The organism is Planotetraspora mira, assembly GCF_016863275.1.
GTDB classification, from domain to species: domain Bacteria; phylum Actinomycetota; class Actinomycetes; order Streptosporangiales; family Streptosporangiaceae; genus Planotetraspora; species Planotetraspora mira.
Genome location: NZ_BOOO01000039.1, coordinates 113,612 through 170,075 on the forward strand (window position 1 = coordinate 113,612; position 56,464 = coordinate 170,075).

General features: G+C 70.6%; 53 protein-coding genes (2 of these 53 cut by a window edge). 25 read left to right on the forward strand and 28 right to left on the reverse strand.

Annotated elements, in window-relative coordinates:
• On the forward strand, positions 1-346 hold the 3' end of the coding sequence (locus Pmi06nite_RS33310) for an SDR family oxidoreductase (protein ID WP_203957154.1). Its footprint begins 416 nt before the window's first position; only the last 346 of its 762 coding nucleotides appear in the window; its start codon lies beyond the left edge, outside the window; it ends in the stop codon at positions 344-346.
• A gap of 42 nt (positions 347-388) precedes the next feature.
• A complete protein-coding gene (locus tag Pmi06nite_RS33315) occupies positions 389-850 on the forward strand; it encodes a TIGR00725 family protein (RefSeq protein WP_203957155.1) in 462 nt (153 codons plus the stop codon).
• Positions 851-1,007: 157 nt separating this feature from the next.
• Here the strand turns inward: Pmi06nite_RS33315 and Pmi06nite_RS33320 are convergent, their stop codons facing one another.
• Positions 1,008-2,123: a winged helix DNA-binding domain-containing protein gene (locus tag Pmi06nite_RS33320; protein ID WP_203957156.1), complete on the reverse strand. Its 1,116-nt coding sequence runs from the start codon at positions 2,121-2,123 to the stop codon at positions 1,008-1,010.
• 107 nt (positions 2,124-2,230) lie between these two features.
• Positions 2,231-2,851 carry a TIGR03086 family metal-binding protein gene (locus tag Pmi06nite_RS33325; RefSeq protein ID WP_203957157.1) on the reverse strand — a complete coding sequence of 207 codons (621 nt, stop codon included), beginning with the start codon at positions 2,849-2,851 and terminating at the stop codon, positions 2,231-2,233.
• Positions 2,852-2,944: 93 nt separating this feature from the next.
• Between Pmi06nite_RS33325 and Pmi06nite_RS33330 the strand changes: the two genes are divergently transcribed.
• On the forward strand, positions 2,945-3,907 hold the full coding sequence (locus Pmi06nite_RS33330) for a helix-turn-helix transcriptional regulator (RefSeq protein ID WP_203957158.1): 963 nt from the start codon (positions 2,945-2,947) through the stop codon (positions 3,905-3,907).
• A gap of 102 nt (positions 3,908-4,009) precedes the next feature.
• On the opposite strand, the gene Pmi06nite_RS33335 is transcribed toward Pmi06nite_RS33330, so the two are convergent.
• The 3 genes from Pmi06nite_RS33335 to Pmi06nite_RS33345 form a co-directional block, all read right to left on the reverse strand.
• On the reverse strand, positions 4,010-4,834 hold the full coding sequence (locus tag Pmi06nite_RS33335) for an ATP-grasp domain-containing protein (protein WP_203957159.1): 825 nt from the start codon (positions 4,832-4,834) through the stop codon (positions 4,010-4,012).
• Between the two features lie 66 nt (positions 4,835-4,900).
• Positions 4,901-6,388 (reverse strand): glycoside hydrolase family 3 protein, encoded by a 1,488-nt coding sequence (locus Pmi06nite_RS33340; RefSeq protein ID WP_203957160.1) that lies wholly within the window; start codon positions 6,386-6,388, stop codon positions 4,901-4,903.
• 82 nt (positions 6,389-6,470) lie between these two features.
• Positions 6,471-7,847 carry an alkaline phosphatase D family protein gene (locus tag Pmi06nite_RS33345; protein WP_203957161.1) on the reverse strand — a complete coding sequence of 459 codons (1,377 nt, stop codon included), beginning with the start codon at positions 7,845-7,847 and terminating at the stop codon, positions 6,471-6,473.
• Positions 7,848-8,035: 188 nt separating this feature from the next.
• Between Pmi06nite_RS33345 and Pmi06nite_RS33350 the strand changes: the two genes are divergently transcribed.
• The gene (locus Pmi06nite_RS33350; protein WP_203957162.1) at positions 8,036-8,719 is read left to right on the forward strand and encodes a TetR/AcrR family transcriptional regulator; all 684 of its coding nucleotides are present in this window, start codon (positions 8,036-8,038) and stop codon (positions 8,717-8,719) included.
• Entirely contained in the window at positions 8,716-9,399 is a 684-nt protein-coding gene (locus tag Pmi06nite_RS33355; protein WP_203957163.1) for a DNA alkylation repair protein, read from the forward strand. The genes Pmi06nite_RS33350 and Pmi06nite_RS33355 overlap by 4 nt, the downstream gene beginning before the upstream one ends.
• 86 nt (positions 9,400-9,485) lie before the next feature.
• Here Pmi06nite_RS33355 and Pmi06nite_RS33360 read toward each other — a convergent pair whose 3' ends face one another.
• The 5 genes from Pmi06nite_RS33360 to Pmi06nite_RS33380 all read right to left on the reverse strand — a co-directional run bounded on the left by Pmi06nite_RS33360 (position 9,486) and on the right by Pmi06nite_RS33380 (position 15,590).
• Positions 9,486-10,895, reverse strand: coding sequence for a cellulose binding domain-containing protein (locus tag Pmi06nite_RS33360; protein ID WP_203957164.1), 1,410 nt, complete (start codon positions 10,893-10,895; stop codon positions 9,486-9,488).
• Between the two features lie 52 nt (positions 10,896-10,947).
• On the reverse strand, positions 10,948-12,234 hold the full coding sequence (locus Pmi06nite_RS33365) for a beta-N-acetylhexosaminidase (RefSeq protein ID WP_203957165.1): 1,287 nt from the start codon (positions 12,232-12,234) through the stop codon (positions 10,948-10,950).
• A gap of 74 nt (positions 12,235-12,308) precedes the next feature.
• Positions 12,309-13,133 carry a carbohydrate ABC transporter permease gene (locus tag Pmi06nite_RS33370; RefSeq protein ID WP_203957166.1) on the reverse strand — a complete coding sequence of 275 codons (825 nt, stop codon included), beginning with the start codon at positions 13,131-13,133 and terminating at the stop codon, positions 12,309-12,311.
• The gene (locus Pmi06nite_RS33375) at positions 13,130-14,218 is read right to left on the reverse strand and encodes a carbohydrate ABC transporter permease (RefSeq protein WP_239114377.1); all 1,089 of its coding nucleotides are present in this window, start codon (positions 14,216-14,218) and stop codon (positions 13,130-13,132) included. Before Pmi06nite_RS33375 ends, Pmi06nite_RS33370 begins: the two co-directional genes overlap by 4 nt.
• Before the next feature lie 97 nt (positions 14,219-14,315).
• On the reverse strand, positions 14,316-15,590 hold the full coding sequence (locus Pmi06nite_RS33380) for an extracellular solute-binding protein (protein WP_203957167.1): 1,275 nt from the start codon (positions 15,588-15,590) through the stop codon (positions 14,316-14,318).
• 135 nt (positions 15,591-15,725) lie between these two features.
• Here Pmi06nite_RS33380 and Pmi06nite_RS33385 point away from each other — a divergent pair, with 135 nt between their 5' ends.
• Positions 15,726-16,460 carry a GntR family transcriptional regulator gene (locus tag Pmi06nite_RS33385; RefSeq protein ID WP_239114378.1) on the forward strand — a complete coding sequence of 245 codons (735 nt, stop codon included), beginning with the start codon at positions 15,726-15,728 and terminating at the stop codon, positions 16,458-16,460.
• Positions 16,461-16,604: 144 nt separating this feature from the next.
• Here the strand turns inward: Pmi06nite_RS33385 and Pmi06nite_RS33390 are convergent, their stop codons facing one another.
• From Pmi06nite_RS33390 to Pmi06nite_RS33400, 3 genes are all read right to left on the reverse strand, one after another.
• Positions 16,605-18,002, reverse strand: a complete 1,398-nt coding sequence (locus Pmi06nite_RS33390) for an aminobutyraldehyde dehydrogenase (RefSeq protein ID WP_203957168.1) — start codon at positions 18,000-18,002, stop codon at positions 16,605-16,607.
• A 132-nt stretch (positions 18,003-18,134) separates the two neighbouring features.
• The gene (locus Pmi06nite_RS33395; protein ID WP_308442548.1) at positions 18,135-18,788 is read right to left on the reverse strand and encodes a response regulator transcription factor; all 654 of its coding nucleotides are present in this window, start codon (positions 18,786-18,788) and stop codon (positions 18,135-18,137) included.
• A complete protein-coding gene (locus Pmi06nite_RS33400) occupies positions 18,785-19,912 on the reverse strand; it encodes a sensor histidine kinase (RefSeq protein ID WP_203957169.1) in 1,128 nt (375 codons plus the stop codon). The genes Pmi06nite_RS33395 and Pmi06nite_RS33400 overlap by 4 nt, the downstream gene beginning before the upstream one ends.
• A gap of 178 nt (positions 19,913-20,090) precedes the next feature.
• Between Pmi06nite_RS33400 and Pmi06nite_RS33405 the strand changes: the two genes are divergently transcribed.
• Positions 20,091-20,723 carry a hypothetical protein gene (locus Pmi06nite_RS33405; protein ID WP_203957170.1) on the forward strand — a complete coding sequence of 211 codons (633 nt, stop codon included), beginning with the start codon at positions 20,091-20,093 and terminating at the stop codon, positions 20,721-20,723.
• Between the two features lie 75 nt (positions 20,724-20,798).
• On the opposite strand, the gene Pmi06nite_RS33410 is transcribed toward Pmi06nite_RS33405, so the two are convergent.
• A complete protein-coding gene (locus tag Pmi06nite_RS33410; protein ID WP_203957171.1) occupies positions 20,799-22,073 on the reverse strand; it encodes a glycosyltransferase in 1,275 nt (424 codons plus the stop codon).
• A gap of 103 nt (positions 22,074-22,176) precedes the next feature.
• Between Pmi06nite_RS33410 and Pmi06nite_RS33415 the strand changes: the two genes are divergently transcribed.
• From Pmi06nite_RS33415 to Pmi06nite_RS33425, 3 genes are all read left to right on the forward strand, one after another.
• Entirely contained in the window at positions 22,177-22,800 is a 624-nt protein-coding gene (locus Pmi06nite_RS33415; RefSeq protein ID WP_203957172.1) for a TetR/AcrR family transcriptional regulator, read from the forward strand.
• Positions 22,801-22,892: 92 nt separating this feature from the next.
• On the forward strand, positions 22,893-23,978 hold the full coding sequence (locus Pmi06nite_RS33420; RefSeq protein WP_203957173.1) for a hypothetical protein: 1,086 nt from the start codon (positions 22,893-22,895) through the stop codon (positions 23,976-23,978).
• A gap of 18 nt (positions 23,979-23,996) precedes the next feature.
• Positions 23,997-24,944, forward strand: coding sequence for an SIS domain-containing protein (locus Pmi06nite_RS33425; RefSeq protein WP_203957174.1), 948 nt, complete (start codon positions 23,997-23,999; stop codon positions 24,942-24,944).
• Between the two features lie 8 nt (positions 24,945-24,952).
• Here the strand turns inward: Pmi06nite_RS33425 and Pmi06nite_RS33430 are convergent, their stop codons facing one another.
• A complete protein-coding gene (locus Pmi06nite_RS33430) occupies positions 24,953-25,186 on the reverse strand; it encodes a hypothetical protein (protein WP_203957175.1) in 234 nt (77 codons plus the stop codon).
• 182 nt (positions 25,187-25,368) lie between these two features.
• Between Pmi06nite_RS33430 and Pmi06nite_RS33435 the strand changes: the two genes are divergently transcribed.
• On the forward strand, positions 25,369-26,004 hold the full coding sequence (locus Pmi06nite_RS33435; RefSeq protein ID WP_203957176.1) for a MerR family transcriptional regulator: 636 nt from the start codon (positions 25,369-25,371) through the stop codon (positions 26,002-26,004).
• 3 nt (positions 26,005-26,007) lie between these two features.
• On the opposite strand, the gene Pmi06nite_RS33440 is transcribed toward Pmi06nite_RS33435, so the two are convergent.
• Positions 26,008-26,589 carry a TetR/AcrR family transcriptional regulator gene (locus Pmi06nite_RS33440; protein WP_203957177.1) on the reverse strand — a complete coding sequence of 194 codons (582 nt, stop codon included), beginning with the start codon at positions 26,587-26,589 and terminating at the stop codon, positions 26,008-26,010.
• 88 nt (positions 26,590-26,677) lie between these two features.
• Here Pmi06nite_RS33440 and Pmi06nite_RS33445 point away from each other — a divergent pair, with 88 nt between their 5' ends.
• Positions 26,678-27,313, forward strand: a complete 636-nt coding sequence (locus Pmi06nite_RS33445; RefSeq protein ID WP_203957178.1) for an NAD(P)-dependent oxidoreductase — start codon at positions 26,678-26,680, stop codon at positions 27,311-27,313.
• Positions 27,314-27,433: 120 nt separating this feature from the next.
• The gene (locus tag Pmi06nite_RS33450; protein ID WP_203957179.1) at positions 27,434-29,377 is read left to right on the forward strand and encodes a serine/threonine-protein kinase; all 1,944 of its coding nucleotides are present in this window, start codon (positions 27,434-27,436) and stop codon (positions 29,375-29,377) included.
• A 24-nt stretch (positions 29,378-29,401) separates the two neighbouring features.
• On the opposite strand, the gene Pmi06nite_RS33455 is transcribed toward Pmi06nite_RS33450, so the two are convergent.
• Positions 29,402-30,085 (reverse strand): PaaI family thioesterase, encoded by a 684-nt coding sequence (locus Pmi06nite_RS33455; RefSeq protein ID WP_203957180.1) that lies wholly within the window; start codon positions 30,083-30,085, stop codon positions 29,402-29,404.
• Between the two features lie 164 nt (positions 30,086-30,249).
• Here Pmi06nite_RS33455 and Pmi06nite_RS33460 point away from each other — a divergent pair, with 164 nt between their 5' ends.
• Positions 30,250-32,067 carry a CHAP domain-containing protein gene (locus Pmi06nite_RS33460; RefSeq protein WP_203957181.1) on the forward strand — a complete coding sequence of 606 codons (1,818 nt, stop codon included), beginning with the start codon at positions 30,250-30,252 and terminating at the stop codon, positions 32,065-32,067.
• Here Pmi06nite_RS33460 and Pmi06nite_RS33465 read toward each other — a convergent pair.
• The gene (locus tag Pmi06nite_RS33465; protein ID WP_203957182.1) at positions 32,052-33,200 is read right to left on the reverse strand and encodes an acyl-CoA dehydrogenase family protein; all 1,149 of its coding nucleotides are present in this window, start codon (positions 33,198-33,200) and stop codon (positions 32,052-32,054) included. The genes Pmi06nite_RS33460 and Pmi06nite_RS33465 overlap by 16 nt on opposite strands.
• A 206-nt stretch (positions 33,201-33,406) precedes the next feature.
• Between Pmi06nite_RS33465 and Pmi06nite_RS33470 the strand changes: the two genes are divergently transcribed.
• The 5 genes from Pmi06nite_RS33470 (at position 33,407) to Pmi06nite_RS33490 (ending at position 39,662) form a co-directional block, all read left to right on the forward strand.
• On the forward strand, positions 33,407-33,820 hold the full coding sequence (locus Pmi06nite_RS33470) for an organic hydroperoxide resistance protein (RefSeq protein WP_203957183.1): 414 nt from the start codon (positions 33,407-33,409) through the stop codon (positions 33,818-33,820).
• Positions 33,821-33,948: 128 nt separating this feature from the next.
• Positions 33,949-36,543 carry an AAA family ATPase gene (locus tag Pmi06nite_RS33475; protein WP_203957184.1) on the forward strand — a complete coding sequence of 865 codons (2,595 nt, stop codon included), beginning with the start codon at positions 33,949-33,951 and terminating at the stop codon, positions 36,541-36,543.
• A gap of 48 nt (positions 36,544-36,591) precedes the next feature.
• Positions 36,592-37,914: an alkyl sulfatase dimerization domain-containing protein gene (locus tag Pmi06nite_RS33480; RefSeq protein WP_203957185.1), complete on the forward strand. Its 1,323-nt coding sequence runs from the start codon at positions 36,592-36,594 to the stop codon at positions 37,912-37,914.
• 540 nt (positions 37,915-38,454) lie between these two features.
• Positions 38,455-39,276 (forward strand): HipA family kinase, encoded by an 822-nt coding sequence (locus Pmi06nite_RS33485; protein ID WP_203957186.1) that lies wholly within the window; start codon positions 38,455-38,457, stop codon positions 39,274-39,276.
• Positions 39,276-39,662, forward strand: a complete 387-nt coding sequence (locus tag Pmi06nite_RS33490) for a DUF3037 domain-containing protein (protein WP_203957187.1) — start codon at positions 39,276-39,278, stop codon at positions 39,660-39,662. The genes Pmi06nite_RS33485 and Pmi06nite_RS33490 overlap by 1 nt, the downstream gene beginning before the upstream one ends.
• Here Pmi06nite_RS33490 and Pmi06nite_RS33495 read toward each other — a convergent pair.
• From Pmi06nite_RS33495 to Pmi06nite_RS33510, 4 genes are all read right to left on the reverse strand, one after another.
• Positions 39,643-40,485 (reverse strand): GNAT family N-acetyltransferase, encoded by an 843-nt coding sequence (locus tag Pmi06nite_RS33495; protein ID WP_203957218.1) that lies wholly within the window; start codon positions 40,483-40,485, stop codon positions 39,643-39,645. The genes Pmi06nite_RS33490 and Pmi06nite_RS33495 overlap by 20 nt on opposite strands.
• A 90-nt stretch (positions 40,486-40,575) precedes the next feature.
• A complete protein-coding gene (locus Pmi06nite_RS33500; RefSeq protein ID WP_203957188.1) occupies positions 40,576-42,189 on the reverse strand; it encodes an alpha/beta hydrolase in 1,614 nt (537 codons plus the stop codon).
• A 122-nt stretch (positions 42,190-42,311) separates the two neighbouring features.
• Complete coding sequence (ispG, locus tag Pmi06nite_RS33505) at positions 42,312-43,475, reverse strand: flavodoxin-dependent (E)-4-hydroxy-3-methylbut-2-enyl-diphosphate synthase (protein WP_203957189.1); 1,164 nt, start codon at positions 43,473-43,475, stop codon at positions 42,312-42,314.
• A gap of 196 nt (positions 43,476-43,671) precedes the next feature.
• The gene (locus Pmi06nite_RS33510) at positions 43,672-44,304 is read right to left on the reverse strand and encodes a TetR/AcrR family transcriptional regulator (RefSeq protein ID WP_239114379.1); all 633 of its coding nucleotides are present in this window, start codon (positions 44,302-44,304) and stop codon (positions 43,672-43,674) included.
• A 79-nt stretch (positions 44,305-44,383) separates the two neighbouring features.
• Here Pmi06nite_RS33510 and Pmi06nite_RS33515 point away from each other — a divergent pair, with 79 nt between their 5' ends.
• Positions 44,384-45,346, forward strand: a complete 963-nt coding sequence (locus Pmi06nite_RS33515) for an oxidoreductase (protein ID WP_203957190.1) — start codon at positions 44,384-44,386, stop codon at positions 45,344-45,346.
• A gap of 84 nt (positions 45,347-45,430) precedes the next feature.
• Here Pmi06nite_RS33515 and dxr read toward each other — a convergent pair whose 3' ends face one another.
• Positions 45,431-46,609: a 1-deoxy-D-xylulose-5-phosphate reductoisomerase gene (dxr, locus tag Pmi06nite_RS33520; protein WP_203957191.1), complete on the reverse strand. Its 1,179-nt coding sequence runs from the start codon at positions 46,607-46,609 to the stop codon at positions 45,431-45,433.
• A gap of 112 nt (positions 46,610-46,721) precedes the next feature.
• On the opposite strand from dxr, the gene Pmi06nite_RS33525 reads away from it, so the two are divergent.
• Entirely contained in the window at positions 46,722-48,152 is a 1,431-nt protein-coding gene (locus Pmi06nite_RS33525) for a hypothetical protein (RefSeq protein ID WP_203957192.1), read from the forward strand.
• Positions 48,153-48,187: 35 nt separating this feature from the next.
• Here the strand turns inward: Pmi06nite_RS33525 and ppk2 are convergent, their stop codons facing one another.
• The 4 genes from ppk2 to Pmi06nite_RS33545 all read right to left on the reverse strand — a co-directional run bounded on the left by ppk2 (position 48,188) and on the right by Pmi06nite_RS33545 (position 52,106).
• Entirely contained in the window at positions 48,188-49,117 is a 930-nt protein-coding gene (gene ppk2 / locus Pmi06nite_RS33530; RefSeq protein ID WP_203957193.1) for a polyphosphate kinase 2, read from the reverse strand.
• Positions 49,118-49,204: 87 nt separating this feature from the next.
• The gene (locus Pmi06nite_RS33535) at positions 49,205-49,435 is read right to left on the reverse strand and encodes a hypothetical protein (RefSeq protein WP_203957194.1); all 231 of its coding nucleotides are present in this window, start codon (positions 49,433-49,435) and stop codon (positions 49,205-49,207) included.
• On the reverse strand, positions 49,432-50,577 hold the full coding sequence (locus Pmi06nite_RS33540; protein WP_203957195.1) for an inorganic phosphate transporter: 1,146 nt from the start codon (positions 50,575-50,577) through the stop codon (positions 49,432-49,434). The genes Pmi06nite_RS33535 and Pmi06nite_RS33540 overlap by 4 nt, the downstream gene beginning before the upstream one ends.
• Before the next feature lie 83 nt (positions 50,578-50,660).
• The gene (locus tag Pmi06nite_RS33545; RefSeq protein ID WP_203957196.1) at positions 50,661-52,106 is read right to left on the reverse strand and encodes an aldehyde dehydrogenase family protein; all 1,446 of its coding nucleotides are present in this window, start codon (positions 52,104-52,106) and stop codon (positions 50,661-50,663) included.
• A gap of 215 nt (positions 52,107-52,321) precedes the next feature.
• On the opposite strand from Pmi06nite_RS33545, the gene Pmi06nite_RS33550 reads away from it, so the two are divergent.
• Positions 52,322-52,948: a TetR/AcrR family transcriptional regulator gene (locus Pmi06nite_RS33550; RefSeq protein ID WP_203957197.1), complete on the forward strand. Its 627-nt coding sequence runs from the start codon at positions 52,322-52,324 to the stop codon at positions 52,946-52,948.
• Between the two features lie 3 nt (positions 52,949-52,951).
• On the opposite strand, the gene Pmi06nite_RS33555 is transcribed toward Pmi06nite_RS33550, so the two are convergent.
• Positions 52,952-54,385 (reverse strand): PucR family transcriptional regulator, encoded by a 1,434-nt coding sequence (locus Pmi06nite_RS33555; protein WP_239114380.1) that lies wholly within the window; start codon positions 54,383-54,385, stop codon positions 52,952-52,954.
• 103 nt (positions 54,386-54,488) lie between these two features.
• Here Pmi06nite_RS33555 and gabT point away from each other — a divergent pair, with 103 nt between their 5' ends.
• The 3 genes from gabT to Pmi06nite_RS33570 all read left to right on the forward strand — a co-directional run.
• Entirely contained in the window at positions 54,489-55,859 is a 1,371-nt protein-coding gene (gene gabT, locus Pmi06nite_RS33560; RefSeq protein ID WP_203957198.1) for a 4-aminobutyrate--2-oxoglutarate transaminase, read from the forward strand.
• A gap of 162 nt (positions 55,860-56,021) precedes the next feature.
• Positions 56,022-56,270 (forward strand): hypothetical protein, encoded by a 249-nt coding sequence (locus Pmi06nite_RS33565; protein WP_239095138.1) that lies wholly within the window; start codon positions 56,022-56,024, stop codon positions 56,268-56,270.
• A gap of 39 nt (positions 56,271-56,309) precedes the next feature.
• On the forward strand, positions 56,310-56,464 hold the 5' portion of the coding sequence (locus Pmi06nite_RS33570; protein ID WP_203957199.1) for a DoxX family protein. It continues 367 nt past the right edge of the window; the window shows 155 of its 522 coding nt (coding positions 1-155); the start codon lies at positions 56,310-56,312; the stop codon falls past the right edge of the window.

Genomic DNA, 56,464 nt, shown 5'->3' on the forward strand with positions numbered 1-56,464 from the left:
CAACATCGGCTCGATCGACGGCATCCGCGTCCCGGCGATGGAGAACTACGCGTACTCGGCGGCCAAGGCGGGGGTCCACATGCTGACCCGTCACCTCGCCCACCAGCTCGCCGTGGAGTCGATCACGGTCAACGCCATCGCACCGGGGCCGTTCGAGTCGAAGATGATGGCGTTCGTCCTCGACGACCCGGGAACGCGCTCGCTCGTCGAGAACTCGGTGCCGCTGGGGCGGATCGGCAGGCCGGACGACATGGCCGGCGCGGCCATCTTCCTGGCCTCCCGGGCGGGCGCCTACCTCACCGGCGCGGTCATCCCCGTCGACGGCGGGATCTCCACCCACGGCTGAGCCCGCCTCCTGGGAAGGGACCGACCGCCTAGGATGACCGCCATGACGCAGGTCGCGGTGTGCGGACCGGCCGACTGCACTCCCGACGAGGCGGCGGCCGCCCGGGCAGTGGGCCGCCTGCTGGCCGAGCGCGGCGCGGTCGTCCTGTGCGGGGGTTACGGCGGTGTCATGGCCGCGGCCGCCGCGGGCGCCCGCCGAGCCGGAGGCGTCGTCGTCGGCATCCTGTCCGGCCGGGATCGGACGGGCTCGAGTCGCGACCTCATGGTCGTGATCCCCACCGGCTTGGGCGAGGCGCGCAACGCCCTCCTCGTCCGGGCCGCCGACGCGGTCATCGTGGTCGGCGGGTCATGGGGCACGTTGTCCGAACTGGCACTGGCTCGGCGCGGGGACACTCCCGTGATCACTCTCGGCGGGTGGCGGATCCTCGACTCGGCCGGAGAGCCCGTCCCCGGGCCGGTTCCCGCCGCCGACCCGGCCGACGCCGTGCGCCTCGCCCTGGCCTAGTACTACGGCCTGATTTCGTGATATCTGAGCCGGCGTTTCCAGTAGTGGTTGCTGCGGGCGCGGGTCTGCTGCCGGCGTCTGCGGTGTGACCAGGCAGGTGCGAAAGTCGAGTGGTCGGGAGATGGCGTGGGTCATGTGTGCCAGGACACGCGACGGGTCACGGCCAGCGCACCTCCGGGGTGCATTCCACGAACCGCGCGTACTGCTCGAACGCCTGCTCGACCTCCGCCCGGTCGCTTCTGTGGAGCGGTACGAGCGGCTGAACGGCGATCCGCACCCGGCTTTTCGCGAGGGTGCGTTTCCAGGTGGCCACGACCCGGCCGGCGCGTACCACGGTGGACCGGAAGACCCCGTTGTTGCCGGGGGTGATGGCCGCCTTGTGCTCGTCGGCGACCATGAGCGAGCGGTCCTTGTAGCCCAGCAGGTATTCGTCGAACCCCGGCAGCACGAGCACCTCGTCGTCGTCGCCGGCCGGAGGAGGGGCGGTGTCGAGGAGCGTGGCGTCGAGGTACGTCTCCACCCCGTGGACGGTCACCCGGGCCAGCGCGTCGCCGGCCACGGCGATGCCGCGTTTGGCGTCGGCCGCGGTCAGGCCGGTCCAGCCCGCGAAGTCGTGCCGGGTGGTCGGCCCGCGGCCGCGGAAGTAACGCAGGGCGACGATGCCCAGCGCCTCGTCGCGCTCTGGCCGGTGCGGGTCGGGGACCCACTCGTCGAGCAGCACGAAGCTCTGCTCGTTGCCGATGTTGGGGGCGATGCACAGCAGGCCCCGCTGGCTGGCGTAGCACAGCAGGTGGTAGCCGCGCTGGCCACTGGTGTCGATGCCCTTGCCGGCCAGCACGGCCAGGCACTCCGACCGGCTCAGCCGCCCGCCGCCGGCCAGGGCCGAGCCCAGCACCTCCATGGCTTCGACAACGGTCTCCTCCAAGAGGCCGAGTTGCTCGTGCCGCCTCGCCGCGCCGTTCAGCACCCGGACACCCATCAATTCGAGCATCCAGCGGGCGTCGCGGGACGGGACGAAATGGATGGTGCCGCGCATCGGCCACGTGCGCAGCGCCTCACGCCGCTCAAGCGCGGCGGTGACGTCGGCGGCGGTGTATCCGGGCAGTCGCGCGCCGAACGACCACAGACCGCTGGCCAGGTCTTGCGCCTGCATCGCCCCGAGCCAGGTCACCACTTCGGCCACGCCCGCCGCCCGGCCGGCGCCACCGGCCGACGCTCGTAGCAACAGGCTGGACATCCGCAGGCCGAGCACCTGTTGGGGGGTGAGTTCCACTGATTGCCGCCTCCTCGCGGTCACCGTAGCCGTCGCCGCCGACAATCCCGCCGGAGTGATCGTCTGCTGGTGAGCCGGGGTCATGAGGGCTTCGGGGATGTCGATCGTCAGCGCGGGGTGCGGCCGAGGTAGCGGAGCAGGTCGTCGACGACCGGGGTGGAGGAAGGGCTGTCTGCAGCCTCAGCCTCTACCACGGGAGCGTAGGCACCCCACTGGCGCAGCGGTTCGACGATACCCCTCGCGACGGCGAGAAGGTGGCCGGCGAGCTCGTCGTCGAGCGGGGACGGCTGGCCCGTGGCGATCGCGATGTCCCATGCGTGCACGGCGGCGTCGAGCGCGCACATCACCGCGGCGACCGGAGTGGGCAGGTCACCGTGCGGCAGCGGCGTCGGAACGGTCTCGGTGTCGTCGGACACCGCCGCCCACGCCGCGGCGGTCTGCTCGACGGCGTCTTTCACCAGCTCCGCCGCAGTGCCGTCGACTGCTCCGGAAGGCGAGAAGGGGTCGTAGGCCGGACCGTTTCCGATGCCGAGCATCTTCGCGTAGGCGAGCTGGTCACCTGCGGCGTGCTGAATCACCTGGGTGACCGTCCATTCGGAGCAGGGGGTGGCGTCGTCCCCCTGGCCGTCCTGCACACCCGCGACGCTGTTCTCCAGCGCCCGGTACGAGGCGGCCAGCACCTCACGCCAGACCGGCTGCAGGGAGGTGGGGGTGTCGGTGGCGTTCATGATCTGCCTTTCGATCTCTTTCTTGCTTGTAACACCAACCTAAAGGCCTATTAGGCTACTTTCGTTCCTAATAGGTCCGGGGGTAAGAAAGAGATGGCTCCGACGACAACCCGAGTGCTGCGCCTGCTGTCCCTGCTGCAGGACCGGTCTTACACGGGCCGCGAACTCGCCGAGCGCCTCGGCGTCGCCGATCGCACACTGCGGCAAGACATTCAGCGCCTCCGCGAACTCGGCTATCCGGTGCACGCCGTGCGCGGCGCGGTAGGCGGATACCGGCTCGGACAGGGCACGAAGATGCCCCCGCTGCTGCTCGACGACGACGAGGCGGTGGCCGTGGCGCTGGCCGTCGGCCTGGCCGAGGACGGCTCCACCGGGATCGCGGACATCGACGCCAGCCTCACCCGGGCGCTCGCCAAGCTCCAGCAGATTCTCCCGAAACGCCTGCAGCGCAAAGTAACCGCCCTGCGGTCGGCCACCGCGGTCGGGCCCGCCACAGTCGGCTCCCGCGAGCCGGACGCCCCGGTGCCCGCCGCCACCCTCACTGTTGTCGCGGGCGCGATCCGCGACGGCGCGACCCTATTGGCGACCCGCGCCGACACCGAAACCGAGGTGGAGCCCTACCGCCTGATCAGCTGGCGCCGCCGCTGGTTCCTGGTCGCCTACGACCTCGGCGCACACACCTGGCGGGCGCTGCCCGTCGCCGACCTGACCCGCGTCCGGTCCGCGTCCCGCCGCTTCGCCGCCCGCTCCCTGCCCGACGACGACCTCGTCGCCTTCGTCCTGCGCGAAGTCGCGCAGACCGGCTGGAAAGTCCATGCCCGCGTCACCGTCCTCGCCCCCGCCGAAACCGTGATCGCCCGCATCAACCCCGCCGTCGGCGTCGTCGAAGCCGTCGACTCCCACACCAGCATCCTCGTCACCGGTGCCGACGCCCTGGAGACCATCGCCATCTACCTCAGCATGCTGATGATGGACTTCCGCGTCGACGGCCCACCCGAACTGGTCGCCCACATCCGCACCCTCGCCCGCCGCTACACCGAGGCCCTCGACGGGTAGGTCGCCGGCAGGCCACGCACGTGCGCGCCGGCCGTACGCCGCGGCTCGATCCGCCCGAAGCGAGCCGGGGACGGCCGCGCGGCACCCGGCCCCGGGCACGGCTCAGAGGCTGTCGGCCAGCACCCGCGCGAACAGCTCCGGCGCGTCCAGCTCGTAACGCAGGAAGAGGTACGGCTCTGCGGCCTCGAGCTCCATGAGCACCGGCTCCCCGTCGGGCATGCGGACGAGGTCGACCCGGGCGTAGAGCAGGCGCTCCCCCACCTTGCTCAGGACGAGCTCCGCGAGGGCGAACTGGTCGTCGTCGGGATCGCGCAGGCGCGCCCGGTTGGCATCGTCGATCGCGGTCTCGGTCAGCATCGGGTGACGCCGTACGGCATGGCTGAACTCGCCCCCGAAGTAGAGGAGGGACAGCTCCCCCTCGTGCTCGACCGCCTTGACGTACGGCTGCACCATGGCCGTCCTGCCCGCGCCGACGAGCTTGGCGACGTGCGCCTCCGCCAGATCCCGATCGGCGGTGCGCATCGTGTCGCGCGCGCCGGACGAGATCGCGGGCTTGACGACGTACTCCTCCCAGTGGGGAAGCTCCGCGTTCGTCCCCGGCTCGGCCCAGTGGGTGGGCACGGTCGGCACACCCAGGCCGCGCAGGTAGGTCTTGTCGGTGTTCCACTCGAGCACGGACGCCGAGTTGAACAGCCGTGTCGCCTGCTCGACCCGCCGGGCCCAGGCCGTGAACTCGTCACGGCGCTCGATGTAGTCCCACGCCGAACGGACGACGACGGCGTCGAACGAGGACCAGTCGGCCCGGGGGTCGTCCCACGTGAGCGTCGTCCCCTCGATCCCGGCTCCCAGCCAGGCCCCCAGGAGGATCTCCCGCTCGTCGTCGAACCGCGCGACAGGATTGTCACAGGTGACGTATGCGACCTTCATCGAGTTCTCATCTCCCCGTTGTCGGCGACCATCGTACGGACCCGGGACGAGCGGGCAGAAACGGCGTCAGGCCTGGCCTGTCAGCACCTCCGCGGCGGCCTGGCCGCACACCCGGGCCGAGCCGTGGGTGGCGATGTGCACCGCCCCGAGGTCCGTACGGCCGGGCAGGCCCATCTCCACGATCACGCCGTCCGGGCGGGCGGCCAGGACGTGTTCCACGAAGTCCAGCTGCCAGGCGTGCCGGTGCGCGTCGCGCACGACGATGACCAGAGGCCGGTCGGCGGCCTCGCACAGCACGCGGTCGGGTGCCCCGTCCCCGGCCTCCGGCTCGCTCAACCGGGTGACCGTGGTGCCGGGCAGCAGCTTGCTCAGCGGCTCACCCGCCCCCCACGGCATGCCCTTGTCGATGGCCAGATTGGTCTCGGGCGCCAGTTCGACCACGTGGGCGGCCACCACCAGGGGCAGGACGGCAGGCATGCCGGGCCTGCGGGTGACCCTGACGGCCCTGCGGGCCGCGGCGAGCCCGATCTCGTCGGGAAGCTCCGTCTCGGCCGCGGCGGCATGCCATGAGGCGAGTGCCCGCACCCGGACCGCCGCGTCGGCCAGCCGCTCCTCAGGCAGGGTGCCCTCGATGACGGCGTCGACGATGGCGTCGCGGATGAGCTCGACCGTGGCCTCGTCGGAGTTCTCCCCGCCCACGCAGATGGAGTCCGCGCCGGCCGCGATGGCGAGCGCGCTGGCGCCGCCCAGCCCGTAGCGTCCGGCGACCGCGGCCATCTCGATGCCGTCGGTGACGATGAGCCCCTCGAAACCGAGCCGATTCCGGAGGAGGCCGGTGAGGATCTTCGGGCTGAGGGTGGCGGGGAGTTCGTCGTCGTACGCGGTCACGAGCAGGTGACCCGTCATGACCGAGCGGACGCCCTCCTGGATCGCGGCGCGAAAGGGCCACAACTCCACCTCGTCCAGCTCCTCCGCCGAGGCGGTGACCCGGGGGATGCTGTGGTGCGAGTCCACTGACGTGTCGCCGTGCCCGGGGAAGTGCTTGGCGCAGGCGGCGACCCCGGCGGCCTGCAGTCCCCGGATCCAGGCCGCGGTGTGCCTGGCGACCAGAGCGGGGTCGGCGCCGAAGGACCGGAGGCCGATCACCGGGTTGTCCGGGTTGGAGTTGACGTCGGCCGCCGGCGCGAAGTCGATGTTCACCCCCGCCGTGCGCAGGTCACGTCCGACGTCGCGGGCGACCTGTTCGGTCAGGGCCACGTCGTCGACCACGCCGAGCGCGTAGTTCCCCGGACGGGAGCTTCCGGTGCGGGCCTCCAGGCGGGTGACCTCGCCGGCCTCCTCGTCGATCCCGATGAGGATGTCGGCGTTCTCCGCCCGGAGAGCCGAGGTGAGGTCGGCGAGCTGCGCGGGGGTGTCGACGTTCCTGGAGAACAGGACGACTCCGGCGAGTCCGTCGGCGAGCCGCCGGCGCACCCAGTCGGGTGCCGCGGTTCCCACGAAGCCGGGAAGGAGGACCGTTTCGGCCAGACGGAGAAGGTCCGGGCTTCGCTTCATACTGTGCCCACTGGGCAGCGCTCTGGCATGCGAGAAATCTAATAGGAAACTTTCCTATTCGCCAGTCTATTGACCTCGGATTTTACAGATCGACATGTCGCAGCTTGTTCCCCACGACCTGGAAGCGCGCGATCGTCGACACGGAGGCCCCCGGGCGGTCCACGAAGTCGACCGCCCGGTAGTCGGCCTGGAACCGGTCGGCGGCGGCCGTGCAGGACATGTAGCCGCGCCGGCCGTCGAAGAAGGCGAGGTGCGGGTTCGACTCCAGGACCGCGCCGGAGTCGACCTCGCCGGGCATGCTCGTCACCGACGTGCCGGCGAACTCGACGCCGAGCGCCTTCGAGCCCGGGTCGGCCCAGTCCGACCGCAGGTCGCCGGCCCACGCGTTGTGGACGTCCCCGCTCAGCACCACCAGGCCGTCGGGGGCGTGCGCCAGCACGCGGGCCCTCGACTCGGGGTAGCCGTCCCAGGCGTCCGCACTGAGCGACCCCGCGGGGAACCTCCGCGGCGCGAAGAACACCGCCTGCGCGAGCACCTTCCACCGGGCGGTCGAGGCGTCCAGCCGGTCGGTCAGCCACTGCTCCTGTTCGGGGCCGAGCAGGTCCCGCCCCTCTCGGTACTGCCGCGTGTCGGCGAGGACGAAGTCGACGACCTTGCCGTAGGCGCGCAAGCGGTGGTTGCGCAGGTTCGCACCCTGCGGGCGGTCGCGCAGCGGCAGGTGCTCGAAGTAGGCCTTGAACGCGGCGGTCCTGCGCTTGAGGAACGCGCCCGGGCTGCTGCCGTCACCCGGCAGCCTGCCCGAGTAGCCGTCGCGGACCTCGTGGTCGTCGGGCAGCGCGATCCACGGAGCCGCCGCGTGGGCGGCCTGCAGGTCGGCGTCCATGCGATAACGGGCATGGCGGTCGCGGTAGGCGCCCAGCGTCCTGCACTCGGCTTCCGGCTCCAGCCTGCGCACGTAGCGGCCCGGCGCGGGATGGGCCGGCTTGCCGTACTCGTAGATGTAGTCGCCGAGGTGGAGGATCACGTCGGGGACCTCGTCCGCCAGATGACGCAGGGCCGTGAAGTATCCGTGCTCGTAACGCTGGCACGAGACGACCCCGAACCGCACGGGGTCCGTGGATGCGGGATCGGGGGCGGTCTTGGTGCGGCCCACCGGGCTGGTGTGGTCGTCGACGGAGAAGCGGTAGAAGTACTCCGTCCCCGGCCGCAGCCCGGTGATCTCGGCGTGTACGCTGTGGGCCCAGTCGGGGTTGGCCGCCGCCGTGCCCGCCTGGACCACCCGCGCGAACGCCCGGTCCTCGGCCACCTGCCAGTGGACGGTCATCGTCTGGTTGGGCATGCCTCCCGGCCGGGTGGGGTGCAGCGGTTCAGGCGCCAGACGGGTCCACAGGATCACCCCGTCGGGTAAGGGTTCTCCCGAAGCCACCCCCAGTGTGAACGGATAGCCCAGTTTCGCCATGGCTCCGATCCTGCCCTACCCGCCGTCGAGTCCGGCGTGCTTGCGCAAGGTCGCAAGCAGGCGGAGCCAAGGCCGGCCGGGACGGGGCGCCGACCAGGGGTGGAATGCCCGAAGTTGTGCACACTCGCACGGGCTGAGCACAGGGAAACCTCAGGGCGTTCGAGCAAGCTCTTGCTCGAAGGCTCATAATGGTCGGCGTGAACCAGCGTAAGAACTCCGGCGCCACCGCCGCTCCCGTACGGGCGAAACGGACCGGTGCGACCGGCCCGGCGTCGGAGCGGCGCGACCACCTCGTGAAGCTCGCCGCCGAACTCTTCGCACGCAAGGGCTTCCAGGCCACTACGGTCCGCGAGATCGCCGACGAGGCGGGCATCCTCTCGGGAAGCCTCTACCACCACTTCGACTCCAAGGAGACGATCGTCGACGAGGTGCTCCGCACCTTCCTCGAGGACCTCATCGCCCGCTACCGCGCGGCGCTCGCCGACGCCGCGGACGCGCGCGCGGCCCTGTCCCAGTTGGTCAGCATCGGGTTCCACACCCTCGAGCCCCACCGGGCGGCCATCACGGTCATGCAGAACGACTGGAACTACCTCCGCTCGCTGCCCGGCGACCGTTTCGACTATCTCGTGCGGGCCGAGGACGAGGTCGAGCGCATGTGGATGGAACAGATCAGGCGTGGCCAGGCCAGCGGCCAGTTCCGCGCCGACGTCGACCCCAAGCTCACCTACCGCATGATCCGCGACGGGATCTGGGTGGCGGTCCGGTGGTTCCGTCCCGGCGGACGCCTCGACACCGACGCCCTCGCCGAGCACTACATCAAGGTGCTGTTCGACGGACTCGCCACCGGGGACCGGACGACGCAGCCGGCATGACACTCGTCGAGAAGGTACGGGCCGCGCTCGCCGAGGTGGCCGATCCGTCGAGTGCCTCCGCCATGCGGGCGTACATGAAATCGGAGATGCCGTACCTCGGGGTGACGGCGGTCCCCCGGCGTGCCGCCCTGCGGCGGGTCTTCGCCGAGCACCGCCTGGAGTCGGCGCCGGAGTGGCGCAGGACCGTGCTCGCGCTGTGGCGGGAGGCCGAGTACCGCGAGGAGCGCTACGCCGCGATCGAGTTGTCGGGCTTCCGCTACTACAAGCCCTGGCAGACCCTCTACACACTGCCCATGTACGAGGAGATGATCGTCACAGGGGCCTGGTGGGACTTCGTGGACGATCTCGCCATCCGCAGGATCGGACCACTGCTGCGGCTGTTCCCCGAGACGATGCGCCCGCTGATGCTGGAATGGGCCCACGGCCCGGACCTGTGGAAGCGGCGCACGGCGATCATCTGCCAGAACTCCTTCAAGGACGCCACCGACCGCGGCCTGCTGTACGCCTGCATCGAGCCGAGCCTGTCGGACATCGACTTCTTCGCCCGCAAGGCCATCGGCTGGGCGCTGCGCGAGTACGCCAAGACCGACCCGGTCGAGGTGGTCCGTTACATCAGCCACCACGGCATCTCCGGGCTGTCCCGGCGCGAGGCCCTGCGCAACATCCCCGGCCAGGGCTGAGAACAGGGGGCCCGGCGGACCCGGGGACACGGGGCTGACGGCTCGCGCGCCCCGAATACGCGCGAGCCGTGCCGTCTCATCGCCGGTCAGGCACCGGGAACCGTGTCGACCCAGGAGGTCGACGCCGTGCGGTAGCCGTTGACCCGGTTGACCACTTCGCTGGGCGCGACGACCTCGTTCTTCGCGTGGTAGAACCAGTCGACCTGCTGCACGTACGTGCGCGGGGTCGAACTGCCGATCTGGCCGCCGCTGATGAACCACAGGTTGAAGTTCACCGACTGCACGGTCTCGGGGTAGTAGACGCCGCCGTGCTCCGCGAACAGCGCGCCGTCGATGTAGTACTTGATCGTGCCGCCGGAGACCTGCAGCACCAGGTCGTGCCAGCCGTCGTAGCTCTGGCGGACCTCACCGTGGACGTTGACGGCCAGCCAGGGTTCGTTCTGGTAGGTCTCCCACGACGTGGCGTACATGATGCTGGACGGCTCGCCCCAGCCTCCGTTGGGCAGGTACTCGAAGTCCTGCTCACTGTAGTCCGGGTCGAGGTCGCGGTTGAGTGGTGTGATGGTGAAGAAGGTCTCCACGATGGCGTCGCCGTCCGGACCGCTGACGGGGGCGTCGGAGAACTTCACCCGGGCGGCGTAGGTGCCCTCGAGGAACTTGCGCTGGTTGAGCACCTCCGACTGCTGCGTGCCCGAACCGGTGCCGTCGGTGACCGACTTGAGTTGCAGCGCCTTGTTGGAGCCGGAGACGACCGGGAAGGAGATGTTCTCCTTGGGCCAGGAGGCGCCGGGGATGCCGGGGCCGCCCTGGTTCGTACGGATGATCCAATTGTGCGCGTTGATCCGCGTGTCGTTGGCGTCGGTGTAGGTGAAGTCGTCGAAGACGACTCCGGCGTTGCCGCCGGTGGGCGGGGGACTGGGCGACGTGGTCGGTGTCGGCGTCGGCGTCGGATCGCCGCCCGCCGGGGCGTCGCCCCAGACGAGTGCGCCGTTCTGGTAGGCGGTCACCTTGGACCAGTCCGCGTAGGTGGTCCTGGACGAGCTGAAGGAGTAGTCGTCGCTCTGCGTGATCCGCTGCCAGTCGGCCCGGTAGAACCGCAACTGCAGGTCGCTCGTCTGGGCGCCGGGAGCGAGCGAACCCGCGGTGAAGCCCACCTCCAGGTACCGGTCGGCGGTCGCCGTACCGGGGGAGATCGTGCCGAACGTGCCGGTCACGGTCGAGCAGGAGACCACCGCCCACGAGCAGGCGAAGCGGTACTGCTGCGTGGGCGAGTCGGCCTTGAAGTAGTAGCGGATCTTCACCGAGCTGAGCGGCACGGCCGTGGTGCCGCTGTTGACGAGGTTGAACCACGGCTCGACCTGGTCCGCCGTGGCTCCGGCGGCGCTCGTCTTGTACTGGACGCGGAGTGAGGTCGCGGCGTCGGCCGGGAGGGCGGCCACGCCGATGAGGGCGAGGGCGGACACGAGTCCGCCGGCTAACCACTTCTTGCTGGACACTTTCGTCCTTTCCTTGGGTGTGGTCCCCCGTGGTCTGGCGGTCCCCCGTGGCCTATGGGATGAACGGCCCGACCCGGACACCCTGGGCTTCCAGCCGGGCCAGGTGCGGGTGGAGTCGCTGAAGGAAGTCGGGGTAGTCGCCCGCGGAACCCCAGGCGACCTCGGCGAACGCGCAGAGCCGGGGAAAGGCCTGGCGCTCCACATCGGAGGGGGTGGGCATGTACTCGGTCCAGAGCTGGGCCTGGACGCCGAGGATCCGCCCGTCGGCCCGCTCGGGGGCGGCAGGAGGGTCGAAGTGGTAGGCCTCGGAGAGCGACAGCACCCGGTCGGGCGCGAACGGCCCCGGCTCCAGGACCGGCGGGTAGTCGAGGTACGTGCGCAGGTGGGGGGCGAGGACGACGTCCCTGCCCTCCAGCGTCGCCTGTGGACCGCTCTCCTCGTCGAGCCAGGTCATCGTGGTCGCGCCCGGCGGGCCGTCGGCCTTCTCGTACCAGTAGACGAGCTTCCTGCCGCGGGCGGCGAGGTGCTCGGCCATCCGGGAGGTGATCCAGGCCCGCGCCGCGTGCGCGCCCGGCAGGCCGAGCTCGCGGATGCGCTCCTGGGCCCGCGGCGTGCGCTCCCACTCCCCCGGCAGACACTCGTCGCCGCCGACGTGCACGTAGTCGTCGGGGAACAGCTCGACGACCTCGTCCAGCACGTCGTGGAAGAAGGCGATCGTGGACTCCTCCAGGTTGAGGGTGTGCTCGCTGATCCCCCACCGGTCCCAGACGCCGAGCCGCCTGCCCGGGTCGTTGCCCAGGTGCGGGTAGGCGGCGAGCGCGGCCTGGACGTGCCCGGGCAGCCCGATCTCCGGGACGACGCGGACGAACCTGTCGGCCGCGTACGAGACGATCTCGTGGATGTCGTCATGGGTGTAGTGGTCGCCGGTGACCTCGGTGAGCCGGGGATACCGCTTGATCTCCAGGCGCCAGCCCTGGTCGTCGGTCAGATGCAGCTGCAGCACGTTCAGCTTGAGCTCGGCGATCAGATCGATCAGCCGCAACACGAATTCCTTGGGCATGAAGTGCCGGGCGACGTCGAGCATCACGCCGCGCCAGCCGAAGCGCGGACCGTCCTCGATCGTCCCGTACGGCACGGCCGCGCCGAGCTGCCGCAGGGTCTGTCTGCCGTAGAACTCGCCGACGGGCCCGCCGGCGGCCAGATCGATCACGCCGTCGGAGACGCTCAGGCGGTACCCCTCCGGTCCCAGGTCACGATCATGCGACAGCAGTACGGCACTGTCCGCGTACGTGACGAAGCCCCCGAGGACGGCCAGTTCCCTCGGCCGCGGAATGATCACGTTGAGATTCCCTCCAGGCAGGATTGACGAGCGGCCCGGCGGTGGGCCGCACGATGACACACGAGCGGGGCGGCTCAGCCCTTGACGGCGCCGGCGATGAATCCGGTGGTCACGCGGCGCTGCAGGACCAGGAAGATGAGCAGGACCGGCACCATGAACAGGGAGGCGGCGGCCATCGTCGCGCCCCAGTCGGTGCCGAAGACGTTGCTGAAGGACGAGAGCCAGACGGGCAGCGTCCGGTCGTCCTGGTTCTTGATGATCAGGGCGTTGGCGAAGGCGAACTCGTTCCAGGCCGTGATGAACCCGAACAGCGAGGTCGACATCAGGCCCGGTGCGAGCAGCGGGAGGACGACGCGGCGGAAGGCGACCGCCCTGCCGGCCCCGTCCATCTGGGCGGCCTCCTCCAGCTCCGCCGGAATCGCCGCGAGGAATCCCCGCAGCGTGACGATGGTGAACGGCAGCGTGACGATGAAGTAGATGAGGGTCAGCATCGACAGCTTGTCGAGCATCCCCGTGTCGCGGGCGATGATGAACATCGGGATCAGCAGCGCCTCCCACGGCGCCATCTGCGCGATGAAGACCATCAGGATGAAGGCCTTCCTGCCGCGCCAGCGCATGCGGGCCACCGCGAAGGCGGCGAGCAGGGCGACGGCGAGCGCCAGCACCACGGCGGTGACGGAGACGAGCAGGCTGTTGCGCCAGAACTGGGCGAAACCGTCCGCGCCGACCGCGGTCCTGAAGTGGTCGAGCGTGGGGTGGAGGGGCAGGAACTGCGGGGTGTCGGCCTGGATGTCCCTGGTTGGCTTGAACGCGGTCACCACCATCCAGTAGACGGGGAAGACCGACACGACCAGCACGCCGAGGGCCGCGACGTTCAGGGGCAGCCGGCGGAGCTTCACAGGCCTTCTCCTTCGTGCTTGTACATGCGCCGCAGGTGCGCGACGAGGACGACCAGCAGGATGAGCACGGTGAGCGTCGAGATCGCCGAACCGAGGTCGTACTTGTGCAGCGACTGGGCGACCTGGAAGGCGTACACCGGCAACGTGGTGGTGGCGTCGTCGGGGCCGCCCTTGGTGATCGCCCAGATCTGGGCGAAGCACTTGAACACCCAGATCACCTCGAGCGAGGTGATCAGGCCGAAGAGCGGCCGGAGCATCGGGAAGGTGACGCCGCGGAAGATCTGCCACGCGCCCGCGCCGTCGATCCTCGCCGACTCGTACAGCTCGGCCGGGATCGTGGTCAGCCCGGCGTACAGGGTGAGCGCCGCGAACGGCACCGACTGCCACACGATGAGCAGCACCATGATGGCGAACGTCGCCTGGCCGCTCGCGAACCAGCTGAACCCGTCGAACGAGTCGAAGCCCAGGGAGACGAGCGCCCAGTTGACGACGCCGAGTCTGGACTGGAACAGCCACTGGAAGACGGTGGTGGCGGCGAGAACCGGGGTGGCCCAGGTGAGGACCAGGCCGCTCATCACCGCCAGCCGCATCCGCCTGCCGAGGCGGACGATCATCAGCGCCGTGAGCGTGGAGATCACCATGATGAGGACGACGTTGACCGCGGTCCACACGAGTGTGCGGCGGACCACCGTCCAGAACTCGGCGCTGCCGAGCACGTCCTGGTAGTTCTCCAGACCGACGAAGGCCGCCCCGCCACGGATCAGCTCGCCGGTCCGGAAGTGCTGGAAGGAGATCACCACGCTGCGCAGCAGCGGATAGAAGAGCAGATAGGCCGTGCCTATCACGGTGGGCAGGACCAGCAGGTACGGCCAGGCCGCGGCGATCGTGCGCACGGCGCCCCGGCCGGAGCGCCGGCGCCGGGGGTTCACGCCGGAGGGCCGGGCCGCCGCGGACGGGTGCCGGCCGCCGGCGTCCCCGGAACCGGGATGTGACGGCTCTCCGGCGCCGGGCCGGCGCCGCCCCGACGGTACGGAGATCCCGGCGGACAGGAGGTTCCCGGGGGGTTGTGGAGCCTCGGAGGCCACGACTTTCCTCTCACACACCTGGCCCGCCCGTTCCGCCCCCGGGAAGGGAGGAGAGGGGGCGGAACGGGACAGGCGGCTCTCTCAGGACACCGGGCTCTCAGGACTTGGTGTTGAGGATCTCGGCGATGGACTGCGAGGCCTTGCCGGCCTCCGCGGCGGCGTCACCGGTGAGCGCCGCCGTCATGTACTCCTTGATGACGTTCTTGGCCTCGACCGCGGCCCAGTTGGGCGAGTTCGGCGTGGCGTGGCCGTTCGCCGCGCCGATCGCCATGGCCGCCGCCCCCTCGCTGCCGCTCAGCACCCCGGCGAGCGACACGCGGTTCGGCACGTACGACATCTCCTTGGCCATGTCGGTCTGGAACTTCTCGCCGGCGAGCGCCTTGACGACCTCGTAGGCCGCGTCCTGGTTCTTGGACGCCTCCGGGATGATCAGGTCGGAGCCGCCGGTGAAGACCGCGCCCGGCTTGTCCGCCGTCTTGCCCGGGATCGGGAAGAACCCGAGCTTGTCCTTCAGGTCGGGGTTGGCCTTCTCGATCGCGACCGCGCCGCCGGGAGCGGAGATCAGTTGCGCGACGTCGCCCTTGGCGAAGACGTCGGCCTGCGGAGGGTTGGCCTCGTCGGAGTCGCGCGGGCCGTCGCCGAGGGCCTGGAGCTTCTTGTAGAAGTCCATGCCCGCGAGCGCCTGCGGCGTGTCGAGGCCGCCCTTCCAGGTGGTCCCGTCGTTGACGGCCAGGTCGCCGCCCTCGTCCCAGATGAAGCCGGAAAGGGTGTACCAGTTCTGGCCGGGGAGGTAGATGCCCTGGTCGCCGCCCTTGTTCAGCTTGGTGGTGATGTCGATCCACTCGTCGCGGGTCTTCGGTGCGGCGGTGACGCCGGCCTTCTCGAAGAGGTCCTTGTTGTAGATGACGACACGGTTGGCCGCGTACCACGGGATGCCGTACTGCTTACCGTCGATCTTGCCGGGCTCGGCGAGGCCGGGCAGCCAGTCGGCGCCGCCGAGGTCGGTGGTCTTGTCGGTGAGGTCCTTGACGCCGCCGCTCGCGGCGTACTCCGCGACCTGGGTGTTGCCGACCTCGATGACGTCGGGGGCGTCGTTGCTCGCGAGGGCGCTGGTGACCTTCTGCCCGATGCCGTCCCACTCCTGGATCTGGATGTCCAGCGTGGTTCCCGCGTGCGCGGACTGGTAGTCCGAGGTGAAGCGCTGGACCAGCGCGTCGGAGATGCTGTCCCGCATGATCCACACGGTCAGCTTGGTGGAGGCGGTGCCGCCCGCCGAGCCGGGGCCCTCACCCTGGGTCTCGGTGGAGGAACTGCACGCGGTGAGACCGGCTGCGATCGTGAGCACCGCGGCCGCGGCGAGAAGGCGCCTCATGGCTACTCCCAGTGGTCATATATTGGTAAGTAATTGGCCTACTGCGGATAGAGTGGTCTTAACCAGTTGTGCCGTCAAGACCCATATTTAAAGGGAAATGTCGGCGAACTGGTAAGGCTTTGGTAAGGTCGAGGCGTGACTCTGAACACGGGAGCCGGGCTGAAACGCGACCGCGTGCGGGACTTCCTGCTGGACTTCGTCGCCGACATGAAGGCGGGTGAGGCCATCCCCTCCGAGCGAGACCTGTGCAAGGAGCTGGGAGTCTCCCGGCCGACCCTCCGCGCCGCGATCGACGACCTCGTCCGATCGGGCGTGCTCGTGAGGGAGCACGGCCGCGGCACCTTCACGGGGCCGCACCGGGTCACCCAGGCCCTGGCCGCGACGCCGAGCGGATCGTTCTACGCGCCCCCGGCGGAGGGCCACTGGCTGAGCAGGATCCTGGAGTTCGGCTCGGCGCCGGCCGGCCCGCAGCTCGCCAGGCGGCTGCAACTCGCCCCAGCCGCGCTCGTCCTGCGCGTGGTCCGGCTGCGCGTGGTGGACGACGAGCCGATGGCGATCGAGCGGCTCCATCTCCCCCACGTGCTGGTCGACGGTCTCGTCCCCGACGACATGGAGTCGGGCTCGTTCTACCGCGTGCTGCGCGAGCGGTTCGGGGTGGACGTCCGCAGCGCCGTCCAGACCATCGAGGCCACGGTCACCGACGAGACCGAGGCCGTGCTGCTGAGCGTGCCCGAACACTTCCCCGCGCTGATGGTCGAGCGGACGACGCGCGACGTGAACGGCGGAATCGTGGAGTTCACCCGGTCGATCTACCGGGGTGACCGTTACCGGGTGACCTCAGAACTGCACTTCGACGCCGCCTCGGGCTGACGCCGCGACATCCGGCATGACAAGGGCGCCCGGCCCGGGCGGGCACCACGCCGCATGACGGGATGCCCCGGTTCGGACAGGCACCACGCCGCAGACGTGCCGGGGCGCCCCCGCCCGGGGCGCCCCGGCCCGGGGCGCCACCGGTCAGGCCGGCCGGAAGGAGTCGCGGGCCTGCGGGGCGGCGTGCTTGATCATCAGGTGCCGGGTGACCGAGTACTCCTGCACCGCCTCCTGGCTCATGTCCTTGCCGAAACCGCTGCCCTTGACCCCGCCGTGCGGGGCCTCCGACGCGATGGGGAGATGGTCGTTGACCCACGTCACCCCCACGTCGAGCCGGTGCGAGACCCGCAGCGCGCGCGACACGTCCGCGGACCACACCGACGAGGCGAGGCCGTACGGCGTGTCGTTGGCGAGCCGCACGGCCTCGTCCTCGCCGTCGAACGGGACGGCCACGAGCACGGGGCCGAAGATCTCCGACTGCACGATCTCGCTCGACTGGTCGGCGTCGGCGATGAGCGTGGGCGAATAGTAGAAGCCGGGCCCGTCGATCGGCGTGCCGCCCCAGACGATCCGGCCGGAGGCGCGGCTCACGAAGCCGTGGACCCGGTCACGGTGGGCCGCGGAGATCAGGGGGCCGATGTCCGCCCCCTCGTCCCACGGGTCGCCCGGCCGGACCCGGGACAGGGCGTCCCGCAGCGCCTCGACGGCCTCGCCGTACCGCGATCTGTCGATGTAGACCCGGGTGGCGGCCGTGCAGTCCTGCCCGGTGTTGTAGGTCGCGCCCATCACGACGCCCGCCGCCATGTCCTCCAGCGCCGCGTCCTCGAAGACCAGGGCGGGCGCCTTGCCGCCCAGCTCGAGATGGACCCGCTTGAGGCCGTCGACCGCGCCCCGCATCACGGCCCGCCCTGTCTCGGTCGAGCCCGTCACGCTGACCATGTCGACACCGGGATCGGTCACCAGCGCCTGGCCGACGTCGGCGCCGCCGGTGACGACCTGGAGCAGGCCGTCGGGAGCGCCCGCCGCCGTGAACAACTCGGCGAGCCGCAGCGTGGTGCGAGGCGTCCGCGGCGCGGGCTTGATGACGACGGCGTTGCCGGCCGCCAGTGCCGGGCCGGCCTTCCAGACCGCCATGATGAAGGGGAAGTTCCACGGCGAGATCGACCCCACGACACCGATCGGCCGTCTGACCAGGACCGACGTGTATCCCTTGCTGAGCACGCCCGCGCCGGTCCCCTCCAGCGACCTGGCCGCTCCGGCGAAGAACCGCAGGTTGTCGATGGCGAAGGGCAGTTCCCCGTCCCTGAACACGGCCGCGGGCTTGCCGGTCTCCTCGACCTCCAGCCGGGTCAGCTCGTCGGCGTCGCCCTCGACGAGGTCGGCGAGGCGCAGCAGCACGCGGGCCCGCTCCCCCGGCGTCGCGTCCCGCCACTGCTCGAAGGCCTCCCGAGCCGTCTGGACGGCTCCGGCGACGTCCTCGGCCGCGGTGTCCGGCACGTCGCCGATCGTGCGCCCGTCCGCGGGATTGATCAGGGTGGTCATGTGGATCCCTTTCCGCGCTCAGTCGGAGCACAGTAGCGCGTGGGCGAATTCGAACAGCGCATCAGGCCGGGCGCTCAAGCGGTCACCGAGGCCGGGACGACCCGGTCGGCGACTCGGCTCGGAAGCGGTCGCCTACATCCCTGGGCGGAGCAGACCCGACTCGTACGCGAGCACCACGAGTTGAGCCCGATCCCTGAGCCCCCGCTTGGCGAGCAGGTTGGTCACGTGGGTCTTGACCGTGCTCTCCGCGAGGAAGAGCTCCGCCCCGACCTGCGTGTTCGAAAGGCCCCTGCCGACCAGGCGCAGCACGTCGAGCTCGCGCGGAGTCAGCCCCTTGAGCAGGACCGGCGTCGTGGATCCCGGTGGCGGGCCGTTGAGGAACTCCTCCAGCAGACGCCGGGTGACGGCCGGCGCGAGCAGGGCGTCTCCCCCCGCCACGGTCCGGATCCCGGCGACGAGGTGCTCCCGCGGGACGCTCTTGAGCAGGAACCCCGACGCCCCCGCGCGCATGGCCTGGTAGACGTACTCGTCGAGGTCGAAGGTGGTCAGCACGAGGACACGGACGCCGGCCTGGGTCCTCGTGAGCCGCCGGGTCGCCTCGACGCCGTCGAGGATCGGCATCCGGATGTCCATCAGCACCACGTCCGGATTCGTACGGCGCACCTCGGCCAGCACCGCCACCCCGTCGGCCGCCTCGGCCACCTCGATATCCGGTTCACCGGTCAGGATCGCGGTGAGGCCCTGCCGGATCAGCATCTCGTCGTCGGCGACCACGACACGGATCACGATGTGACCTGTCCGGTCACCGGCAACCTGGCCCGCACCGCGAAGCCGTTCGAGATGTCGAGGGTCAGGCGGCCGCCGCAGAGGGCGACACGTTCCCACATCCCGATCAGGCCACGCCCGGTGCCACCGGCGGGCGGGGACGAGGACCCGTCGTCTGCCGTGCGCACCTCGAGATCGAGCACGTTCTGACCGTATCTAAGTGTCACGTCGGCCTGGTCGGCGGCGGAATGCTTGAGGGTGTTGGTCAGCGCCTCCTGAATCACGCGGTAGGCGCACAATGAGACGCCCTGCGCGAGCGGCCGCGCCTCGCCTTCGATCTTCAGGCGTACGTCGAGTCCCGCGGCGCCGATGCGAGCCACGAGCGAGTCGAGATCGGACAGTCCCGGCTGCGGCTGCAGCGGTTCGATCGGGACCGGCGCCTCGTCCTCGCGCAGGAGGCGTAAGAGCCGGGCGAGTTCCACAAGCGCGGATCGCGAGGCGTCGGCGATCGCCGTGAACGCGCCGCCCGTGGCCTCCGGGCCCCCGTCCAGCACCCGCTTACCCGCCTCGGCCTGCACGGCGATGACGCTCACCGAGTGCGCCACGAGGTCATGCACCTCACGGGCGATGCGCCGGCGCTCCGCGGCCACCGCTCCGCGGGCCTGCCGCTCCAGTTCCTCGGCCCTCGCCTCGAGTGACTGCGTGGCAAGGCGCCGCCGCCGGTACGCGGCGCCCACGGCGGCGGGAAGGACGATGAACAGGACCATTCCCGTCGCCACGCTGGATGCGTCGGTCTCCGCCGTGTCGGTCAGGATCGAGACGGTGAGCGCGGCGGCGTTCGCGGCGGCCGCGCCGACCATGACGAGAGTCGGCAGGTACGCCGCGGCGCTGAAGACCGACACGATCACGGCGAGCAGCACGGCCACCTCGTCGGGCGGCTCGGCACCCAGCGATGTGGCCATCACCGTGACCGCGACAGCGAGCGCGACCGCGAGCGGATGGCGGCGCCGTACCGCCAGCGCCATGGTCGACACGAGCACCGCGAACAGATGCTGCTGCACCGCCTCCGGAGCCAGCCCGGAGCCCGGGAGCTCCAGGAGTCCCACGGAGAGCAGGCCGATCGCCGGGCCGAGATCAATGACCACGTTTCGCCAGTCTTGCCGCACCCGCGCAGCCTAGATCAGCGCGCACGGCCCGGCCTCCCCCTGGAGTACCGGTCGGACTCCGTCCCTGGACGGGCATGGCCCCTACCACGGGCGGGTGTAGTGAGCCGCGACCGCTGGGAGGGTCGGGACCGCTAAGAACCAGCCTTTGGAGGATGCAATGCCCAAACTCCCTCAGATCGCTCTCGTCGCCGCACCGACGCTCGCCCTGGTCTCCGAGCTCATAGAGCCCAGGGACGAGCCCGCCACCGCCGCCGCCGAACTGGAACTGATCGCCGCCAACTCCACGGCCTACCTGCTCGCCGACGTCCTCGCCTTCGTCGCCTTCGCTCTGTTCGCCGTGGGCGTGATCGGGCTCGTCGGCACGGTGCGCGAGCGTGGCCGACTCGCAGCCCGGATAGGCGGGACCATGACCGTCATCGGAGCGTTGGCGATGGTCTCGCACTCCATGGTTCTGCTGGCCTCCCGCGACATCGCCCTCATCGGCGACGCGGCGGCCGTGGCTCCCGCCAACGAGGCCATGTCGAACGGCCTCGCGGCCACGCTGCAACTGTCCATGCTGTTGTTCGGTTTCGACCTCGGTCTCACCGTGCTGACCATCGCGCTCTGGCGGGCCCGGCTGCTTCCCGTCTGGCTCGCGCCCGCCGGGTTCCTGGCCCTGGTCGCCGACTTCTCGCCGACCTCGTACAACGCCGTCCTCATGTACTGCGTGCTGCTCATCGCGTTCGGACTGCTGGCCCTGCGGTCACGTCAGGTCACTCTCGTGACCCCCATGGCCGAGACGGTCGCCTGACGACGATCGGACGCCCGTGGCGTCGCGCCGGGCCTGCGGAGGGGCAGGCCCGGCTGCCCGTTGCTCAGCGCGAGATCACCTGACGGCGATCTTCTCGATCACGTCGGCGGCCACGCGCAGGCCGTCTCTCCGGCGGATCTCCTCACCGGCCGCTTCCAGCCGCGACCGGAGATCCGTGTCGCCGAGAAGCCGGTCGACGGCGCCCACCAGTTCGTCGTCGGTGAAGCCGTAGGTGTCCAGGCGGACGCCGTAGCCGGTCTCGTCGACCCGCTGGGCGTTGTCGTACTGATCCCAGAAGAGCGGGAGCACGATCATGGGCTTGCCGAAGTGGAGCGCCTCGGTGGTCGTGTTGTTGCCGCCATGGGTGATCACGAGATCGGCCAGCGGGAGGATCTTCGTCTGCGGCAGGAACTCGGCGCCCCACATGTTCGGGGCCAGTTCGATCTCCTCGTGCAGCGGGCCCATGGAGACGACGTAGCGGTGGGGCGTGCCGGCCAGGACGGAGATGATCCGGCGCATCAACTCGACGTCGGCCGACCCGAGCGAGCCGAGGGAGAAATAGACGAGCGCGCCGTCTCCCGGGATCTCCGGCAGGGTGAACTCCTCGTCGGTCTCCCTGACCGAGGAGTCGAGCCGCGTCCAGGAGGCGTCAAGCGGCCGGTCGGCGACGTAGTCGACGATCTCGGGATAGACGTAGAGGTTGGCGTCCCCCTCGTACATGAACTCGAGATCGGGAAGGGCCGGTGCGCCCTGCTCGACGACCCACTCGTTGAAGGAGGTCCACAACTCGCGGTGGGTCCTGTCGTACTCGGCGCGGAACTCCGCCCATCCGGTCCCGTCGGCGGGCAGTCCCGAGAAGACCGGTGCGACCCCCGGGCCGTTCACCTCGAGCGGGTTGCACGACACGATCCGAACGAACGGCACACCCGCCGTCACCAGGGCGGGGAAAGCGATGACGTTGTCCTCGACGATCACATCGGGCCTGACGCGCCCGATGATGTCCTTGAGTTGCGGCTCGCAGTGTTTCGCACCGTCGGCGAGAGCCTCCCAGATCGGCTTGGTCACCGTCTCCAGTTGCTCCAGCGTGCTTTTGCGGTACTCGGGGGCCGTCTCACGGATGAAGTCCTTCCAGAACTGCCCCGGATCCTGCTCCTCCTCGGCCGGCGGAGCGAGGTCGACGAGGTCCTCCTCGAAGCCCAGCGCCTCCAGTTTCCCCTTCCAGGACGCCTCGGCGGCGAACACCACCCGATGACCGCGCCGGCGCAGGACGTCGCCGATCCCGATGCAGTTGTTCGTCGGCCCGTAGGCGCTCTCCGGCATGAACAGGATGGTGAGTCGCTTGTCTGTCATGTGGGGGCTCCCTGGATATTGTTGAATTGAGATTCAAATGCGCGGCCGGCGTTCCCGTCAAGGGCTGGGGCACCGCGCGGCGGGTGCGGTGAATCGGAGTGCAATGACCCAGCGCAAGAGCAGGGCGGACCGCAGGGCCGACCTCATCGACGCGGCCCGCAGGGCGATGATCCGGCACGGCGCCGAGGGCGTACATCTCAACCAGATCGCCGAGATGGCCGGTCTCACGTCGGGCGCCGTGCTCTACCACTATCCCGACCTGCGCGACCTGCTGATCGAGGCGCACCACGCGGGGATGGAGCGCTTCTACGAACAGCGGATCAGGAAGGCCGCCGGCATCGCCGACCCGGTGCGGAAGCTGATCACCACGATCCGTTCGGGCCTCCCGGAGGGCCCCGACGACGCCGGCGTCCGCCTCCTGTGCGAACTGGGCGGCGCCGCCGGGCGCAACCGGGTGTACGGCACGCTCCTGACGACGTTGTTCGACCGGCAGGTCTCGATGTACCAGGCCATCTTGGAGACGGGGGCCGCCCAGGGGGTCTTCACGCTGGCCGGGGACTCCGAGACGATCGGCCGCAATCTCGTCGCCCTCGAGGACGCCTACGGCTACCGCGTCGTCGCCCGTCATCACTCGATCGACGCGGAGACCGCCGTGGAACTCGTCCTCGGCTACGCGCGACTCGCGACGGGCAACCCGCTCACGCCCGCCGTGCCCATCCCCCGCTGACCGCCGGTTCTGTTGCGGCCCGGCTCAGACTCGTGCTTCCATCATGAGCTCGACGTCCGTCGCCGAAGTTGAACTCTGATTCAGGAGATCGCGTGGAACACTCGCCGTGGCCGACCGTGGAGCGGCGGCCCGACGGCACGCTCGCGCTCGAGGCGGGCGCCGGCGTCACCGAGTCGGTGGTGCGGGCTCTGGCGCGGGGGGCGGCCCCACCGCCGCCCTTCACCGTGCGGGCCCTCGCGCCGCTGCCCGACGTGCCGCCCGGGGAACGGGCGATCACCGTGGACCAGACCAACCACTCGGTCATCGCGGGTGAGACCGTGGTCGTCAAGTGGTTCCCCGTCCCTTCCCGGGCACCTCATCCCGCTCCCGCCCTGCTCACCCATCTCGCGGGGTTCACCCGGACGGCCACGCCGTACGCCGTGATCTTCTGGGAGGACGCGCTGGTCGCCCTGGTCACGGCTTACCTGCCCGGCGCGCGCGACGGCTGGGAGTGGTGCGTGGACGAGGCGGTCGCCGGCCGCACCGCCTTCGCGACCGACATCGGGCGCCTCGCGGCCGAGTTGCACGCGGCGATGGCGTCGCCGTCGGAGGCCTTCCCCGATCCCGTACGGCTCCCGCCCCGGCCCGCCTTCGCGGCACGGGCCGAGGGCGCGTGGCGGGAGGCCCTGGAACTCACCGACGGGGACGACGGCGAGTGGCTCGCGCGTCGCGCCGGGGCGTTGCTGGCCGAGACGGCCCCGCTGGCGTCCGCCGGCCGCACGCCACTGATCCACATCCACGGTGACCTGCACGTGGGGCAGATCCTCCAGTGGCGTGACGGCTACGCGGTGGTCGACTTCGACGGCAACCCCACGGTGACGGAGGCCGAGGTGTTCCAGCCCGCGGCACGTGACCTGGCGCAGTTGCTGACCAGCCTCGACCACGTCGGCCAGGTGGCGATGTTGCGGCGGTCGGCGGACCCGGCGGCGACGGCCGCCTGGGTGACGGCCGTCAGGGGGAAGCTGGGGACGGCCTACGAGAACGGCCTCGCGGACGCGGGACAGGCGGACCTGCTCGACCGGTCGCTGGTCAGGCCGTTCGAGATCGAGCAGGAATGCCGCGAGCTGATCTACGCGGCCCGGCATCTGGCGCGCTGGCGGTACGCCCCCATGGGCGTGCTGCGGGCATGGTTCGCGTGATCACGACAAGGGGTGGGTGTGGACGCTGAGCTGTTCGTGACCGATCTGGAGGCCAAGCCGGAGGCCCTGGGCAGGCTGGCCGGCCTGCTCGACGGGGGCGACCCGTTCGACGGACTGCCGGACGCCTACGACCGGATCGTCTTCCTCGGGATGGGCAGCTCGCGGTACGCCGCGGGGGTCGCGGCCCAGCGGCTGCGCGCGGCCGGCGTCGACGCCGTCGCCGAGCACGCCTCCGCGTCGGCCGGCACCCTTCCTGGGCCGCGGACCGTGGCGGTCGCGATCTCGGCGTCGGGCGGCAGCCGGGAGACGCTCGACGCGCTGTCCCGCCACATCGGCAGGTCGTTCGTCGTCGCGATGACCAACAGGCCGGGATCCGCCGTCACAGAGGGCGCCGACCTCGTGGTGCCCATGACGGCAGGTGAGGAGGCCGGTGGCGTCGCCTGCCGGACCTTCCAGCACACCCTGGCCCTCCTGCTCGCGATGACGGGGAAGGGCGAGGTCCCGGCCCTTGTGCGGAGGGCGGCCGAGGCGACCGCCGACCTGCTCGACCGGCGCGGAGACTGGCTGGCGGAGGCCGCACGCCTGCTCGACGGCCCGCACGGGGTCTACACGATCGCCCCCGCCGAGCGGCTGTCGTCCGCCGAGCAGTCCGCGTTGATGTTCCGCGAGGGACCGCGCCGCCAGGCCGACGCCTGCGAGACGGGCGACTGGGCCCATGTGGACGTGTATCTGACCAAGACCTACGACTACCGGGCGATCATGTTCCCGGGATCACGCTACGACGAGCAGGCGATGGAGTGGATCCGCGAGCGGGGGTCGACCGTCCTCACGGTCGGCGGGGACCTCGAGGGGCAGGCCGCCTCCGTCCGCTACCTTCACGACGACGATCCCGACGTGGCCCTGCTCACCGAGCCTCTGGTGGCCGAACTGGTGGCGGCGGCCTACTGGCGCTCGGCGCGGGCCTGAGCCCGGGGTCAGCGCCAGCCCAGGCGGGAGGCCGCGCCGTCGGGGACGTAGCCGTCGGATCCGGCCTCACCGATCCACAGGATCTCGTCGTACTCGGCGAGCGGCCCGACGGTGTGGCCCATGGGCATGCGCGGCTGGACGGCGAACCTCACCTCGAGGTCGGAGTCGTAGCGCTCCAATGCCTCGATGAGATCCCCCACGGTGTGAATGCCCTGCGTCTTCCCGCGCCTGTGCCTGCCCATGGGTTCTCCGCGCGATTGTCCGGTGCCCCAGAATCGACCGGTGACCAGATCGACCGGTGCTCAGATCAGAGGGTAGACGGAGCGTAGCCCATCGGCCCCGAGAGTGACTACGGTCGCTCAGGGCACATCGGCCACCCTGTGCGCACACGCTGGATAGCCGGACTATCCATTATTATCCCCCCATGCGGATCTCCCAGCTGAGCGCCGAATCCGGGGTGCCCATCCCGACGATCAAGTACTACCTGCGCGAGGGACTTCTCTCCCAAGGCGAGCAGACCTCGGCGACGCGCGCGGAGTACGGCCCCGCCCACCTGCGCAGGCTCCGCCTCATTCGCGCGCTTCTCGAGGTGGGACGGGTGCCGGTCGCGGCGATACGCAAGGTGATCGAGGCCGTCGAGGACGAGCGGACCGACGTCCACACCATGCTGGGCACCGCCCACTACGCCCTCGCCTCCCCTCCGGAGCCGCACGCCGCCGGCGACGAGGAGTGGGCACGGGCGCGCGACGACGTCGACCGGCTGATCGCCGGCCTGGGATGGCGGGTCGGCCCGTTCGCGCCCGGCCGCGACGAACTCGCGCAGACACTCGTCACGCTCGAACGTCTGGGCATGCCCGCCACCGAAGCGGACCTGCTCGTATACGCTAGGACGGCCATGGATCTGGCCCGCGACCACGAGATGGGCAAGATCCCCTTCGACGGCCCGCGCGACGTGGCGGTGGAGACGCTGGTGATCTGCACCGTGATGTACGGCAAGGCCCTCGACGTGTTCCGGCGCCTCGCGCAGGAGTCGGAGTCCGCCAGGATCCTGGAGGCGTGACCCCTATCGCGGGGCGAGCCCGGCGATGAGCGTCGCAACCAGGCCGGGTGCCACGGCGTCGTCCGGCCCCAGGTCGACGAGGCTCCCGAGGACCGACCGGTGGTGGCAGGCGCCCAGCAGAAGCGCCGCCGCGCTGTCGGGGTCCGCGTCCGCGTCGACTCTGCCGATCTTCTGCTCCTCCCGCAGGTAGGCTCCCAGAAGCAGGATGGGCAGGTGCGGGCCGCCGCCGGTCTCCGCCAGCATCGCGCGGAAGCCGGTCAGCAGGGACGCCTCCGCGAGCAGCCCCGAACTCAACGGCAGCGACCTGCGGTAGAACGCGATCGCCGCCCGGGCGAACTCCTCCAGGTTCTCCGCCACGGTCGCGACGCCGACCTGCCCGCTCAACCTGGCCACGGCGGGCGTCAGCGCCGGCATGCGTTCGAGCAGCACCGCGTGGAAGAGGTCCTCCTTGCGGCTGAAGTGCTTGTAGAGAAGGGCCTCCGAGCAGCCCGCCGCCCGGGCGATCTCCCGGGTGGTCGCCCGGGCCAGGCCGAGCTCGTTGATGACCTGTTCGGCCGCGGCGACGATGCGGTCGCGAGTGCCCACGTATGACTCTTCCGGTATTGACGGGTGAGTGAATGCTCACCACTATATGGGTGAGTGAGTGCTTACTAACCATCCATCTGGGGGCACAGTGCGCATCATTGTCTTCGGCGCCACGCGCGGCACAGGGCGCCATTTCGTACGGCTCGCGCTCGCGGAGGGCCACGACGTGGTCGCGGTCGCCAGGAAGCCCGAAGCCGTGACGGAGCGGCATCCGAACCTCTCCGTACGGCAGGGCGACGTGCTGGCACCGGAGACGCTCGACGTGAAGGGAGCCGACGCCGTCGTCTTCCTCGCGGGGCCCAGCGAGGCCGGCCCCACCCGGCTGTACTCGCAGGGAGGCCGGAACGTCATGGACGCCATGGCCGGGCAGCAGGACGGACACGCCGCCCGCAGGCTCGTCGTGGTGACCAACGCACTCGGCGACGACCCGTCGGCCGCGCCGCTCCAGCGCCTGCTGACCCGGATGGCGCGGGCGACGGCACTACGCCACGTCCATCGTGACGCCCGCCTGCTCGAACGGGAGATCCTTAGCCGCGACCTCGACTGGACCGTCATCCAGCCTCCGCGCCTGACCGACAAGCCGGCCACCGGCGTCTACCGCACGGCGCTGAACGACTGCGTCCGGGGCGGGCTGACCATCTCCAGGGAGGACCTCGCCCACTACGTGCTCACGGCCGTCACCTCGCCCGAGACGATCAGGGCGACGGTCGGGATCGCCCACTGACCGCCGTCGCGTTCCCGCGAAGGGGCGTCAGGACTACATCCATGCGGTGACATTATGCTCCGGTGACAATCGGCCTTTCGGGTGAGACCTTGGTGCAGGGCTATCCGAAGGGGCCGCGTCATGATCGCCTGGTCGGTTCCCGGATACCGGGAAGTGCGAGAGCTCGGCACCGGCGGTGCCGGCAGGGTCGTGCTCGCGACCTACTCGACCACCGGGGCCTACGTCGCGATCAAGTACCTGCATGACGGGCTGCGCGGCGACCCGCGTTTCCTGAGGGGGTTCCGTCAGGAAGCCCGCATCATGGTCGAGCTGAACGACCCCGCCATCGTGCGGCTCTACGAGTACGTCGAGACCCGCGACGGCGCCGCCATCGTCATGGAACTGGTCGACGGCGTTCCGCTGAGACGGATCCTGAGCGAGCACGGCGCGACCAGCCCGGAGGCGGCGCTGGTCGTGCTCAAGGGCTCGCTGACCGGCCTTTCCCTCGCCCACGCGTCCGGCATCGTCCATCGCGACTACAAGCCGGAGAACGTGCTCGTCCAGGCCGACGGGGCGAGCAAGCTGTCGGACTTCGGCATCGCCACGCCCGGCGCCGAGCCCGGCGTCCCCGCGGGCACGCCGCCCTACATGGCGCCCGAGCAGTGGGATGACGGCGCGGTCAGCCCGGCCACCGACGTCTACGCCGCGACCTGCGTGTTCTTCGAGTGCCTCACCGGGCGCAGGCCGTACCGGGCCGATCACCTCGCGGGGCTGCGCCACCGGCACAAGACCGCGCCGATCCCCGCCGAGGAGGTGCCGAGCGCGGTGCGGGGCCTGGTGACGCGGGGTCTCGCCAAGAACCCGGCGGACCGGCCGCCGACCGCGGGAACGTTCCTCGGCGAGCTCGAGGACGCCGCGGTCGCCGGCTACGGACCCGACTGGGAGCAGCGTGGCCGTCGCCGGCTCGCGGAGCTGGCCACCCTCCTCGCTCTGGCCTTCCCCCTCGCCAAGCCTGCCGAGCCCGTCGAGGTGGCCACCTCGGTCGCCCGCACCGTGCTGTCCGGCCGGCTCCGGTCCTCCGTGCCCCGGTTCGCCGTCGGCGGCGCGGTGTTGTCCGCGGTGGTGGTCGCCGCCCTGGTCGCGGCGAACCGGCAGACCCCGGTGGCCGGCGACTCGCCGATCGTGCCCCCCGTGCACGCGGAGGACGCGGGGCCGTCCGCCGGACCCTCCACCCCGTCGCCGACGCCCTCGCCCAGCCGTTCCAAGGCGCCCGCCGGGACCGGCACGTCACCGAGCGATCCCCCGGCCGGCGCCCCCTCCGACCCTCCGTCCGATCCTCCGGCCGATCCTCCGCCCGGGTCGCCGTCTCCGCCCGGCGTCACGCCGTCAGGCACCCCGGTGATCACACCCAAGCCGGCACCGCCGAAGGTGACGAGTCTCGGCATCGACGGATTCGACGGGCAGTCGGCGACGATCCACGTGCGGGCCGCGAACGGCAAGAAGGTCACGCTGACGGTCCGCTTCTCCGAAGGCCCGGCACCGGACGATCTCGACCCCCTGCCTCCGCAGATCATCCCGCTGGCGGGCGCGACCTCCTATGACACGGGAGTCCAGCAGGGTTTCCCCGCCCCGGAGTGCGACACGACCGTCTACCGCAGGATCGAGGCCGGCACTTCTCCGGCGGCACCGGGCGGCACGCGGACCACGACGCTGCGGGTCGCGGGGGCGCCCTGCCCTTCTCCCACGGTCGACAGCGTCAAGATCTCCGGCTGGGACGGCACGGAGGTCGATGCCGACATCGGCACCGGCGGCACCGGCCCGGTCCGGGTGACCGTCCAGTTCAGCCGGAACGGCACTGTCGTCGACACGGTGACGCGGACGTTGCGCGGACGGACGGCCTACTCCTTCAGCGCGAGCGCCGACCTCGGCCCCGCCGACTGCGAGAAGAGGGTTACGGAGTTCAGCGCGGTGGTCACGACCGAGCCGGGCTCCGCGAACGGCCCGCAGCGGGCGTCGATCCGGAAGGTGTGCACCCCGCAGGAGCCCGTCTCGCCGAGTCAGGGCGAGCCGGGCCTCGCGTCGTGACCATGCCTTTCCTCTGACCGGGCCCTACTGCGCGGGCGTTGCGCCCCTCGTCGGCGGCGGCCCGTTCACCGGGGCCGGCTGCTGACCGGGCTCGACCGGTCGCATCCACATCTCAGGGGTGACGAACAGGCCGGTCGCCTCGACGAGCGGCGTGCCGTCGGGAAGGGCGATCGAACCGTCCGCCCAGGTCTTGCGCCCTTCGCTGCGGGTGACGTTGGCGGTGGCCACGACCCGCTCGCCGTACGGGACCCGCTGCCTGTAACGAATGGTCAGCGTGCCCGTCACGCCCCCTCGGCCGGAGGCGGCCACGGCGTCCCCGAGGAGATGATCGAGGATCATCGCGCTGACGCCGCCGTGCACTCCGGCGGGCGGCCCCTCATGGGCGGGCCGGAAGTTCACATCGGCACGGGAGCCGCCCTCGGGCGACCGTTCGACCTCCAGTGGCAGGGCATGGGGGTTGCACGCGCCGGTGACGGCGTTGCCGAGATGCCGGAACGTTCCGTCAGGGGCGAACTCGTGCGGCAACGCGGTGTCGCGCCGGACGGCCCGGAGGCGCTCGGTGAGAGCCACGAGTTCTGCGGTCACGGCCGCGATCTCGGTCTCGTCAACGTCGGTCAGCACGACCGCGTCCATCAGTTCCCTCGTCTGCTGGGACAACACCGCCAGGGCCGCCAGTTGCGCTTCCCCGTTGGCGAGTTCGATCGTCATGGCGCCGATTCTAGAACATGTTCTAGCCCTACCTGGCCGATTTGTCATGTTTAGGTAGATAGATTTGACTTTGTCTAGATATATGCCGTTTTGCGAAGGTAACGTGCCACGTCACCAGAACCCCTCGACCGAACGGCAGGCCCACCCTTCGCATGAGCCCCGAGATGAAGAAACTTCTCCACCTCCTGCAAACCCAGGTCGGATACGGCGAGCAGGCGGGTGGCTACACCAAGTTCGGACATTGGTACGACACCGTCGAGAACGATGCCGACTACACCAGCCAGCCGTGGTGCGACATGTTCCTGTCGTGGGGCGCCCACAAGCTCGGCTACGCCCCCTGGTTCGGGCAGTTCGCCTACACGGTCGGCCACGCGCGGTGGTTCAAGCAGCATCACGCCTGGGGGTCCACCCCGGTGCCCGGCGCCGTCGTCTTCTTCGACTGGGCGGGAACAGGCACGATCGGCGGCATCGACCACGTCGGCATCGTCGTCAAGATCGCCGGGAACAAGATCCACACGATCGAGGGCAACACCGGTGGCGGGCAGGTCCGCGAGCAGGTCCGTGACCAGAGCTCGGTCGTGGGATACGGGTACCCGGAGAAGATCAGGACGCACCAGGAGCAGAAGGTCATCAAGGCGGGGAGGGCGACGGCCGCCGCGACCGCCCACCAGACGATGTCCCTGCCGACGCCCGCCCCCCAACCTGCCGAAGCACCCCCTGCCGCGACATCCACGGCACCGCCCGCCACGCCGTCCACGGCGTCCCCCGCCACGGCGCCCGTCGCGACACCGGCGACCTCATCCTCCACATCGCCGGCGACCTCCCCCACGCCGACGGCCTCCGCGTCACCGGCAGCCTCCCCCACGACGACACCCTCCGCGTCACCGGCAGCCTCCCCCACGACGACACCCTCCGCGTCACCGGCGACCTCGCCCGCGCCGTCACCAGCGCCCGTCGCGACCGCCCATCAGACGATGTCCCCGCCGCGCCACCATCTGTCGCGCGCCGGCCTCACGGACGGCGCATCGGCGACCGTGCGGGACGCGGTCATGACGACGGGCGCCTCGGCCGGCGCGGGAACGACGGCTTACTCCGACCCGGACGCGAGAACGGCATCCCACACGACGCCCGCCTCCGTATTCGAGCCGACGACGACCCGGCCCGTCGCCGATTTCCAGCCGTTTCCGAGCATCCCCCCGCAACTCGGCGATACAGCGATCATCAGCCCGCTGCTCGTCGCCCTGCTGGCCGCCGCCTACGTGAAGGTCCGGCGAGGTTCCCTACGGCGTGCCTCCGCCGATGGCGCCGCGCGGACGATCCTCGATTCACCAGCAGGCCGGATGCCGGGGAGCACCGCATCCGATGAACAGGGTGGATGGTTCACTCCCGTCCGGGCGAACGCCGTGGCCGACCGCGCGGATGTGCCGCTGCCCACGCCCTGGCCGACGATGCCGGTGAACCGACCGGCCACGTCGCCGCCACCCGCGGACGCAGACGCAGTGAACGCACAGCCGGCCGACACGCACCCGGCCGACACGCACCCGGCCGACGCACATGCGACCGACACGCACCCGGCCGACGCACATGTGACCGACGCGCACCCGGCCGGACCGAGCGCCGCTCCGGAGGCGGAGCCCGTCTACTTCATGCCCGCCCTGCCCGATCCGAGCAGCGCCCCCGAGGAGCCGACGAGCCCTGGCCCGAGCCTCTACCAGGGCAGCGACGGGCTCGCGAACGCGCTCGAAGCCTTCTGGAGCACCACTCTGGAGGACGAGCGCACCGGCATCCCCGCCGCCGTACCCCTCGGCGACCGGCGTACCTCGGACACGCACACGAGGCCGGACGAGCACCACGCTGAACAGCGCGCATCGGACGTGCAACGGGGGGACGAGCCGTCACCGTCAGACACGGGGGCGGCATCGAACGAGCGGCCGTCTCCCGCTCGGCCACGTCGCCCCAAGGGCCGTCACCGCAAGTCCTGACCCCTTCCCTGCGGCGACACAGCCCGGGGAAGGTCGGACGGGAGAGCGGGATCGCCCAGGACGGCGGCGCGCAGACGGGCCCGATGGACGCCCGTGTCACCGTACGCCGAGACCAGGGACCACACCCGGGCGAGCCACAACCGCAGATCGAGTTCATCGGCGTACCCGGCCGCGCCGTACACGCGCAACGCCGTCTCCGCGGCCCTCGTCGCGGCCTCACCCGCGGTCGCCTTGGCCGCGCTGACCGCCCGGTCCAGCCCGCTCGCCGCGACCGCGCCACGTCCCGCCCGGTCTACGGCCGCCGCCGCCGCGTAGACCACCGGCGCGGCGAGGTCGATCGCGACCGCCACGTCGGCGAGCCGCCCCTTGATCGCCTGAAAGGCGGACACAGGCATGCCGAACTGCCTCCGGCTCCTGGCGTGATCGGCCGAGACGTCCAGCACGTGTCTGGCCAGCCCCACCAACTGCGCGGCCACCGCGACGGTCGCCGCCTCCAGAGCGGGCACCGCCGTCGCCGTCGACCGGCGCGCCGTCCCCGCCTCCGTGAGACGGCCGGTGAGACGGCCAGTGGGACGGCCAGTGGGACGGCTCGCGAGGCCGTCCGTGCGCTCCCCCGCGCCGACGGTCAGGCTGAACAGGCGGCGTACGGGATCGGCCCCTGCCTGCGGCGTCAGCCGTAGCCCGGCCGCGGGGAAGACACACGACTCGCCGTCCCGTTCCACGATCAGCAGGTCGGCGAGATCGGCGTCCGGTGCGTAGACCTGGTCGCCGAGGCGGGCGGAGACGCACAGCTTCCCGGCGGCCAACTGGAGGAGCAGGTCACCGTCTTCCACGAGCAGCGGGGCCACCACCGCCGTCTCGACCACCGGGCCGGGAAGCGCCGCCCTGCCGGTCTCCTCGAACGCCAGGATCGAGCCGGCGAGCCCGCGGCCCCGGCCCTGCTGCTCCTCGGGTACGAGCATCCCGAAGAACCCCATATCGGCCAGTTGCGACCATGCGGGGAGGCGCCCGTCCCGTCGCACCGCACGGCTCGCTTCCCGTACGGCTGCCGCGGGGCAGTGCTCGGCGAGCACCTCCCGCACCGCGAACGCGAACGCCAACTGATGGTCGGCGAAGGGGAAATTCGTCTCCACACTCCGACATGTACGGCTTACGCGGGGCGATGCGCCATGGCGAAGGCTGCCAAGGATGCACGAAGAGCCGGCTGCGCGGGCCTGGCCGTACGGCGGCGCATCCAGCACAGCGGTCGTGGAGCCGAAGTCGAGCCGCGCAGGAATTATCGGCACGGCGTCGGGTCTTGTAGGCGAAGTAGTGGGACACACATCTGAGGAGAGACGCCATGTCAGCGATCTACACCGCGATCGGCACCGCCACTGGCCGCGAGGGCCGCGCCCGCACGAGTGACGGCAAGCTGGATCTGCAGTTGTCCCGGCCCGTCGAGATGGGCGGCGACGGTGCGGGCACCAACCCCGAGCAGTTGTTCGCCATGGGGTACTCCGCGTGTTTCGCCAGCGCGCTGTCCCTCGTCGCCAAGCGGATGAAGGTGGACGCCTCCGACGCCTCGGTGACCGCCGAGGTGAGCCTCCTGCCTCTGGAAGGCGGCCGGTACGGCCTCGGAGTGGTGCTCCGGGTCGAGTTGCCCGACGAGCTTCAGGGCGAGGTCGGCACGAAGCTCGTCGAGACGGCCCACGAGGTCTGCCCCTACTCCAACGCCACCCGCGGCAACATCCCCGTCGATCTCGTCATCGAATAAACGCGGAACCGCTTGCGATCACGGCCATACGGCGTCACATTTCCTGTGAACGTTCAAGCATTGCGCGGCGTCCTACTCGTACAAGGGGACGGGTGTGAAGGGGGTGACCGCCGACCGTGGATTCGCGGGTGGTCACTGTGGGCCGCGCCGACATTCTGGACAAAGTGGTCTCCGCTCTCTCGGAGCCGCCGCAGATGGTCCTCATCGGCGGCGAGCCCGGCATCGGGAAGACGCATCTCCTGGGTGAGGTGATCGCACGGCTCCCGGACTTCCGGGTGCTGCGCGGCCAGGCCAGGGAGCTCGACGGAGGTCTGGCATACGCGCCGCTCGCCGGAGCCTTCGCCTCGCTGGGCGAGGAGGCGCCGACAGAGCTCGCCGAGTTGTACGGGGCGATCGACGAGGCGGCGCTCGGCCACTCCCCCGTGGCCCCGGCCGTGCTCGCCGCCCAGTTGCTCGCGTCCCTGCCGGGGCGCACACTGCTCGCCATCGACGACCTGCACCTCGCCGACGCGGACACGCTCAGCGTGCTCCGTTGGCTCCCCCACCGCGTCCCGCGCGTGGCCATCCTGGGAACGGCACGCCGCCCTCCGGCTCTCGACGTGGATCTGGCCATCCGGCTGGAGCCGCTGTCGATGCCGGAGGTGGCCGGGCTGGTCACCACCCTGCTCGGCCGTACGCCCAGTGACACGATCGTCCGCCGCGTGCACATGATCAGCCGGGGCAACCCGTGGTTCGCCCAGGAGGCGGTGCTGAGCCTCGTCCAGGGCGGCGCCGTGTGGTCGCCCGACCCGGGCGCCCGCCGCGGCGCCATCCTGCGGCGTCTGTTCCAGCGCGACCAGGGCGGCAGGACCCTCGCGAAGGTGCTGGCCGCGCTGTCGCGGACCCGGGAGAACACCGACCTCGAACCACTCGCCGAGCTCGCCGGGCTCGGGGCACGCGAGGCCGAGCACGCCTTCGACGGCCTCGTCCGCGACGGCGTCGTCACCCGCACGGCCGAGGGGTACGGCCTGGCCCACCCCCTCGTCGCCGAGGCCCTCTACGACGACCTCGGCGTGACGGAACGGCGCAGAGTGCACACTCGGATCGCCGAGTGGCTGCAGCGTGAGGGCCTGACCGGGACACGCCGCGTCCTCGAGTGGGCCGCCCACGTCGCCGAGGGCGGCTCGCCCGACGAGGCGCTGACCGCGATGATGCGCGCGGCCAAACTCACCCGCTGGACGGCGCCGCTGTCGGCCGCCCACTGGTACGGCAGGGCGGCGGAGATCGCCGACGACAAGGGCGATCTGCTGGCGAGGCAGGCGATGTCGTACTGGAAGGGCTCCCGGCCGGCGCTGGCGCTGAACTCCGGGCAACGCGCGCTCGCCGTGCTGCCTCCTGGGCGCAGGCACACCCGCACGGCCTGCACCGCGGTCGCGGCCGCCCACTCCATGGGATGGTACGAGGTGGCCCTGGCCGTCGCCGCCCGGCAACTTCCCCACGCCGACGACCCGACGGCGCTGCTCGCGCAGCAGGCGATGATCAAGGCCGAGCTGGGCCACCCGGACGCCGATCTGGTCAGACGCGTGGAGGAGGGTCTTCTCGACTGCCCGCCGGAGGATCGCGTCATCGCGGCGGGATCACTCGCCATCCGCGCGGTGATCCAGGGCGATTGGGCGGCGACGCAGAGGTCCGTCGACGACCTCCTCGGATACTCCGCGGCCCTGCCGCCGGGCGCACGGCTGGCGGCCCTGGAGTCCGCGGCCCACGTGACGTCCGTCGCCGGGCTGCGCTCGCGGACCATCGAGCTGCTCGACCAGGCCGAGCAGATCCACCGGGGTCTCGGCTGGCACGACATCGCCGGGCAATACGTGCGGACCATGGCGGTGGTGCGACGGCTCGGCGGCGAATGGGACCGGGCTCTCGACGACATCGTCGCGGGCATGGGCGCGATGGCGGAGGCCGGGCTGCTGGAGAACCTCGCGCTGCTGCGGAACATCCAGCTCGACATCCTCCTCGACCAGGGCAAGACCGACGAAGTGGAGAGCGTCCTGGCCGACCCTCCGCCCGAATGCGCCATGCAGACGGGGCTGCGAAGCACGTCGAGCGCCAGGCTCGCGCTGCTCCGCGGCGACCGGGCCACCGCGCGGCGCGAACTGGAGCACGCCATCGGATGTGGCATTCCCGACGTGCTCCACCGGGCTCTGGCCGTACAGGTGCTGCTGCACGTGTCGTCGGGCGACGAGGCTGCGGCGCGGACGGCCGCCGCGCAGCTCTCGGAACACGCGGCCGCCGGGACGCCGCGGGCTCAGCTCGCCGCGGATCTGGCGATGGGCCGCGCCTTCGGCGACCGCGCGCGGGCCGAAGCGGCACTGGACAAATCGCGGGCGGACGGCCTGCCGTTCGAGGAAGCCCAGGCCCGGTTCGTCCTCGGCGTGCTCGGCGACCACATCCAACTGCCCCGGGCCCACTCGATCTTCGTCAGGCTGGGCGCGACGCCGTGGCAGCAGGCGGCCGAACGCCGCATGCGCGAGGCCGGCCTCGCCCCGACGGCCGACAGCGGGCTGACCCCGAGCGAGCGCCGCGTGATCGCGCTGGTCGCCGACGGCCTCAGCAATCCCCAGATCGCCGAGGAGTTGCACTACAGCCGCAAGACCGTGGAGGTCTACCTCACCCGCGTCTACGCGAAGACCGGTCTCAGGTCCCGTGTGGAGCTTGCGCTGGCCGTGGCGCGTGGGGAGCTCTAGGGACCTCCCTACTGCCGAAGGAACCGGACAACAGCCAGGATCTGGAACATGACTTCGCCGATCCTCGAATACGCCGACAAGGTCTGGCGTGGGATGGTGCGGCCCGACGAGGTCCCCCTCACCGCGTTGCGCGCCGCCGGCGCCCAGGAAGTGACCTACGGCGTGGCGATGTGGCCGGCGTTCGGCAACGTCTACGCGATCCGGGGAGAAGAGGGCCTGGCGCTGTTCGACACGGGCAACGCCGTCGACGCCCCGGCCATGTACCAGGCGATCAGGCAGTGGTCCGACGAGCCCATCAAGTACGCGATCTTCTCGCACGGCCACATGGACCACGTCGCCGGCACCGAGGCGTTCGACGAGGAGAACGGCCCACGGCCCATCGTCGTCGCCCATGAGGGCATGGCGCGGCGGTTCGCCAGGTACGGCCGGACGGCCGGCTACAACACGGTGATCGACCAGAGGCAGTTCGGCTTCATCCGGATGACCTGGCCGACCAGCTACCGGGTTCCCGACCTGACCTACCAGAACCGGATGAACCTGTCGCTCGGGGACGTCACCTTCCAGCTGCGGCACGCCCGCGGTGAGACCGACGACGCGACCTGGGCCTTCCTGCCCGAGCGCGGCGTCCTGCTCACCGGCGACCTGTTCGTCTGGGTGGCGCCCAGCGCGGGAGGGCCGCAGAAGGTCCAGCGGTACCCCGACGAGTGGGCCGTCGCGCTGCGCAAGATGGCCACCATGAACGCCGAGCTGTTGCTTCCCGGGCACGGACTGCCCATCGCGGGGGCCGATCGGGTGCGCCAGGCGCTCGTCGACACCGCCGACTACCTCGACAGCCTGGTCGAGCAGACACTCGACCTGATGAACGCGGGCGTCCGCCTGGACGAGATCCTGCACACCGTCAAGCCGCCTCAGGAACTCGCCCACCGGGTCTACCTCAAGCCGTTGTACGACGAGCCTGAGTTCATCGTCCGCAACATCTGGCGGCTGCACGGAGGCTGGCACGACGGGAACCCCGCCCATCTCAAGCCCGCGCCGGACGCGGTGTTCGCCAAGGCCGTCGCCGACCTGGCGTCGGGTGCGGCGTCACTGGCGGGGCGGGCCATCGTGGCGGCGGCCGACGGCGACCTGCGGCTCGCGTGCCAGCTCGCGGAGCTCGCGGCGCAGGCCGACCCCGACGATCACAAGGTGCACGAGATCAGGGCACGCGTCTACGCCCTTCGCGTGCAGGACGAGACGGGAGCGCTCGCACGCGGCATCTTCGCCTGGGCCGCGGCGGAGTCCCGTAGCAAGATCACTGGTCTGGACATCCTCGACGTCTATCACGAGGTGGCCGGCGGCCAGATGTGGTGGATACCCGGCGCTGCCCGGTAATCCTGCAGGCGGGCGTGCGGAGGGGTCACGCCCGCCCCGCAGGACCTTTTTGCGCGTGATCATGCGCAGGTTCGGGATCACGGCTCCCGACCTGCCCGTCGTTCACGCGTGATCATGCACAGGTTCGGAGACATGGCCGCCGAGCTGCCCATTCCGTGTTCGTGATCATGCACAGGTTCGGCGCAACGCCATCTGACCTGCATATACACACACGGTGATCATGCAGATGAGCCGCGCTCATCCAGTTGCGCAGCCATCGACCGCACCGCCTGCATGACCACGAAGCGGATCCGACCAGGCCGGGGGTCGAATTCCCGAAAGCGTGCATGATCACGCTTCAAGAAGAACCAGCTCATACAGGGTTTCGCCGAACCTGCGCATGATCACGCCTGAACAACGAGCAGGTCGGGGGGCATGGCGGCGAACCCATGCATGATCACGCCCGACTAATGGGCTGGTCACGTGGGCGATTTCCGAACCTGTGCATGATCACGCGGAAGGCGAGGAGGGGCGTGGGGGAGGGGGCGGTAGCCTCGTGTCGTGCTGGATGAGATCACAGCGACGAGATACGTCACTCCCCTCCGAGAGGGCGGCTCCCTCCCCGGCGTCCTCGAAGCCGACGACCTCGGCACATATGTCGTGAAATTCCGGGGCGCAGGACAGGGCCGCCGCGTCCTCGTCGCCGAGATCATCTGTGCCGAGCTGGCCCGGCGGCTCGGATTCCTCACCCCCGAACTCAAGGTGATCGACCTCGACCCCCAGCTCGGCGCCCGCGAGCCCGACGAGGAGATCCAGGATCTGCTCACCGCCAGTGCCGGCCACAACCTCGCCGTCGACTTCCTCCCCGGCGCACTCGGTTTCGATCCCCTGGCCTGGGAGCCCGACGCCGACTTCGCCTCGCGGCTGTTGTGGTTCGACGCCCTCATCCACAATGTCGACCGCAGCTGGCGCAACCCCAACCTGCTGGTCTGGCACGGTGACGTGTGGCTGATCGATCACGGCGCCGCCCTGTGGTTCCACCACAACTGGCCGACGGCCGATCCCCAGCGGCGCTACGACGCGAGCGATCACGTGCTCGCGCCCTACGCGACCGAGCTCGCCGCCGCGGACGCCGACCTCAGCGCCCTCATCACCCGGGAGTTGCTCGACGAGGTCGTCGGCCTGGTCCCCGGCGAATGGCTCGACGGTGAGCCCGGCTTCGCCGAAGCCTCCGCCGTACGGCAGGCCTACAGCGACCATCTGCTGGCCCGCGCGCAGGGGCCCCGCGCCTGGCTCCCCGACCTCACGGCGTCCCCGCCCGCGGCGCGGCGCCAGGAGAGCACCATCGGCGGCTTCTGGCGCGCCACGCGAGGGGGACAGTGATGAGCCGCGACGTCTACGAATACGCCGTGATCCGCGTGATGCCCAGCGTCGAGCGCGGCGAGCTGGTCAACGCCGGGGTCATCGTCTACTGCCAGCCCCGCGGCTACCTCTGCGCCCGCGTGGAGCTCGATGAGGCCCGGCTGCTCTCCCTCTGCGCCACCGTCGACCTCCCCGGCGTACGGCACGCGCTCACGGCCTACGAGATCGCCTGCGGCGACGACGTGGGCCCGCTGCGCAAGGAGTCGCTCGGCAACCGGTTCCGCTGGCTCACCGCGCCCAAGAGCACGATCGTGCAGACCGGCCCGGTGCACGCCGGACTGACCGGCGATCCCGGAGCCGAGCTCGACCACCTCATGGGCAGGCTGGTCAGAACAGCACGGACATGAACGTGTCGACCTCACGGAAGCCGACCCGGCGGTAGGCCGCCCGGGCCGACAGGTTGTAGTCGTTGACGTAGAGCGTGACGAGGGGCGCGAAGTACTTCAGCGCCTGCTCGACCACGGTCGCCATGCCCGCGACGGCGTGGCCGCGCCCGCGGAAGTCGGGATGCACCCACACGCCTTGGACCTGGCACGCCTGGGGCGTGACCGCGCCGATCTCGGCCTTGAAGACGACCTGGCCGTCCTCGATCCGGGCGTAGGAGCGGCCGATGCGGATCAGCTCCGCGACCCTCGACCTGTACAGCGCCCCGCCGTCGCCGTTGTCCGGAGAGACGCCCACCTCCTCGGTGAACATGGCCACGCACGCCGGCAGCAGGGTGCCGAAATCCTCGGGTTTGACCCGCCGGACGAGAGGGTCGGGCTCGGCCGCGGGCGCCGAGGCGGTCGCCATGACGGGCTGAGCCCATCTGATCGCGCGGGCGCTCCCCCAGTGCGGCTCGAGGCGTTCCCACATCTGCTCGACCGCGGTGGCCGGCCCCACGATCGAAGAGCAGCGCCTGCCCTGCTTGCGCGCGCGGTCGGCGAACGCCTGTACGGCCTCCCGGCCGGCGTTGACCGGCACCAGGTTGGCACCGGCGTAACAGAGGGACACGAGCCCGCCACGCGGCCCGAAACCCCACATCTGACCGCCGAGGCGCCCGGGATTCAATCCCACGGTCCTGACCCGGGAGGCGACGAAGACGTTGGCGACCGGATCAGCGTCGAGGAGCGCCAGCACCTCCTCGCGATCGTTGTCGTCGAGCACGCGCGACGCCGATGTACGCAGCATCACGGCCCAAGCCTACGCGAGCAGCCCGGCTTTTGAAGTTACCGATCAGACACGACCGGCCGCTCGCCTCCTTCGAACGCCCCAGGCGGCCTACCGGGCCGCGACCACCGGGGAGCGCGCGGCCATCCGGCTCACCGGCCGGGGTTCGGGCTGGGCCGGGCAGGTGGCGTCCGTCCCGCGCGTGGCCCTCCGCTCCGGCGGCAGGCTCGTGTCCCGCAGATATGCGGCGAGGTGACGATCGACACACGGGTTGCCCGCGAGTGACACACCGTGATCTCCGCCACCTTCGGTGAGAAGCCGCGCGGTCGGGAAGAGCGCGCGCATGCTCAACGCCCCTTCGTACGGCGTGGCCGCGTCGTGCACCGACTGGATCAGCAGCACGGGAGGCACCTGCGAGGTCCCCACCTTGACCGGCGTTCCGCCGCGTTCGGGCCAGAACGCGCAGGGCAGGTTGTAGACCGCGTTGGGCCAGGCCATGAAGGGGGCCTTTTCATTGGCACTCGCCGTATCGGCCCGCCACCGATCCCAGCTTCGCGGCCATACGGCGTCGCGACACTGGACGCCCAGATAGACGGCGTAGGAGTTCTCCTCCTTCGCGTCCACCTCGGACTCACTGTGGAACAGCGTCACCAGGCCTGCGGCGTCGGCCCTGAGCACGTAGTCGGAGAACGCCTGGGCGAGTCTCGGCCACAACCGGCTGGTATATCCGCCTGCCGTGTAGATGTCGTCCAGTTCGCTGGAGCCGACGACGCCTCCGGCGGGTTGCGCGTGGAGCCGGGCCCGCATGGCGTACCAGGCGAAGCTCACGGCCGCCTGCGAGTGGCCCAGGCGGTACACGCTCTCGTTGCGCGCCACCCAGGACAGGAACTCCCTGTGGCGCCGGTCGAAGCTGAAGTCCTGGGCGATGTTCGCGTCGTACCAGACGCCCGCGGGATCGACCACGCTGTCGAGCACCAGACGGCGGACCCGCTGCGGGAACAACGTCGCGTAGACGGCCCCCAGGTACGTGCCGTACGAGTAGCCGAGATAACTGATCTTGTCCTCGCCCAGGGCCGCCCGGATCGAGTCCATGTCCCGTGCGGTGTTCTCGGTCGTGAGGTACGGCAGGAACCAGGCATACCGGTTGCCGCAACTCTGCGCGTAGTTCCGTGCCCGGGCGATCAGCACGTCCTCGTCGGACTGGACGCGCGGGATGTTGTCCGGACGTGGCGCGGCGTAGAAGCGCGTGGGATCGACGCAGCTCAGTGCGGGCTCACTGGCGCCCACCCCTCGGGGGTCGAAGCCGATCACGTCGAATCTCGCGGCCACGTCCTTCGGCAGCGTGGCGGCCACGTACCTCGCCAGCGGCCGGCCGGACGCGCCGGGCCCGCCGGGGTTGACCAGCAGCACGCCGAGATGATTGCCGTCACGGCTGGCCGAGCCCTTGACCCTGGTCAGGGCCAGCGAGATCTGCTGACCGAGCGGCTCGGAGTGGTCGAGCGGCACCCGCACCTGCGCGCACTCCACGGCGCCGGGCGGCGGATCCCGCCGTGGAATGGGCTGAGGCCCCGAGCTCAGGGCCGTGCCCAGCGGCGACGTCCTGTTCTGGTTGCACGCTCCCCAGACGATCTCCCGGCCGGGCGCGGCCCGCGCCCCGTCCAGCCCGATCCCGAGCACGGCACCCAGCATCGCGACACCCGCGACCACTCCGACGACCCGCTTCACCGGCACGCTCCCTCTGCTCACACGGCAGAGGCCAGCTTCCCGGACGTGATCGTACGGCTACACCTCGCACACACGAACGGTTGACAAGGTGTAGCCAAGCGATTGCGTACTGTAAATCAGTGTTATTGGACGACGACCTCGGGGCCGGGGGCGTCGTCGTCGAGGTCCACGTCGACGCCCATCTCTTCGGCCAGCCGCAGGGCCTCCTCGATGAGCGTCTCCACGATCTGCGACTCGGGGACCGTCTTGATGACCTCGCCCCTCACGAAGATCTGGCCCTTGCCGTTGCCGGAGGCGACGCCGAGGTCGGCCTCCCTGGCCTCGCCGGGCCCGTTGACGACGCACCCCATGACGGCGACCCGGAGCGGCACCTTGAGCCCCTCGAGGCCGGCCTGCACCTGCTCGGCGAGCGTGTAAACGTCGACCTGGGCCCGGCCGCAGGAGGGGCAGGAGACGATCTCCAGGCCGCGCTGCCGCAGGTTGAACGACTCCAGGATCTGGATGCCCACCTTGACCTCCTCGACCGGAGGCGCGGACAGCGAGACGCGAATGGTGTCGCCGATCCCCTCCGCGAGCAGGGCGCCGAAGGCGACGGCCGACTTGATGGTGCCCTGGAAGGCCGGCCCGGCCTCGGTCACGCCGAGGTGCAGCGGGTAGTCGCACCGCTGGGCCAGCAGGCGGTAGGCCTGGACCATCACGACGGGGTCGTTGTGCTTGACCGAGATCTTGATGTCGCGGAAGCCGTGCTCCTCGAACAGCGAGCACTCCCACAGCGCCGACTCGACCAGCGCCTCAGGGGTGGCCTTGCCGTACTTCTGGAGCAGGCGCGGGTCGAGCGAACCGGCGTTGACGCCGATCCTGATCGGGGTGCCGGCGGCCTGCGCGGCGCGGGCGATCTCGCCGACCTTGTCGTCGAACTTCTTGATGTTGCCGGGGTTGACCCGGACCGCCGCGCAGCCGGCGTCGATCGCCGCGAAGACGTACTTCGGCTGGAAGTGGATGTCCGCGATGACGGGGATCTGCGACTTCTTCGCGATCATGGGAAGCGCGTCGGCGTCGTCCTGCGACGGGACGGCGACGCGCACGATCTGGCAACCGGACGCGGTGAGCGCGGCGATCTGCTGCAGCGTCGCGTTGACGTCGGAGGTGAGCGTGGTGGTCATCGACTGCACCGAGACCGGCGCGTCACCGCCGACCGGAACCGAGCCGACCATGATCTGACGGGACACCCTCCTCGAAGCGATCGGCTGGGATCTAACCGAAGGAATGCCGAGATCAACAGACATTTCAGTCCCTTTTGCACTGGCTATCGGGCGACTTCATCAGTTTAGGCAATCCAGCGGGCGCGCTGAGCGGCAGCCGGGCGTCACAGGATGAAGGTTTCATCGCCGTTCATCCAGGCCACCCGATCTGACCTGGGAGAACACCTAACGGCGCCCCGCCCCTGGCACTCCCGGTTCCTGTGCACGGGACCCGACCTGCTCAGCTCGGCCGGGCTCGAAGCCCTTCGCACACCACCGTGACGAGCCGGATCAGCGCGTCCCCGTGGGCGTCGTCGACCTCGCGCGAGAGACAGCCCGCCATGAGGGCTTTCACATCCGGATACGTGATGTCGGCCCGCACCGCCCCCGACTCCTGCGCGCGGGCGAGCATGGTTCGCAGCCGGCCCGGCACGTCGTGGCCCGCCTCAGCGGCGGCGGTCTCCACGTCGTAGCCGGCGCCGGCCAGGGCTTCGGCCAGCCCACGGTGCTGCGCACCCTCGTGGACCAGCGTGGCGAAGAAGGTGAAGAACGCCGTTCCGGCGTCGTGGCCTTCGGCGAGCGCGTCCGCCTGGCCGCTGAGGTGCTCCATGCGGTCGAGCAGGATCGCCGCGAACAACTCCTCCTTCGTGGGGAAGTGGCGGCTGACGGTGCCGGTGCCCACGCCCGCGCGGCGGGCGATCTCGTGCACCGGCACGGACAGTCCCTCCGTCGCGAAGATCTCAGCCGCCACCTGCAGCACCCGGGCACGGTTGCGTCGGGCGTCGGCGCGCAGCGCCCTGCCGGGCTTCCGACCGTCGGCATCGGTCGCGGTGGGCTTGTCCGCCATCGCGGAGCCGTACCTCTCTCTCACCATCGACAAACGGGATGGCCGTCCCGTATATTCAAGAAAACGGGATGGCAGTCCCGATTATATCGGCGGATCGGAGCATCAGATGACCCCGAGCACGAGGCGGCGCTGGACGTCCGCCGACATACCCGGCCAGCGAGGACGCACCGCCGTGATCACCGGAGCGAACACGGGGATCGGCTTCGAGACCGCCAAGCTGCTCGCCGAGCACGGCGCCACCGTGATCCTGGCCTGCCGGAACGCGGGCAAGGCGGCGGAGGCCGCGGCCCGTATCACCGCCTCGGTGCCGGATTCGACGGTCCACACGCTGCAACTCGACCTGGCGTCACTGCCCTCCGTCCGGAGCGCCGCCGAACAGCTCAGGGCCGGCCACCCCCGGGTCGACCTGCTCATCAACAATGCGGGCGGGGTCAGGCCGCGGTACGCGGTCACCGAGGACGGCTTCGAGTCGACCTTCGCCACCAACCACCTCGGCCCGTTCGCCTTCACCGGGCTGGTCCTGGACCGGCTGCTGGCCGTACCCGGGTCCCGGGTCGTCACGGTGAGCAGCATCGGGCATCGGCGAGGAGCCGTCGACTTCGACGACCTGAACTTCACCCGCGGGTACCGGTACACGCACGCGTACTTCCAGGCCAAGCTGGCGAACCTCATGTTCACCTATGAACTGCAACGGCGGCTGGCGGCGGCCGGTGCGCCGACCGTCGCGGTGGCCGCCCACCCCGGCAACGCGCGCACCGAGTTCGGCCGGGAGATGCCCCTCCCGGTCAGAGTCCTGATGCGCCCCCAGTTCCGGATGCTCACCTGGTGGCTGATGCAGAGTCCGCAGGTGGCGGCCTTGGCCGCCGTACGCGCCGCGGTCGACCCGGATGTGCGTGGCGGCGACTACTACGGCCCGCCGGGCCGAGCTCAGTTCACCGGGCATCCCGCCCGCGTCCAGTCCAGCGCCGCCTCCTACGACATCGCGGCACAACGCCGCCTATGGCAGGAGTCCGAGCGGCTGACCGGCGTCACCTATCCGGTCGGGGCGGCACGTGTCGTACCGTCCTGACCGCTGCTTCCTCCCGGCTCCCGCTCCCGGCCGATCGACGGCGACGACCACTGAGGGAGCCGGCGCACGACTCGTCGGCGGGGCTCAGGCGGTCGTCAGCTCGGCGGCGCGCGACCTGGCCCAGGAGTCGGCCGCGAGGACCTCCTCGACCGACGACGCGGGGCCCGCGGAATGCTCGGCGACGACCCGCTCCACGGTGTCGACGATGCCGAGGAACGGCAGGCCCCCCTTGAGGAAGGACTCCACGCACACCTCGTTGGCCGCGTTGTAGACCGCGGGAGCCGTACCGCCCAGGGTGCCGACGTGGCGGGCCAGCGCCACCGCCGGGAACGCCTCGTCGTCGAGCGGATCGAAGGTCCAGGTGTGGGCGGTCGTCCAGTCGACCGCCGGGGACGCGCCGGGGACGCGGTCGGGGAAGCCCAGGGCCAGGGAGATCGGCAGCCGCATGTCCGGCGGACTCGCCTGGGCGATCGTCGAGCCGTCGGTGAACTCCACCATCGAGTGGATCATCGACTGAGGATGGACCACGACCTCGATCCGGTCGAAGCCGATGTCGAACAGCAGGTGCGCCTCGATGACCTCGAGCCCCTTGTTGACCAGGGTGGCCGAGTTCACGGTGATCACGGGGCCCATGCTCCACGTCGGGTGGTTGAGCGCCATCTCCGGCGTCACGTCGCCCAGTTCCGCCCGCGTCCTGCCGCGGAACGGGCCGCCGCTCGCCGTCACGATCAGGCGTCGTACGGCTTTCGCCTCAGCCCCGGCCGGGCCCGCCGCCCACAGGCACTGGGCCAGGGCGGAGTGCTCGGAGTCGACGGGCAGCAGCCGCCCCGGAGCCGCCAGGCGTTTCACCAGCGGCCCACCGATGATCAGCGATTCCTTGTTGGCGAGGGCGAGCACCCGCCCCGCCTCGAGCGCCGCGAGCGTGGAGGTCAGCCCGAGCGCCCCGGTGATCCCGTTCAGCACCACGTCGCAGGACCACGCGGCCAGTTCGGCCACTCCCTCGGGGCCGGCGAGGATCTTGGGCCGGGCGCCGTGCGCCGCGAGCGCCTCCGTGAGCGCCGGCACGGCTCCCGTGTCCGCGACGGCGACCGCCTCGACGCCGTACGCAGCCGCCTGGCGGGCGAGCAGATCCACCCTGCCGCCTCCGGCCGCCAGCCCCACCACCCGGAACCGGTCCGCCGCACGGGCCACGACATCGAGCGCCTGAGTGCCGATGGAGCCCGTCGAGCCGAGCACCACGATCGACCGTGATTGGGAAGTCACCTTCCCATTGTCCCCGAGGGTCGGGCCGCCCACAGCACAGTCGAAGCCGGGCAGTGCGGGATTTACCGAAAGTAGTCACGTGACCACCGATGGTGGTCCAGACTCGGGTGCCATGACTCCGAGCCTCCCCCTGCTTGCCGTCGTCACCCTGGCCGCCGGGCTCCTGACAACTCCCGCAGGTCAGGGAGATCCTGTGACGGACATCGTGGAACACGCCGTGGCGCCGGCGCTCGGCGGTTACTGGACTCCTGAGCGGATGGCGCGGGCGGTCCCGATCGACCTGCTCCCCGCGATCGGCGACGTCGGCGGGGCCGGGAAGATCGGCGGAGTGACCCGGGGCGTGCTGCCCACACCCGGCGAAACCGGCCACGGCCCGGCCGCCATCCTGCCGGCACCCGCCGGAGCCGGCGAAAGCCCGGCCGCGATCCTGCCGGCGCCCGTCGGATCGCTCGCCGACGGGCTGAACGATCCGGGCAAGGCGCTCCCCACCCGTGACCTCGCCGCCCGGGCGAAGGAGCTCACCACCCCGGAGAAGACCACGCGGGAGAAGACCGGCCCGGCGCAGAACCCGGGGAGGACGCTCCCCACCCCGGGACGGGCGCTCACCGGCCCGGTGAAGAAGCTCACCGCCCAGGGACAGGCGCTCACCGATCCGGATCTCCTCGCGGCGGGCCGGCCGCTGCCGCTTCCCGCGAAGTTCCTGCGCGACCGGGGCGGGCCCGCCCCCCGGCAGGTGAAGCCCGGGGGCGCCCTGCGGCGCGGCCTGGCCGTGCCCGGTGGGGCGATGCGTGACAGCGACCAGGCCGCACGCCTGAGGCAGTCCAAATCCACCCGGCAGGCCATCGCGGCCCCGGCGTCCACCACGAACGGCTCGCACTGGGGATCGGGCGGATCGGTGACCAGGACGACCGGCCGGGTGTTCCTCACGATGAAGGGCGTCGACTTCGTGTGCTCGGCCAGCGCCGTGCGCAGCGACAACCGCGACGTGGTCGTCACCGCGGGCCACTGCGTCAAGGACGGCGCGGGGCCCTGGGCCGAGAACTGGACCTTCGTCCCGGGCTACCAGGGCGGGCGGCAGCCGTACGGCGCCTTCTCCGCCCGGCGGATGTTCGTGCCCGGGCCGTGGTCGCGAGGCGGCGACGACGACTACGACGTGGGCATGGTGGCGGTGACCCGCCACGGCGCACGGCACCTGACCGACCTGGTAGGCGGCCAGGAGATCGGTTTCTTCCCCAAGCGCGGCGTGCGCACCTACGGCTTCGGGTTCCCCGCCGACCCGCCCTACGACGGCGAGCACCTGCTGTACTGCGCGGGCGCCGTGCACGGCGACCCGCAGGGCCAGACCCAGGATCAGGGTCTGCGCTGCGATCTGACGGCGGGCGCGAGCGGCGGCCCGTGGCTCACCGACTTCGATCCGGCGACGGGCCGCGGCACGCTCACCTCGGTGAGCAGCTTCAAGTACAGCAACGACCGCGGCACGATGTACGGGCCCTACTTCAGCACCGCCACCCAGGACCTGTTCCGGCTGGCCGAGGGCGCCTGACCAGGTCGTCCCGGGCCAGGCGCGCCGCTCGTCGGCTAGGCGAGCGGATTCAGCGGCTCGGCGTTGTCCTCGTCGACGATGTCGACGGCCGACCTGACGATGGCGGGGTCGGGCATTCCGACAACCGACAGGTCCTTGTCCTCGTACTCGAAGAGCGACAACACATACCGCATGGCCTCCAGGCGGCCACGCTTCTTGTCGTTGCTCTTGATGATCGTCCAGGGCGCGTCGGCCGTGTCGGTGTTGAGGAAGATGTCCTCCTTGGCACGGGTGTAGTCGTCCCAGAGATCGAGTGACGCGATGTCCATCGGGGAGAGCTTCCACTGCCTGACCGGGTCGACCTGGCGGATCACGAACCTGGTCCGCTGCTCGGCCCGCGACACGGAGAACCAGAGCTTGACCAGGTGGATCCCGTCGCGCACGAGCATCCGCTCGAACTGCGGCGCCTGGTTCATGAACTCCACGTACTCCTCATGGCTGCAAAAGCCCATGACCCGCTCGACCCCGGCCCGGTTGTACCAGGATCGGTCGAACATCACGATCTCCCCCGCGGCCGGGAGGTGGTTGACGTAACGCTGGAAGTACCACTGCGTGCGCTCGCGCTCGGAGGGCTTCTCCAGCGCGACGACCTTGGCGCCTCGTGGGTTGAGGTGCTCCATGAACCGCTTGATCGTGCCGCCCTTGCCTGCCGCGTCCCGGCCCTCGAAGAGGATCACCAGCCGGCCGCCGGTGTCCTTCAGCCAGTACTGCAGCTTGAGCAACTCGATCTGGAGCAGTCGCTTGTCGCGGTCGTAGTCGGACCTGGGCAGCCGCTCCTTGTAGGGGTAGTGCTCGCGCCAGGTGTCCACGGGCCGCCCGTCGGCGCGCACGAGGACGGGATCGTCGTCATCGTTGTCCACCACCGTCAGCCCGGGCGTACGGCGCAGCAGTTCCCAGTCGCCCACCGGGTCCGGCAGCTCGGTCATGTCCAAACATCTCCTGACCTCGGAAGTCCCGCAGAAGTTGGTGAGACTACACAACCATCTCAAACAGGAGATTGCGGGAGAGCACCGTCACTTTTTCAACATCACGTACAACCCGAGCGCCGCACCGGCGACGACGATCGTGAAGCACACCACGGCGAGGGCCAGGCCCGCCACCCTGGCCTGGGATCCCGCGTGCGCGGTCGTCCGCGCGGCCAGCCCGACCATGCCCACGGCGAACAGGGCGACGAGGCCCACGCCCCCGGCCAGGCCGGCGACCAGCACCTTCCACAGGGCGTCGACGTCGACATACTGGTTCACCCGACTCGCTCCTTCTCCGGGTCCAGCGTCCCGGTCCACTCCGCGTTGACGTTGGCGTGCGTGACGGGCACCCTCCGGGCCGCCAGATAGAGCGCCGCGGCGAACGCCACCGCGAGCGCGAAGACGACCGCGACGCCACCCGTCCCGCCGATGACGTCCGCGCCCTTCCACGCGCCCGCTCCGACGAGCGCCGCCGCGGGGATCGTGATCAGCCAGGCCGTCACCATGCGGCCCGCGACGCCCCACCGGACCTCCGCCAGGCGCTTGCCGATCCCGGCGCCCACGATTGAGCCGCTGCACACATGCGTCGTGGAGAGGGGGAACCCGAAGTGGGAGGCCGCGAGGATCACGGCGGCCGACGAGCCCTCGGCGGCGAAGCCCTGGGGACTCTCGATCTCGGTCAGCCCCTTGCCCAGCGTCCTGATCACCCGCCAGCCGCCGATGTAGGTGCCGAGCGAGATGGTCAGGGCGCAGGCGACGATCACCCAGAACGGCGTGCCCTCGGCGGGTCTGATCGTGTGGTTGGCGAGCAACGCCAGCGTGATGACGCCCATGGTCTTCTGCGCGTCGTTCATGCCGTGCGCGAGGGAGACCATCGACGCGGACCCGATCTGGCCGAGCCGGAACCCGCGGGTCCTGATCGGCTTCGGGACGTTCCACGTGATCCGGTACACCAGGAAGGTCCCCACGATCGCCACCATGCCGGCGAAGGCGGGCGACAGGACCGCGGGGACGATCACCTTGGACATCAGGCCCTCCACCTTCACGGCGGAGCTTCCCGCGGCGATGAGCGTGGCTCCCACGACGCCCCCGATCAGCGCGTGGGACGAGCTCGAAGGTATGCCGAAATACCAGGTCAGGAGGTTCCAGGCCAGGCCGCCGACCAGGCCGGCGAACACGACGGTCAGCGTGACGGCGCCGCTGTCGACGATCCCGCTCGCGATCGTCGCCGCGACCTTCAGCGACAGGAACGCGCCGGCGAAGTTGAGGACGGCGGACAGTGCCACGGCTATGCGCGGACGCAGCGCCCGTGTCGCGATCGAGGTGGCCATGGCGTTGGCGGTGTCATGGAATCCGTTGGTGAAGTCGAAGGCGAGCGCCGTGATGACGACGACTCCCAGGAGCAGGGCGTTGGCGTCCATGTCACGATCCCTGCGCGAAGAAAGAGGCAATAATCCCCTTTATCCGATTTTTCGCCTCTCGTTCACCAGTAATTCGACATCGCTCACAGTGACAGGCCGGTGAGGACCATGACCTTCTCGTACGTCAGGTCGTCCATCGCCGAGTGCAGTCCCTCGCGGCCGATGCCCGACTCCTTGACCCCGCCGTAGGGCATCTGGTCGGCCCGGTAGGACGGCACGTCGCCGATGATCACGCCGCCGACCTCCAGTTCGCGGTTCGCCCGGAAGGCCGCGTCGAGGCTCCGGGTGAAGACGCCGGCCTGCAGGCCGTACTTGGAGTCGTTGACCGCGGCGAACGCCTCGTCGACGGAGCCCACTCGCTGGACGACCATGACGGGTCCGAAGACCTCCTCGCGGACGACCTTCGCGTCGGAGGGCACGTCGGTCAGCACGGTGGGAGTGAAGGCGGCGCCGTCCCGCGTGCCCCCGGCCAGCACCCGCGCACCGGCGGAGACGGCCTCCGTGACCCAGCCCTCCACCCGCACCGCCGCGTCCTCGCTGACGAGCGGCCCGACCTGGGTCTTCTCGTCCGCGGGATCTCCCGTGACGAGCGCGCCGACGGCCGCCAGCAGCTTCCCGGTGAACTCCTCCGCGACGGAGTCCTCGACGATCACCCGCTGTACGGCGATGCAGCTCTGGCCGGCCTGGTAGTTGGAGAACAGGGCGATCCGGCTCGCCGCCCAGTCGAGGTCGGCGTCCGCGAGGACGACCGCGGCGGCGTTGCCGCCGAGTTCGAGCGTGACGTGCTTGCGCGGGACCTGATCCTTGATCGCGAACCCGACCGGGCCCGAGCCGGTGAACGAGACCACCGGAAGCCGGGGATCCTCCACGAGCGCACCGGCCCGGTCGTTCGGGACGGGCAGCACGGAGAACATGCCCTCGGGCAGGTCGGTCTCGGCCAGGATCTCCCCCAGCACGAGCGAGGACAGCGGCGTCGCGGGCGCGGGCTTGACGATGATCGGGGCGCCGACGGCGATGGCCGGGGCGACCTTGTGCGCGACCAGGTTCAACGGGAAGTTGAACGGCGTGATCGCCAGCACCGGCCCGTACGGCACGCGCGTGACGTAGGCCAGGCGCCCCTGGGCGGCCGGCTCGGTGTCGAGGCGCTGCACGGCGCCGCTGAACCGCCGGGCCTCCTCCGCGGCGAACCGGAACGTGGCCACGGCCCGCCCGACCTCGCCCCTCGCCCACAGGATCGGCTTGCCGTTCTCCGCGGTGATCAGCTGAGCGATCTCCTCCGAGCGCTCGGAGAGCCGCCGCGAGACGTGCGCGAGGGCCTCGGCCCGCACGTGGACAGGAAGCGCCGCGGCCTGCCTGCTCACGGCGTGCGCGGCCGCCACGGCCTCCTCGACCTGATCCGGGGTCGGCACGGAGGCGACGCCGACGACTCGCCCGTCATGGGAGTTGGTCACGGTCAGCTTCGCGTCTCCCGTCACGGGACGGCCGGCGAGCCAGAAGGGGCGAAGATCGGTATCACGGCGCACGTCCATGTTCTGACGGTATGTCAGCAGGTCGCGATAGGCTCTACGCCTCCCAGCACAATCACCCGTCAGCGGCGTACCGATGTGGACAAGTTTGGTACGTCACAAATGCAGCGCAATTTCGGGATGTTTTCCGTTTCAGAGCGGTTTGAAAGCCGAGCCGCATGGTTAAGTCATCATCCGGGTCCGACGCGAGGACCCGATTCGAGAAGGGCTCGTCGCTGATGGGTACGCCGGCGCCGCTCGGTCTTCAGGGTGCCTACGCGCGCGGCCAGCGGAGCACCTACGACGAACTCCGTACCAGACTCCTCGACGTCGCCAGCGGGCTCCTCACCTCGGACGGGCCGGAGAGCCTCACCGTGCGGCGGATCGCCACGGAGGCGAACTGCCCGACCCAGGTCATCTACACGATGTTCGGCAGCAAGGAAGGCCTGGCCGAGGCGCTCTATCTCGAGGGCTTCGAGCGTTTCCGCCGCCGTCTGGAAAGCGTGCCGCTGCGCAGCGACCCCTACGACTACCTGTTGGCCCTGGGTCCCGCCTACCGCGACGCCGCCCTTTCCGAGCCGGGCTACTACAGCCTCATGTTCGAGCGGGCGATCCCCGAGTTCGTGCCGAGTGAGCGGGCGAGGACTCTCGCCCGCGCCGCGCTGAACATCTTCGACCGGGTGATCGCCGACTGCATCTCGGCGGGCTATCTCGTCCCCACGCAGCCCCGGAGGGTCGCCGACGCGTTGTGGGCCGCCGCGCAGGGCGCGCTCAGCTTGGAACGTGCCGGTCACCTGCAGGACGCCAAGACCTACGAGACCGTCACCACCGCCACGATCTCCTCCTTCCGGACCAAGAGCGGCTGACCCTCACAGGCACAGCGCGATCCAGAGTTCGGCCCGTGCCGAGGGATCGTCGAGATCACGGCCGAGCAGTTCGCTCACCCTCTTCATCCGGTATCTGAGCGTGTGCCGGTGGATCCCCAGCCGCTGCGCCGCCGCGTCCCAGTGACCGTTGCTGGCGAGATAGGCCCGCAACGACTCGACCAGGTCGCCGCGCGAGCCGTACTCACGAAGCGGCGCGAGCATGGCGGCCGCGAACGCCGTCGCCGCGCCGGGCTCCAGCAGTGCCAGCAGCCCCTGCCCGGCCAGTTCGGCGAAGTGCGCCACCGGGTCGGCCGAGGCCAGCGCACGCTCGGCCTGGTCGAGGCCGAGGGCGAGGCCGACTCCGGGAACGCTCACGCCGACCCGGCCGTGCCCGGCGGCGCGCTCGGCGAGCCGGTCGGCGTCGGCGGCGGGGGCGAGCGCGACGACCACCCGGCCCCACCGCGCGGTGAAGCACGGCAGCGCCTCAGTCAGTGACTCCTCGTCGGCCGTCTCACAGGCCAGTACGGCCACGGCCCCCTCCGGCAGGGTCCCGCCCAACGCCGCGAGAGCGTCCGCGGCGGCCTCGGCCTGTCCGGCCAGCAGCAGGCGGAACACGGCGGTGCGGACCCTGCCCGCGGCGACGCGCTGGTCGCGGCCCTGTTCCAGAGCGAGCGTGAGCAGGGAGCCGGCAGCGTTGACCACGGTGTGCTCGATCGGCGAGAACGGACGCGCCGCCCCGACCACGAAGAACCCGCGGCGGCCGAGCGGCTGAACGATCATGTGTTCGCCGGGCGTGGCCAGCGCCAGGCTGGCCGGCGACGACGTCCTCTTCAGCCGGGCCAGTTCGGGGCGCAGCGCGGCGGCCTTCTCCTGCGCCGGCGGGCCCGTCCCCGTGGCGTCCGCGACGTGCCTGACGGCGCCCTCGTCGTCGAGCAGGAGCGCCCAGCCGGAGATCTCGCGGGACAGGCGGTCGATGACGGCCCCGGTGCCCGAGGGCTGAAGCGCGGCCCGGGTGAGGCGGCCCTGCGCCGCGAAGGCCCGGCTGATCTCCTCGTACTGCTCGGCGGCGATGAGTTCGCTGACGGCCTTGCCGATCGCGATGAACGGGGTGTCCCTCGGCACCTCGACGAGCGGCAGACCGGCGGCGGCCGCGGCGTCCACATAGGCCGGCGGCACCAGGTCGTGGCCGAGTCCCACCCCGAAACCCAGCCCCGTCGCGCCCCGTGCGACCAGCCGCGAGACGTACGGCACGGCGTCGCCCGAGGTCAGCCGCATGCCGGTCGTCAGCACCAGCTCTCCGCCCTCGAGGAACGGCGTGGGATCCTCGAGCTCGCTGACCGCCACCCAGCGGACCGGCCGGTCCAGCCCGTCATGGCCGGCCAGGACGTCCAGGTGCAACGGCGTGATCGCCGTCACCCGGCGCAGCGTCGGCGCCACCAGCCCCCCAAAGCCCAACTTGTCCGAGTTGGCCAAAAGTACGGCCTTATTCTGCCATGACGACGTATCGGCAGGTGAAGGTGGTGGCCGTACCGTCGAGGGCATGACCGTCGAAGGCACCACCGGCACCGTCCATGGCGGCCCGCGGCTTCCGCAGGAGCGCCGCCTCGTCACCGAGATCCCGGGACCGCGGTCGCGCGAGTTGTTCGCGCGCAAGCAGTCCGCCGTGCCCCCCGGCATCGGCACCACGCTTCCCATCTTCGTGACCCACGCCGGTGGCGGTGTCGTCGTCGACGTGGACGGCAACTCCCTCATCGACTTCGGCTCGGGCATCGCCGTCACGAGCGTGGGGAACTCCGCTCCCCGTGTGGTCGAGCGGGTCCAGAAGCAGGTGGCCGACTTCACCCACACCTGTTTCATGGTCACGCCGTACGAGTCCTATGTGACGGTGTGCGAGAAGCTCAACGCGCTCACGCCCGGCGACCACGACAAGCGCACGTTCCTGGTCAACAGCGGCGCGGAGGCCGTCGAGAACGCCGTGAAGGTGGCCAGGCACGCCACCGGACGGCCTGCCGTCGTGGTGTTCGACCACGGCTACCACGGCCGGACTCTCCTCACGATGACGCTCACCGCCAAGAACATGCCGTACAAGGACGGCTTCGGCCCGTTCGCGCCCGAGGTCTACCGGGTGCCGCTGGCCTACCCGTTCCGCTGGCCGAGCGGCCCGGAGAACTGCGCCGACGAGGCCGCCGCCCAGGCCATCGACATGATCGAGAAGCAGATCGGCGCGGCCAACGTCGCCGCCGTGGTCATCGAGCCGATCGCCGGCGAGGGCGGCTTCATCGAGCCCGCCCGCGGATTCCTGCCGAAGATCGCCGAGTTCTGCCGGGCCAACGGGATCGTCTTCGTCGCCGACGAGGTCCAGACCGGGTTCGCCAGGACCGGCCACCTGTTCGCCTGCGAGGACGAGGGCATCGTCCCCGACATCATCTGCACGGCCAAGGGCATCGCGGGCGGTCTTCCGCTGGCCGCCGTCACGGGCCGCGCGGAGTTGCTCGACTCGGTCCACGCCAGCGGGCTCGGGGGGACCTACGGTGGCAACCCGCTCGCCTGCGAGGCGGCCCTCGGCGTGCTGGAGACCATCGAGCAGGACAAGCTCGTCGAGCGGGCAGCGCACATCGGCGAGATCATGTTGCCCCGCCTCCGCTCGCTTCAGGAGCGGTTCGGCATCGTGGGCGACGTCCGCGGGCGCGGGGCCATGACGGCGATCGAACTCGTGGTCCCCGGCACCAAGGACCCGCTGCCCGCCGGCCCGATCGCGGCCAGGTGCCACGCCGAGGGGCTGCTGGTGCTCACCGCCGGCACGTACGGCAATGTGCTCCGGTTCCTTCCGCCGCTGGTGATTCCCGACCATCTGCTGGAGGAAGGGCTTTCCATCCTGGAGAGAGCAATCAGTGCGGACCAGAGCGCTTAAATAAGATTAAAAGGGACACCCGCCTTAGCGTCGGGTGTCCCTTTTGTTGTTGTAACGCCCGCGCCATGCCGCGATTTAACCGCCCCTTGGCCTGACACGCGCCGATCACAGCCCGTAACCACGTTATAACGGTTTCGATACGCGATCGAGGGGGGACGGGGAATGGGCTGGAATCCGAACGGTGCCGACCGGCTCATGCTGACGTTCGACCCTGCCGGCCTCACTCCCGTTCAACGCGAGGGCGACGCCTGCGTCGTCTGCCACAAGAAGTGGCCCCGCCCCCGTGTGAAGGTCGGCCTGCTCCCCGACAACGCCCCCGTCCATGCCTGTGACGACTGCGCCGAGGCGCTGCTGCCCGCACCGGAAGGCAAGGTGCCTCTTCCCCGCCGCTCCCGCGCCGCGATGTCGTGACGCGAGGCCGGCCCGCATGTGAGCCCAAGAGGTGATCTCATGAGATTCGACCGTTTCCACGGGCCGGTGCTCTCGTTGTTCCGCATGGTGGCGGCCATGTTGTTCATGTGCCACGGCCTGGCCTCGTTGTTCAACGTGTTCGGCGGCAACCGCGGCATGGGTCACGCGGTGGAGTTCGGCACGTGGCCCGGCTG

Coding starts and splice junctions, on each gene's coding strand:
- Pmi06nite_RS33315 (WP_203957155.1), top strand. CDS start 389: ATGACGCAGGTCGCGGTGTGCGGACCGGCCGACTGCACTCCCGACGAG.
- Pmi06nite_RS33325 (WP_203957157.1), bottom strand. CDS start 2,851: ATGAACGCCACCGACACCCCCACCTCCCTGCAGCCGGTCTGGCGTGAG.
- Pmi06nite_RS33330 (WP_203957158.1), top strand. CDS start 2,945: ATGGCTCCGACGACAACCCGAGTGCTGCGCCTGCTGTCCCTGCTGCAG.
- Pmi06nite_RS33335 (WP_203957159.1), bottom strand. CDS start 4,834: ATGAAGGTCGCATACGTCACCTGTGACAATCCTGTCGCGCGGTTCGAC.
- Pmi06nite_RS33340 (WP_203957160.1), bottom strand. CDS start 6,388: ATGAAGCGAAGCCCGGACCTTCTCCGTCTGGCCGAAACGGTCCTCCTT.
- Pmi06nite_RS33345 (WP_203957161.1), bottom strand. CDS start 7,847: ATGGCGAAACTGGGCTATCCGTTCACACTGGGGGTGGCTTCGGGAGAA.
- Pmi06nite_RS33350 (WP_203957162.1), top strand. CDS start 8,036: ATGGTCGGCGTGAACCAGCGTAAGAACTCCGGCGCCACCGCCGCTCCC.
- Pmi06nite_RS33355 (WP_203957163.1), top strand. CDS start 8,716: ATGACACTCGTCGAGAAGGTACGGGCCGCGCTCGCCGAGGTGGCCGAT.
- Pmi06nite_RS33380 (WP_203957167.1), bottom strand. CDS start 15,590: ATGAGGCGCCTTCTCGCCGCGGCCGCGGTGCTCACGATCGCAGCCGGT.
- Pmi06nite_RS33390 (WP_203957168.1), bottom strand. CDS start 18,002: ATGACCACCCTGATCAATCCCGCGGACGGGCGCACGATCGGCGACGTG.
- Pmi06nite_RS33405 (WP_203957170.1), top strand. CDS start 20,091: ATGCCCAAACTCCCTCAGATCGCTCTCGTCGCCGCACCGACGCTCGCC.
- Pmi06nite_RS33410 (WP_203957171.1), bottom strand. CDS start 22,073: ATGACAGACAAGCGACTCACCATCCTGTTCATGCCGGAGAGCGCCTAC.
- Pmi06nite_RS33415 (WP_203957172.1), top strand. CDS start 22,177: ATGACCCAGCGCAAGAGCAGGGCGGACCGCAGGGCCGACCTCATCGAC.
- Pmi06nite_RS33430 (WP_203957175.1), bottom strand. CDS start 25,186: ATGGGCAGGCACAGGCGCGGGAAGACGCAGGGCATTCACACCGTGGGG.
- Pmi06nite_RS33435 (WP_203957176.1), top strand. CDS start 25,369: ATGCGGATCTCCCAGCTGAGCGCCGAATCCGGGGTGCCCATCCCGACG.
- Pmi06nite_RS33450 (WP_203957179.1), top strand. CDS start 27,434: ATGATCGCCTGGTCGGTTCCCGGATACCGGGAAGTGCGAGAGCTCGGC.
- Pmi06nite_RS33455 (WP_203957180.1), bottom strand. CDS start 30,085: ATGACGATCGAACTCGCCAACGGGGAAGCGCAACTGGCGGCCCTGGCG.
- Pmi06nite_RS33460 (WP_203957181.1), top strand. CDS start 30,250: ATGAAGAAACTTCTCCACCTCCTGCAAACCCAGGTCGGATACGGCGAG.
- Pmi06nite_RS33470 (WP_203957183.1), top strand. CDS start 33,407: ATGTCAGCGATCTACACCGCGATCGGCACCGCCACTGGCCGCGAGGGC.
- Pmi06nite_RS33480 (WP_203957185.1), top strand. CDS start 36,592: ATGACTTCGCCGATCCTCGAATACGCCGACAAGGTCTGGCGTGGGATG.
- Pmi06nite_RS33490 (WP_203957187.1), top strand. CDS start 39,276: ATGAGCCGCGACGTCTACGAATACGCCGTGATCCGCGTGATGCCCAGC.
- Pmi06nite_RS33495 (WP_203957218.1), bottom strand. CDS start 40,485: ATGCTGCGTACATCGGCGTCGCGCGTGCTCGACGACAACGATCGCGAG.
- ispG (WP_203957189.1), bottom strand. CDS start 43,475: ATGTCTGTTGATCTCGGCATTCCTTCGGTTAGATCCCAGCCGATCGCT.
- Pmi06nite_RS33510 (WP_239114379.1), bottom strand. CDS start 44,304: ATGGTGAGAGAGAGGTACGGCTCCGCGATGGCGGACAAGCCCACCGCG.
- Pmi06nite_RS33515 (WP_203957190.1), top strand. CDS start 44,384: ATGACCCCGAGCACGAGGCGGCGCTGGACGTCCGCCGACATACCCGGC.
- Pmi06nite_RS33525 (WP_203957192.1), top strand. CDS start 46,722: ATGACTCCGAGCCTCCCCCTGCTTGCCGTCGTCACCCTGGCCGCCGGG.
- ppk2 (WP_203957193.1), bottom strand. CDS start 49,117: ATGACCGAGCTGCCGGACCCGGTGGGCGACTGGGAACTGCTGCGCCGT.
- Pmi06nite_RS33540 (WP_203957195.1), bottom strand. CDS start 50,577: ATGGACGCCAACGCCCTGCTCCTGGGAGTCGTCGTCATCACGGCGCTC.
- Pmi06nite_RS33545 (WP_203957196.1), bottom strand. CDS start 52,106: ATGGACGTGCGCCGTGATACCGATCTTCGCCCCTTCTGGCTCGCCGGC.
- Pmi06nite_RS33550 (WP_203957197.1), top strand. CDS start 52,322: ATGGGTACGCCGGCGCCGCTCGGTCTTCAGGGTGCCTACGCGCGCGGC.
- gabT (WP_203957198.1), top strand. CDS start 54,489: ATGACCGTCGAAGGCACCACCGGCACCGTCCATGGCGGCCCGCGGCTT.
- Pmi06nite_RS33565 (WP_239095138.1), top strand. CDS start 56,022: ATGGGCTGGAATCCGAACGGTGCCGACCGGCTCATGCTGACGTTCGAC.